Genomic DNA, 55,114 nt, shown 5'->3' with positions numbered 1-55,114 from the left:
TTCGCCGCGCTCGACGTCGAGCGAAACGCCCGCGAGCGCTTCGATGCCGATGCCGCCCTGGCCGTGGAGCGTGAAGGTCTTGCGCACGTCTTCGGCGCGCAGCATGAGCGCGGGGCGTTCGATGAACGCGCGCGTGCCATGCGGCGCGTGCTGCGCAATGGCCGATGATGAAGTGAAAGTCATGTCGATCATCCTAGACCGGCAGCACGGATGCCACCAGCGTCTGCGTATAGGGATGTTGCGGGTCGTCGAGCACCTGATCGGTCAGGCCCGATTCGACCACCGTGCCGCCTTGCATCACCATCAAGCGATGCGCGAGCAGGCGCGCCACGCCAATGTCGTGCGTGACGATCAGCACCGAAAGATGCAGCGTGCTAGTGAGCGTGCGCAGCAGGTCGAGCAGGCGTGCCTGCACGGACACGTCGAGACCCGCCGTAGGCTCGTCCATGAAGACGAGGCGTGGCCCCGTGACGAGATTGCGCGCAATTTGCAGACGCTGCTGCATGCCGCCCGAAAACGCCGAGGGCAATTCGTCGATGCGCTGGGCGTCCAGCTCCACGCGCTGCATCCACTGCTGCGCCGTGCTGCGGATCTGCCCGTAATGGCGCGCACCCACGGCCATCAACGGCTCGCCGATATTGGCGCCAGCGGACACGCCCACACGCAGCCCGTCGCGCGGATTCTGCTGCACGAAGCCCCATTCGGTGCGCGCGAGCAGGCGCCGGCGCGGCTCGGAAAGCGTGCGCAGGTCGAGCGTTTCGCCGTTCGCGTTCGTGTAATGCAGCGTGCCCGAGTCGGACCCGGTGCGCAGCGCGAGCGTGTTGAGCAGCGTGGTCTTGCCCGAGCCCGATTCGCCGACGATGCACAGCACCTCGCCCGGATACAGGTCGAAGCTCACGTCGCGGCAGCCGTTGCGGCCGCCGTACTGCTTCGTGAGCGATCTTGCGCTGAGCAGCGGCGTCATGCTTTTTCTCCTGCTTTGTTCATTGCGTGCGCATCGATCTGCTCGCGCCGGTCGTGGCAATAGTCGCTGTCCGAGCACACGAACATGCGCTTGCCCGCGTCGTCGACGATCATCTCGTCGAGGAAGCTCTCGCGCGAGCCGCACAGCGCGCATGCGTGTTCCCAGCGCTGCACTTCGAACGGATGGTCGTCGAAATCGAGGCTCTTGACCGGCGTGTACGGCGGTATCGCGTAGATGCGGCGCTCGCGCCCGGCGCCGAACAACTGCAGCGCGGCGTTCATATGGAGCTTGGGGTTGTCGAACTTCGGAATCGGCGAAGGCGACGTGAGATAGCGGCCGTTCACCGTCACCGGGTAGTCGTAGGTTGTGGCGATGCTGCCGTGCTGCACGATGTCCTCATAAAGCTTCACGCTGATGAGGCCATAGTCGGCCAGCGCGTGCAGCTTCTTGCATTCGGCCACGCGCGGTTCCAACCGGAACAGCGGCTCGGGCATCGGCACCTGGTACACGAGGATCTGCTTGTCCGTGAGCGGCGTTTCGGGAATGCGGTGACGCGTCTGGACGATCGACGCCTCGCTCGTACGGCGCGTGGTGGCCACACCCGTCGTGCGCGCGAAAAAGCGGCGGATATTCACGGCGTTCGTGGTGTCGTCCGAGCCCTGGTCGATCACCTTGAGCGTGTCCTTCGCGCCGATGATCGCTGCCGTCACCTGAATGCCGCCCGTGCCCCAGCCATACGGCAACGGCATTTCGCGCGAGGCGAACGGCACCTGGTAGCCCGGCACGGCCACGGCCTTGAGCAGCGCGCGGCGCAGCATGCGCTTGGTCTGCTCGTCGAGGTACGCGAAGTTGTAGCCCGAGACGGCCTGCGTTTCATGCGACGCGACTTCGGCTGCGGTGGATTGCAAGGTATCGGGCGCGTTCATGCCGCCTCCTTGTCGGTTGTGCCCGCATCGGCGCCGGCATCGGTGCCGCTTTCGTGCTGCGCGCGCAGCTTGCGCACGAGTTCCAGTTCGGCCTGGAAGTCCACGTAGTGCGGCAGCTTTAGGTGTTGAACGAAGCCCGAGGCTTCCACGTTGTCGCTGTGCGAGAGCATGAATTCGATGTCCTGAGTCGGCGAGGCGATCGTCTCGCCCAGCTCCTCGGCACGCAGCGCGCGATCCACGAGCGCCATCGCCATGGCCTTGCGCTCCGCATGCCCGAACGCGAGACCGTAGCCTTGCGTGAATTGCGGCGGCACGTCTTTCGCGCCCGCGAACTGGTTGATCATCTGGCACTCGGTCAAGTCGATTTCGCCGATTTCCACGGCCTCGCCGAGTTCGTCCAGCACCATTTCTACGCACACCGAACCAAAGCGGATCTCGCCCGCGAACGGATGCGAATGCGCATAGCCGCGCTGCGTGGCATAGCCCATCGCGAGCAGGAAGCCCTCGTCGCCGCGTGCGAGATTTTGCAGGCGCACGGTGCGGTCGGCGGGGAACGCAAGCGGCTCGCGCGAGAGGTCGCCGGGCTCGCGCGCTTGCGCCGAACGCGTTTCCTGCTCGATCAGGCCTTCCATGTCGAGCAGCGAGACCACGCGTGGCATCGCTTCTTCGGGCGGGGCTGCGTGCTGCGCGCGGGGCGCGGCGCTCGCGGCATCGTCGCCTTCGGCGAGCAGCGCGAAGTCGAGCAGGCGCTGCGTGTAGTCGTAGGTCGCGCCGAGCACCTGGCCGCCGGGCACGTCCTTGAAGGTGGCCGAAATGCGGCGCTCCACCACCATGTTTTCCGTTTCGACCGGCTGCGTGTAGCCAAAACGCGGCAGCGTAGTGCGATAGGCGCGCAGCAAAAAGATCGCTTCGACGAGATCGCCTGCGGCCTGTTTGATCGCGAGCGCGGCCAGTTCTTCGTCGTAGACCGAACCTTCGGCCATCACGCGCGCAACGGCAAGGCGCATCTGTTCGCGGATCTGCACGACGCTCAGCTCGGGCACGCGCGTATCGCCGCGGCGCGCCTCGTCGAGCAGGCGCCATGACGCTTCGATCGCGCGCTCCCCTCCTTTGACGGCGACGTACATCAGTGCATCTCCACGAGAGTGGTGCGCGGCAGGCCCATCAGGCGGTCGCCGCACACGAGATAGAAGTCGATGCCGCACGGGAAGTGCGGCGCGAGGGCGGCGCGTTCGCGCCAGAAGCGCTCGGGCAGGCCGACGGGCGCGATGCTGCAGGTCGTTTCGATGCCGGGGCCGCGCAGCGTGAGCGGCGCGCCGCCGGTGAGCGAATCGACGCGCACGAACACGGTGGCCGACTGCTCCGGCGACTCGGGCGTGCCGCTCGCGAAGGCTTCGAGCGGCGGCAGCGCAGAGGCGTCGTGCACGTAGGCGAATGCGGCTTCGCGCGCTTGCTGTGCAAGCGGCGCGCCTGCGTGAAAGCGCAGTGCGGCTGCGAGCGCGGCGTCGCTCTGGGCGAGCCAAACGGGCGTGGCGTAGTCTGCGAGCGCGAGCAGCGAGGCGAACGCGGCGAGGCCGGCGCGCGCGGGGGGCGCATCCGCCGCGGTGGCCGCCGGCAGCGGCGTTTCAATTACGCCGGTCGTGCCGGGGCGCGCGAGCGCGTCGAGCAGCGTGCGGAACACGGTCTGCGTGTCGTGAACCGGATCGCCGAAACCGGGCGCGAGCGCCGCGAGCAAATCGGGCGTCATGGCATTGCGTTCGTTGCTCATGCGTCACCTCGAACCATCGTGAAGAACTCGACCCGCGTGCTGGCGGCGTCGGCGCGGCGGGCATCGCGTTGTGCGGCGAGACGTGCGGCAAGCGGCGCGATCAAGCGTGCGTGCAACTGGTCGTGGCGCGCGGGCAATTGCAGCAGTGCATCGGCGAGCGCAGCCAGCTCGGCGCGGCGCTTGTCGCGGCCCAGATGGCAGGCCACGCCGACCGGGCCGGGCTGGTTGGCATCCGCGCCGCTCGTGCCCTCGGCGCCCTCAGTGCCCGAGGTGCGCAGGCGCAGCGTGGCGCGCGTGACGGTGGCTTCGCCCAGGTTGAAGGCGTCGCCGGTGCCGCCAATGCGCCCGCGCACCATGGCAAGCCCGGTTTGAGGCGGACGCAGCCAGTCGAAAGCGGGCTCAGGCGCGCCGGCGAGCGCAACGCTGAGCGCCGCTTCAAGCTCGGGGCGCGGGGTATGCGCGAGAACGGCCATCCATGCGCGCCGGGTGGCCGATGCGGAGGACGGGGTGGAGGAAGCGTTCATCGGAGTTCCTGTGTCGTGAACGGGTGAGAACGGACGTGGCAACTGCGCCTCTCGAACAGTCTCGATTGAACCATCTATTCATCTAAACGTCTAGACGTTTAGTGGTACAGTCATCTCAAGCGGGCGCAATGGAGGTTTTCATATTTCCATCACGCCCTGCGCACTACAATGCACAAAACGCTATTGGAACCGAGAGGAATGACAGCACCATGACATCGAACGACGAGGCGCCCGCCAGCCTGCTTGAGCGCGGTGCGGGGGTGGCGGTGTGGCGGCAGATCGAGCAGATCCTCGCGGCGGAGATCGCTGCGAAGGGCTTTGGCGAGGACGGCCGGCTGCCTAGCGAGGGCGAGCTTGCGCGCCGTTTCGACGTGAACCGCCACACGGTGCGGCGCGCGATGCTGGGTCTCGCGGCGCTGGGCCTCGTGAGCGTGGAGCAGGGGCGCGGCACCTTCGTGCAGCCCGGCGCGATCGATTACACCATCGGCAAGCGCACGCGCTTTACCGAGAACCTGAAGCGCCATCAGCATGCGGCGGCGGGAAAGCTGCTCGCCTCGTCGCGCGGCAAGGCGGACCCCACGGTCGCCAAGGCGCTCGGCCTGCGCGCGGGCGCGCTCGTGTACCGGCTCGAAACGCTGCACGAGTCGGACGGCGTGCCGCTCACTTATGCGCGCAGCTGGTATCCCGCCGCGCGCTTCGCCGATCTGCCCGTCGTCATGGAGCGCGTCGACAGCACCTCGAAGGCGCTCGCCGAATACGGCGTGACCGACTACCTGCGCAAATGGAGCCGTATCGGCAGCGTGCTGCCCGAGGCCGAGGTGGCGCGCCGCCTGAACATCAACCGGCAGCAGCCGGTGCTGTGGGTGGAAAACGTCGACGTCGATCTCGAAGGCGTGCCGATCAAGTACGGCATCACGCACTTCGCCGCCGACCGCGTGCAGCTGATGGTGGAGCACGACATATGAGCGTGCTGCACGACGACTGGAACGAAGCCACGCGCTTCGCGCTTTACTATGCGCCGCCGCGCGATTCGGTGTGGTGGCAGGCGGGCTGCGCATGGCTTGGCCGCGATCCGGAGACGGGCGGCACCCTCGCGCCGCCGACGTGGTTCGCGGGCCTGCCGCAGCCGCTCGAAACGCTCACGGTCGCGCCACGCCGCTATGGCTGGCACGGCACCCTCGTGCCGCCGTTCCGTCTTGCGCAGGGCGTTTCGCCTGCTGCGTTTCTTGCCGCCGCGCAGCGGTGGGCGCAGGAGCAGGCGCGCTTCGAAGCCAGCGTCGAAGCGGCGCTGCTCGGCCGTTTCGTGGCGCTGCGCCCAGCCGACGATGCCGGCGAAACCGCGCTGCGCGAACTGGCTGCCAACGCACTGCGCGCGCTCGGTTCGCTGCGCGCCCCGCAAACGCGCGCCGAACTCGCGAAGCGGCTGGACGCGCCGCTCACGCCGCGCCAGCGCGCTTACGTCGAGGAGTGGGGCTACCCGTACGTGTTCGAAGAATTCCGCTTTCACATGACGCTATCCGATTCGCTGAACGACGCGCAAACGTGCGCGCAACTCGTCGATGCCTGGAATGCCCGGATGCGCGACGCAAACCCTCTGCCGGTGGACGGCGCGGCGCTCTTCGTCGAGCCCGAGCCGGGCGCCCCGTTCGCGCTGTGGCGCCGCCTGCCGTTCGCGGAGGGTCGTGCATGAAGGGCGGCCTGATCTACGTAATGGGGCCTTCGGGCGCGGGCAAGGACACGCTGCTGCGTTACGCGCGCGAGCGCCTGTCTGGCGACGACGTCGTGTTCGCGCATCGCTACATCACGCGCGAAGACAGCGGCGGCGAGAACCACGTCGCGCTTACCGAAGCCGAATTCGAGGCGCGTTCGGAGCGCGGTCTCTTCGCATTGCAGTGGCGCAGCCACGCGCTGCGCTACGGCGTGGGCGTGGAGATCGACCAATGGATTGCGCTGGGCTGCACCGTCGTGGTGAACGGTTCGCGCGCCTACGCGGGCGAGGCGTTCGAGCGCTACCCGCGCATGACGCTCGTGCACATCGAAGCCGCGCAGCACGTGCTCGCCGCGCGCCTCGCTTCGCGTGCGCGCGAAACGCCCGAACAGGTTGCGTTGCGTCTTGCGCGGCGCGCGCCGTTCGAGGTGCCGCGGGGCGCGGCGTTCGCGCGCATCGACAACTCGGGGCACCTGGAGGAAGCGGGCGACGCGTTCATCAAGCTCGTGCGGCAGGTGGAGGCTGGGTAGCCAGCGCCGCCGCTTAACAGCCGCTTAAGGGCTCGAACCGGCGGGGGGATTTTTGGTTGGGCGCGGTTGCCGTGAGAAGATGCAGGCGACCCGAGAACTCAACGAGAATGCCCTTGGACCGCTTCCAGGAGATGCAGATTTTCACGCGCATCGTCGACCGTCGCAGCTTCACGCAGGCGGCCGAGGATCTGAACCTGCCGCGCGCGACGGTCACCAATTCGATCAAGCGCCTCGAAGCGCGCCTTGGCGTGCGCCTGCTCGAGCGCACCACGCGCCAGGTCAAGCCGACGCTCGATGGCGACGCCTACTACCAGCGCTGCATGCGCCTGCTCGCCGACCTCGAGGAAACCGAGGAGGCGTTTCGCGATACCGATCCGCAGGGGCGGCTGCGCGTGAACATGCAGGGCACGCTCACGCAGTATTTCGTGATGCCGCACCTGCCCGACTTTCTCGCGCGCTATCCGCGCGTCGAGCTCTTCATCGGCTCGGGCGACCACTTCGTCGATCTCGTGCGCGAGGGCGTGGACTGCGTGCTGCGTGCGGGGGAGCTTGCCGACTCCTCGATGATCGCGAGGCGCGTGGCGCTGCTGGAGCAGGTGACCTGCGCGAGCCCCGCGTATCTCGAACGGCACGGCGACCCGGAGTCGATCGAGGCGCTTGCCGGCAGGCAGACGGACAATCCGGGCCGGCTGGGTAGCCCCGGTCATCGGGCAGTCAACTATGTTTCGCCGGCCACAGGGCGCGCGCTTCCGCTCGAATTCTCGACACCCGAGGGCGTCGCCCGCGTGACGCTGCCGGGCCCGGTGGCCGTGAACGGCGCGGAACTCTACACGGCGGGCGCGCTAGCGGGGCTCGGCATCGTGCAGGTGCCGCGCTACCGCGTGCGCGATCTGCTTGCCAACGGCGAACTGTGCGTCGTGCTGCCCGCCCATCCGCCGCCGCCTTTGCCGGTTTCGGTGCTGTATCCGCAGAATCGCCAGTTGTCGCTGCGCGTGCGCGCGTTCGCCGACTGGCTCGTGCAGGTGTTTGCCGACGTTGCCTGAAGCGCGTTGAGCGCGCCGGGGCGGCTTGCTCAGGTGCGCCGCGCGACCATGCCGGAGACGCGCGCCGCGGCTTGCTGAAGCGGGTCGAGGAAGGTCTTCACCATCTGTTTGGCCGAGGTGCGCTGCGCGTTGCCGCTGATGTTCATCGCGGCGATCACGCGGCCCTGCCGGTTGCGGATAGGCGCGGAGATCGAGATGAGCCCGCCTTCCAGTTCCTGATCGACGATCGCCCAGCCCTGCTGGCGCACCTGACCAATGATCTTCTTGAGCTCGCCGACGTCGGTGACCGTGCGCGACGTATGCGCGTAGAGCGGCGAGGAGCCGAGCGCTTCGTCTAGCGCGGCGTCGTCGAGCGAGGCGAGCAGCACGCGCCCCATCGAGGTGCAGTACGCGGGCAGGCGGCTGCCGATCGAGAGGTTGATCGTCATGATCTTGTGCGTGGGCACGCGCAGCACGTAGACGATCTCGGTGCGGTCGAGCACGGCCGCCGAGCAGCTCTCGTGCACTTCCTGCGACAACGCTTCCATCACCGGCTCGGCGAGATTCCAGAACGGCATCGAGGTGAGGTACGCGAAGCCGAGGTCGAGAATGCGCGGCGTGAGGCGAAAGAGCCGCCCCTCCGCTTCGACATAGCCGAGCGTCTGCAGCGTGAGCAGAATGCGGCGCGCACCGGCGCGCGTGAGGCCCGTGGCGGCGGCGACGTCGGTGAGGGTCTGCTCGGGATGCTCGGCGTTGAACGCGCGGATCACCGAAAGCCCGCGCGCGAACGACTGCACATAGGAGTCGCCCGGCTTTTCGGGGATCTCCTGCTGGTCGGCGGAGCGGTCTGGCGAGGCACTGGAAGCAGAATTCATGGGCGTGGCGTTCGATGTTGCGGCGGCGCTTGAAGAACCTATCAAGATAACGCAAGCGATCGGTTTCGCCAACAAGCGGGCGAGGCAAGGGGACCGCAAGACTTCGGAGCAGGGCGCACAGGTGAACATCGATCGTGCGCCAAGGCGTGTCATGCGTCAAATGCGCACGCCACGTCATTTAATGTTTGGCAATTTGATTGTGGTCAATTTTTAACGGCCCAAAAGAATTGACGCCGCAGTCGATTATAAAAATCGCAATATCGGATCGGCTCGCAATTAAAGTGAGACAAAAGGAATGTCTAGATTCGAATGAATTAGCACATCTTCTGACAATTCTCCGGTCACGCCGCGCACGCCTTCGGTCATCCCCTTCGCTTGCTCGCGCGCTGACCATCACGCTGAAACCTGCGAGCAGCAAGCGTTTGCGAGATGAAAGCTATTGGAAAGATAATTGCGGCTTTCCGTCGCGCTTGCCTGGGCGACCTTTGTCCCGCTGGCGAATCCTTAGCAAAGATCAAATTTTGAGATTGGGGCTTTCCGTAGAATCGCGCTGAATACGATACGGGTGCATTTTGCGTGGCGATTTTGCGATGCAGATGTGTTTGGTGTTACGCGTTTTGGTGGACAACGGAAGAACAGGCAAACATGAAAGACAGAAAAGCCTTTAAAAGGTGGTTAATCCCCCTCGGCAGCGGGCTGCTCGTTTCTCTTGCAGGGTGCAGCGGCAATTTTGCCGTGCTGGACCCGAAGGGCAGCGTGGGCGTGGCCGAGAAGTCGCTCATCCTCACGGCCACGTGGGCCATGCTGCTGGTCGTGGTGCCCGTCATCATCCTGACGCTGCTGTTCGCGTGGCGCTACCGGGCCTCCAACCGCAACGCGACCTACGCGCCGAAGTGGGCCCACTCCACGGCGATCGAAGTGGTGGTCTGGGCCATTCCGGCCGCGATCATCCTGTTCCTCGCCATCCTCACGTGGCGCACCTCGCACGAACTCGACCCGTACAAGCCGCTGGAGTCGAGCGTGAAGCCCATCAACGTCGAAGTCGTCGCGCTCGACTGGAAGTGGCTCTTCATCTACCCGGACCTCGGCATTGCCTCGGTGAACCAGCTCGCCGTGCCGGTGGGCACGCCGGTCAACTTCCGCATCACGTCGGACTCGGTGATGAACTCGTTCTTCATCCCGCAGCTCGGCACCCAGGTCTACGCCATGGCGGGCATGCAAACGCGTCTGCACCTGATCGCCGACGAAGCGGGCGATTTCGACGGTCTCTCGTCCAACTACAGCGGCAAGGGTTTCTCGGACATGAAGTTCCGCACGCTCGCCACGAGCCAGCAGGACTTCGACGCGTGGGTGCAAAAGGTGAAGACGTCGTCCACCCAGCTCTCGATGGACGAGTACGCAACGGTTGCGAAGCCGCAGGAGAAGGCGCCGGTGCAGTACTTCTCGACCGTCGACCCGAAGCTCTTCAACAACATCATCGCGAAGTACAACAACGGGCACGTCACGACTTTCGACCCGTCCTGCGTGACCAAGGGGTAAGCAGCATGTTCGGAAAACTCACATTAGAGGCGATCCCGTTCGATCAGCCCATCATCATGGGCGCGGCGGCGTTCATGGCGCTGATCGTCCTCGGCGTGCTCGGTCTCGTCACCGTGACCGGCAAGTGGAAGACCATCTGGACCGAGTGGCTCACGAGCGTGGACCACAAACGCATCGGCGTGATGTACATGATCGTGGCGGTGCTCATGCTCGTGCGCGGCTTCGCCGACGCGGTCATGATGCGCATCCAGCAGGCCATGGCGTTCGATTCGCCCGGCTATCTGCCGCCGCATCACTTCGACCAGATCTTCACGGCGCACGGCGTCATCATGATCTTCTTCATGGCGATGGCGCTCATGGTCGGCTTCTTCAACCTTGTCGTGCCTCTGCAGATCGGCGCGCGCGACGTGGCGTTCCCGTTCCTGAACTCGCTCTCGTTCTGGATGACGGCGATCAGCGCGATCCTCATCAACCTGTCGCTCGTGATCGGTGAATTCGCGAAGGTCGGCTGGCTCGCGTATCCGCCGCTCTCGGAGTTGCAGTTCAGTCCGGACGTGGGGGTGGACTACTACATCTGGGCGGTCCAGCTCTCCGGCGTCGGCACCTTGATTACGGGCGTGAACTTCTTCGTCACGATCATCAAGATGCGCGCGCCTGGCATGACGCTCATGAAGATGCCCGTGTTCACGTGGACGGCGCTGTGCTCGAACGTGCTCATCATGGCCACGTTCCCGATCCTCACGATCGCCGTGGCGCTGCTCGGCCTCGACCGCTATGTCGGCACGCACTTCTTCACGAACGAACTCGGCGGCAACGCCATGCTGTATCTGAACCTGATCTGGGCGTGGGGCCACCCCGAGGTGTACATCCTCGTGCTGCCCGCATTCGGCATCTATTCGGAAGTGATGGCCACGTTCTGCAAGAAGCCGCTGTTCGGCTACAAGACGATGGTCTACGCCTCGTGCGCGATCATGGTGCTGGCGTTCCTCGTGTGGGCGCACCACTTCTTCACGATGGGTTCGGGCGCCGACGTCAACGCGTTCTTCGGTATCGCGACGATGGTCATCGCCATTCCAACCGGCGTGAAGATCTTCAACTGGCTGTTCACGATGTATCGCGGCCGTGTGCACTTCACCGCGCCCGTGCTCTGGACCGTCGGCTTCATGGTGACGTTCTCGATCGCCGGCATGACCGGCGTGATGCTCGCGATTCCGGGTGCGGACTTCGTGCTCCACAACTCGCTCTTCCTGATCGCTCACTTCCACAACGCGATTATCGGCGGCGTGGTGTTCGGCTACCTCGCGGGCCTGCAGTACTGGTTCCCGAAGGTGTTTGGCCTCAAGCCCAGCGAAAAGCTCGGCAAGGCGTCGTTCTGGTGCTGGTTCGTCGGCTTCTATGTGGCGTTCGTGCCGCTCTACGTGCTCGGTTTCATGGGCGCAACGCGTCGCACCAACCACTATGACGTGCCCGAATGGCATCCGTACTTCATCGTTGCCGCCATTGGCGCGGCGATCATCGCGCTCGGCATCGTGTTCCAGGTCCTGCTGTGGGTGATGGCCTTCGTGAACCGCAACAAGGCCGAATGCAAGGACGTGAACGGCGATCCGTGGGACGGCCGCACGCTCGAATGGGCAACGTCGTCGCCGCCGGCTGTCTATAACTTCGCGGTCATTCCGCACGTGGACGACATCGACGCCTTCGCGCACATGAAGGAAACAGGCCGCGCGCCCGGCCTCGCGGCGAAGTACACGGACATCCATATGCCGTCCAACACGGCGGCGGGCTTCATCATCGGCATCTTCAGCCTCGTGCTGGGCTTTGCAGCGGTGTGGCACATCACGTGGCTTGCGGTGCTCGGCTTCGTCGGCGTGGTGCTGACGGTCATCCTCAAGAGTTTCGGCAACAACGACGGTTATTACATTCCGGCCGCGAAGGTCCGCGAGATCGAAGAACGGCGCTTTGGCACCGGCGCGGTCGTGGCCAAGCGTGACCTGGTCGCCGAGGAGGCAGTCTGATGTTACAGAAAACCAATGCGGCAACCCTTGCCGAACTCGATCACCACGATCACCCGCAGTCGCACTCGGTATTCGGTTTCTGGGTCTACCTGATGACCGACTGCCTGCTGTTCGCGGCGCTGTTCGCCACGTTTGGCGTGCTGGGCCACCAGTTTGCCGGCGGCCCCACGGGCAAGGACCTGTTCGACATTCCGGGCGTGGCGCTCGAAACGGCCGTACTGCTGCTTTCGAGCATCACATACGGCTTCGCGATGCTCGGCGCGCACCAGCGCAAGAACGGCATGGTGCTCGGCTGGCTCGCCGTCACCTTCATTCTGGGTGCGTCGTTCCTCGTGCTCGAACTGCGCGAGTTCTCGCATCTGATCGCAGAAGGCGCCGGCCCGCAGCGCAGCGCTTTCCTTTCGTCGTTCTTCACGCTGGTCGCCACGCACGGTCTGCACGTGTTCTTCGGCCTGCTGTGGATGCTCGTGATGATGATCCAGGTGGTTCGCGCACGGCAGCTGGGCGAGCAGGAAATCCGCCGCCTCACGTGCCTGAGCCTTTTCTGGCACTTTCTCGACGTGGTGTGGATCTGCGTGTTTTCTTTTGTCTATCTGGGGAGCGTGCTCTAAATGGCTCAATCTCATGCAGAGTCGCACGGCAGCCTCGGCAGCTATGTGGCAGGGTTCATTCTTTCGGTGCTGCTTACCGCGGGCGCATTCGGCGTTGTCTTGCACGGCGCGCTCGATGCCACCACGGCAATCATCGTGATCGCGGTGCTCGCATTCGTGCAGGTGATCGTGCACCTCGTGTTTTTCCTGCATCTGAACACATCGCCGGGGCAGGGCTGGAACGTGCTGTCGCTCGCGTACACGGTGCTGGCCGCCGCGTTCCTGATCTTCGGCACGATCTGGGTCATGCACAACGTCGGCATGCTCATGATGTCGCGTTAAGCGTTTGCTTTACTGGCTGGCGCCTCGCGCCCGCCTGAACTTGCAGACGAGTTTGCAAAGCCGCACGGGCACCTGTCCTGTGCGGCTTTTTCGCTTTTGGCGCTCGGTCCGCGTGCTTGACACCCGTCACGGGACACGCCTATTATGGCCGTCAAATTGTTCGATTAACGATCATCAGTTCGTCAGTCGAACAAATCGCACGAGGACGTGCGCGTTCGATCACCCATTTTCGCCCGCGCAGTCCGTCAATCTCAATCATCTTTGCATGGGATCGCACCTGGTGCCTGCGATCGAAAGGAGACTCACATGACGGAAGCATTCATCTGCGACGCGGTTCGCACGCCTATCGGCCGCTACGCGGGCGCCTTGGCCCAGGTTCGCGCCGACGACCTCGGCGCGGTCCCGCTCAAGGCGCTCATGGAGCGCAACAAGGACGTGGACTGGACGGCGATCGACGACGTCATCTACGGCTGTGCGAACCAGGCAGGCGAGGACAACCGCAACGTCGCGCGCATGTCGTCGCTGCTGGCGGGCCTCCCCCAGGCCGTGCCGGGCTCGACGGTGAACCGTCTGTGCGGCTCCGGCATGGACGCCGTGGGCATCGCCGCGCGCGCGCTCAAGTCCGGCGAGACCGGGCTGATGATTGCGGGTGGCGTGGAAAGCATGAGCCGCGCGCCGTTCGTCATGGGCAAGGCGGCGAGCGCCTTTTCGCGCGACGCCGCGATCTATGACACGACGATTGGCTGGCGCTTCGTCAATCCGCTGATGAAGCAGCAATACGGTGTCGATTCGATGCCGGAAACGGGCGAAAACGTCGCCGTCGATTACAACGTGAGCCGTGCCGATCAAGACGCGTTTGCGGTTCGCAGCCAGCAGAAGGCGGCTCGCGCACAGGCGGACGGCACGCTCGCGCAGGAGATCGTCGCGGTGACGATTGCGCAGAAGAAGGGCGATCCGATTGTTTTCTCGCGTGACGAGCATCCGCGTGAGACCAGCCTCGAAGCGCTCGCGAAGCTCAAGGGCGTCGTGCGCCCGGATGGCTCGGTGACGGCCGGCAATGCTTCGGGTGTGAACGATGGCGCGTGTGCGCTGCTGCTCGCCAATGAGGAAAACGCGAAGCGCTTCGGGCTCGTGCCGCGTGCGCGCGTGCTGGGTATCGCAACGGCTGGCGTCGCGCCGCGCGTGATGGGTATTGGCCCGGCGCCCGCTACGCAGAAGCTGCTTGCGCGTCTGAACATGACCATCGACCAGTTCGATGTTATCGAGTTGAACGAAGCGTTTGCTTCGCAAGGGCTCGCGGTGCTGCGCATGCTCGGCGTTGCCGACGACGATCCTCGTGTCAATCCTAACGGCGGGGCGATTGCGCTTGGCCATCCGCTCGGGATGAGCGGCGCGCGCCTCGTGACGACCGCGACGTATCAGCTGCATCGCACGCAAGGGCGCTTTGCGCTTTGCACGATGTGTATCGGCGTGGGGCAGGGGATTGCGATCGCTATCGAGCGCGTCTGATTGTTGGCTGCTCTGAATTGAAAAAGCCGCGGATCGATTTGATCCGCGGCTTTTAGTTTTGCTGCGCGCTTGGGTCTAGCCTTGCGACGCTGCGGGTCAGGTAGGGTCGCCCGCGTGCGGCTGCGACGGCAGCGCCGAACGGTCCGCCGCCCGCGCAAGACCCTTGTCGCGGTCGGCCGAGATGTGACTGTTCGTTTCGCTCAAGCCGCGTTCGCTCATATGGCTTGCCGACCTGCCGTCCGCATGCAGACTATGGCTGTGCGCGTGGTGACCCGCGCGGTCACCCGCTCGGGCGAGTCCCTTGTCCCGGTCCGCCGAAACATGGCTGTTCGTGTGGCTGAAGCCGGCACGGCTCATATGGCCCAGCGACATCCCGTCCGTGTGGCCAGCGCTCGCATGGCCCACGCCCGCACCCAGCGCGGCGCCGTTGCCGTTCCCTCCGCCGTTGCCGCCTCCGTTACCACCGCCGCCACCGCCACCATGGGCGTAAGCAGAAACCGAAGCGCAAGCCAGCAAGCAGGCCGCCGTTGCGATGATCGTTCGTGCTTTTCTCATTCTCGTCTCCCTAAGACTCTCGACGCGTCGATTCTATGAGCAGCGCCGAGCGCAAGGTGGGCCCCATGTGTAATCGTCTGTAAGTGCTGTATCGAGTCTGTCGGTGTGGCCCGTTATTGCGGCCGCGCGACGACATAGGTGTACGGAGGTGTACGGAGTGCAAACTTTCAAAAAACTTTCTGCAACTTCCCCTCGCATCCTGATTACGCAGCCGCTCGCGCGGCGTACTTCGCCCAGTGGATCGAGGGCATTCTCGCGGGCTTTGCCCTTCTCTTTCCTGTCTATCTGCTCGGCGGCACGGCCGCGGGCGATGTGAAACTCCTGATGCTCGTCGGCGCCTGGGTCGGACCCGAGGCCACGTTGTCCGTCGCGATCATGACCTTCCTCTTCGGCGGCCGGGCCCTCGCACTGGTTCTCGTGCGCGGACGGCTTTCCAGGCTGCTCGCCCATCGACACGCAACCAGCGAGGCGCCGCACGGCATGTTGCCGAACGACGCAATTTGATTAGGATGTCGACATGAAAAACAGGCGCACTCTTTCCATGCTTACCGGCTTTGCTGCGGCGCTGTTCGCATCGCGATGGCTGATTTGGACCTCATCGGGGACAGCGGTGCGCGTTACCGTCGCTGCCGACGACATCAATCTCGGTCAGCCGCTCAATGAAGCGATGGTTCGCACCATCAACTGGCCGAGGGACAGCGTCCCGCCCAGCGCGTTCGCGGCTCCTGGCGATCGAGGTCGAGCGCTCCAATTCCCGATGAACGGTCGTCGCATGATTCCAAAGTGCGAAAAAAGTATTTCGCGCTACGCAACAATTTCGCGATTCGTTTCAACGCGCAATCACACAGGAGTTTGAGTCGCTGCAAACTACTTGGTAATTAGCGGTATTAGTTGGCGATAACTTGACCCGCTTCCGGCCAGGTAGCGTCCTCGTTTTAAAAGCCGCGCGTAGAATCGGCCGCACTTCGGCGCCACGCCGATGCAAATTCAGCAACCGATTCAAAGCATCTTAACGAGGAGAATGTGAATGACGAAGGCAGCGATACTGGTGGCGGCATGGGTGGTGGGCGTCGGCATTTCGCAGGCGGCGCTTGCACAAAACGACGCGCCTGCGTCGGCGCCGCAGGGTCAAAGTGCGCTTGCCAGCGCGGCGCAAGAAATCATTGCCAACGCGCCGCCCGTGCATATCCAGGCGAAGATCGTCGGCATCGATCGCGCAGCGCGCGTCGTCACACTGCGCGGCCCGCGCGGCAATGATGCCGATATCGCGCTCAGCCAGCAGGTCAGCAACTTCGACCAACTCAACGTGGGCGACACCGTCGACGTGCTCTACAAGAACGCGCTGCTCGTGACGGCCGAAAAGGTAACGGGCAAGGACAAGGGTATTCGCAAGCGCGTGGATACCAATGTGTATCTGCCCGCATCGTCGGGCTACGACGCCGCGCGCCAGGTCGAAGTCCAGGCCACGGTGCAGCATATCAACGCGAAGAAGCGCGAAGTGACGCTGCGCGGCGCGTATCAGACTGTCACGCTCCAGGCTACGCCCGATGTCGACCTCAAGACCTTGAAGGTTGGCGACACCATCCACGCTGTGTTCGTCTCCGCTTATGCAACGCAGGTGACGCCGGTCGGCGCCACGCAGTAAGCAAAAAAAAGCCGGCGCGTTGCGGTGCGCCGGCTTTTTACGTTCCGAACGGGCGCCTGAAAAGGCGCCCGTTTTTCGTCTGGTCGTTACATGCCTGCCATGCACATGTACTTGATCACTACGTAGTCGTCCACGCCGTAGTGCGAGCCTTCGCGGCCGAGGCCCGACTGCTTCACGCCGCCAAACGGCGCCACCTCGTTTGAGATCAGACCGGTGTTGATGCCCACCATGCCGTATTCGAGCGCTTCCGCTACACGCCACACGCGGCCGATGTCGCGGCTGTAGAAGTAGGCGGCGAGACCGAACTCTGTGTCGTTCGCCATCCTGATCACTTCCTCATCCGACGAGAAGCGGAACAGCGGCGCGAGCGGACCGAAGGTTTCGTCGCGTGCAACCTTCATCGCGGGCGTGACGCCCGTGAGGATGGTCGGCTCGAAAAAGCCGTGGCCGAGCGCGTGACGCTTGCCGCCGGTGGTCACCTGAGCGCCTTTCGCGAGCGCATCTTCGATATGCGATTCCACCTTCAGCACGGCCGCTTCGTTGATGAGCGGGCCTTGCGTCACGCCGGCCTCGGTGCCGAGACCGACCTTGAGCTTTTCAACCGCGTCGCGCAGTTTGGCGGCGAACGCGTCGTACACTGCGTCGTGCACGTAGAAGCGGTTCGTGCACACGCAGGTCTGGCCGCTGTTGCGATACTTCGAGGCGATGGCGCCGGCCACGGCTGCGTCGAGATCGGCGTCTTCGAACACGATGAACGGCGCGTTGCCGCCGAGTTCGAGCGAGACCTTCTTGACCGTCGAGGCGCACTGGCTCATGAGCAGGCGGCCCACCGGGGTCGAGCCTGTGAACGAGAGCTTGCGCACGGTCGGGTTGCTCGTGAGTTCGCCGCCAATCGCCTTCGGGTCGCCCGTCACGACGCTGAATACGCCGCGCGGCACGCCCGCACGCTCGGCCAGCACGGCCAGCGCGAGCGCCGAGAACGGCGTGGCTTCGGCGGGCTTGAGCACGATCGGGCAGCCTGCCGCGAGCGCGGGGCCGACCTTGCGCGTGATCATCGCAGCGGGGAAATTCCACGGCGTGATCGCGGCGCACACGCCCACGGGTTCCTTCGTCACGACGATGCGCTTGTCATTGGCGGGCGTGGGGATCGTGTCGCCGTAAATGCGCTTGCCTTCTTCCGCGAACCATTCGAGGAACGACGCAGCGTAGCCGATCTCGCCTTTCGCCTCGGCGAGCGGCTTGCCTTGCTCCGTGGTGAGGATGAGCGCGAGGTCGTCGGCGTTTTCCATCATCAGGTCGTGCCACTTGCGCAGGATGACGCTGCGTTCCTTCGCGGTCTTCGCGCGCCACGCGGGCCATGCAGCATTCGCGGCGGCGATCGCGCGGCGCGTTTCGGCGGCGCCCATGCGCGGTACCGTGCCGATCAGTGCGCCGGTGGCGGGGTTCTTCACTTCGAACGTGGCGCCGTCTTCGGCGCCTTGCCATTCGCCGTTGATGAAGGCGTTGGTCTGCAGCAGCGATGCGTCTTTCAGGTTCATGCTGGAACTCCGGACTGACTTCAATTCGTTTAGAAAAACGAACGGCACAGCGGCAAGCGCCGGTGTGCCGTTACGTGGTGGGCTCGCTGCACGCGAGCCCGAATGGTGTGAAGGCTTACGCCGGCACGCCCACGGCTTCCTTGATCGACTCTTCGAGGATCGCGAGCGCTTCGTCGAATACGGCGTCCTGGATCGTCAGCGGGAACAGGAAGCGCACGACGTTCGAATACACGCCACACACGAGCAGCAGCAGGCCGCGATTGAGCGCTGCCGTTTGTACGCGCTTGGTGAAGTCGGCGTCGGCTTCGTTCGTGCCGGGCTTGCAGAACTCCACGGCGTTCATCGCGCCGGGGCCGCGCACGTCGACGATTTGCGGCACGTCGGCCTTCATTGCGTTGAGCTTGGCCTTGATCTTGTCGCCGAGCTTCGTGGCGCGCTCGCAGAGCTTCTCTTCTTCGATGATCTCGATCACCGCGTGCGCCGACGCCACGGCGAGCGGGTTACCGGCGTACGTTCCGCCGAGGCCGCCGGGCGCTGCCGCGTCCATGACTTCCGCGCGGCCCACCACGCCCGAGAGGGGCATGCCGCCTGCGAGGCTCTTGGCGATCGTCATGAGGTCAGGCGTGACGTCGTAGTGTTCCATCGCGAACAGCTTGCCGGTGCGCGCGAAACCCGTTTGCACTTCGTCGGCGATCAGCAGGATGCCGTGCGTGTCGCAGATCTTGCGCAGGCCGCGCACGAAGTCGGCGGGCGCCTGGTAGAAGCCGCCTTCGCCCTGCACCGGTTCGAAGATGATCGCGGCGACGCGCTTCGGATCGATGTCGGCTTTGAACAGCATGTCGATGTGCTTGAGCGAGTCAGCCGTGCTGATGCCGTGGACCGAGTTCGGATACGGAGCGTGGTACACGTCGGCCGGGAACGGGCCGAATGCGAGCTTGTACGGGGCGACCTTGCCCGTGAGCGCCATGCCCATCATCGTGCGGCCGTGGAAGCCGCCCGCGAAGGCGATCACGCCCGGACGGCCCGTGTGGGCGCGAGCGATCTTGACGGCGTTTTCGACGGCTTCGGCGCCCGTGGTGAAGAAGGCTGCCTTCTTGGCGAAGCTGCCCGGCGCGCGCTGGGCGATCTTTTCGGCGAGCGACACGTACGACTCGTACGGCACGATCTGGTAGGCGGTGTGCGTGAACTGGTCGAGCTGCGCCTTGATTGCGGCGACGATCTTCGGATGACGGTGGCCCGTGTTGCACACGGCGATACCGGCGGCGAAGTCGATGAAGCGGCGGCCTTCCACGTCCCACAACTCGGCGTTCTCGGCGCGCTCGGCGTAGAAGTCGCACATCACGCCCACGCCGCGCGGGGTAATAGCGTTCTTGCGGCTTTGCAGATCGGCGTTCTTGCTCACGTTCATCTCCTGTGGAATCGGTGTCAGTTCTGAGATTGGTTGGCGGACCAGCGAGTAGTCCATGTCGCGACTATACTCACGTTTGGCTCTAAATTTCAGAGCCATTCAGTGCAATCTTTAGGAGCCAATTTCGATGCGTGCGAGTGTTCTCTCTGATTGGCTGGCCCAACGGCTCGACCGCGGAAGCGCCCAGCCGGTGTACCGGCAACTGCACAAGCTGCTGCAGCAGGCGATCCTGTCGCGCGAACTGCCGGCGGGGGCGCGGGTGCCGTCGTCGCGGCTGCTGGCGGCGGAACTCGGCATTGCGCGCAATACGGTGACGCAGGTCTACGAACAATTGGTGCTCGAAGGCTATGTCACGTCTGCAACGGGGCGGGGCACATTCGTGGCGGATACGTCGCCCGATGAGATCGTGGGAGCGACCGAAATTGGCTCTACGCAAGTGCGGAAAAACGTCGAGTTGCCAGGAGCCGTGCAGAGTGCTGGCGGAGTTGCAACTAACCGCCAGGACGTGCAGGGCGCGGAGACGCTAGCCGCCACCGCCACCGCCACGCACCCGCAGCGCCCCATGGCGCGCGCACTCTCGGCACGCGGCACGCGCCTGATTACCAGCGCGGGCGTATCCAAGCGCCAGGGCGGCGCGTTCATGCCCGGCGTGCCCGACGTTTCGCGCTTCCCCGCACGCGTCTGGACGCGTCTGCACAACAAGTACTGGCGCAGCCTCCGCCCCGACCTGCTGACCTACGCGCCCGGCGGCGGCCTGGCGCTCCTGCGTCACGTGCTTGCCGACTATCTGCGCACCTCGCGCTCGGTGCGCTGCTCGCCGGAGCAGATCATCATCACGACGGGCATTCACCAGTCCATCGACCTGGCCGTGCGTCTGCTCTCCGACCCCGGCGACACCATCTGGACCGAAGACCCGTGCTACTGGGGCGTGCGCAGCGTGCTGCACGTCTCGGGCCTCAACACGCGGCCAATCGCGGTGGACAGCGAAGGCCTCAACCCGTCGCCCGCCGACTTCGCCGCACCGCCGCCGCGGCTCATGCTCGTCACGCCTTCGCACCAGTACCCGCTCGGCATGGTGATGAGCCTCGCGCGCCGCCGCATGTTGCTCGAGTACGCGCGCCAGCATCAGTGCTGGATCATCGAGGACGACTACGACAGCGAGTTCCGTTACGGCAGCCGTCCGCTCGCGTCGTTGCAGGGGCTCGATACGGCAGGGCAGGTGATCTACGTGGGGAGCTTCGGCAAGACGCTGTTTCCGGGTCTGCGCGTGGGTTATCTCGTCGCGCCGGAAGCGCTCGCGGAAAGCTTTGCGACCGCGAGCGCGGAGCTGTACCGAGAGGGGCAATTGCTGCAGCAGGCCGTGCTCGCGGAGTTCATCGCCGAAGGGCATTTCACCTCGCATATCCGCAAGATGCGCGCGCTCTACGGCCAGCGCCGCCAGGTGCTGCTCGATGTGGTTTCTCGCCGCTATGGTGACGCGCTGCCCGCCATGGGCGGCGACGCGGGCCTGCACGTTGTGATGCAACTGCCTGAAGGCAGCGACGACCGCGCCGTGGCCGAAGCCGCGCTCGCGCGCAATATCGTGGTGCGGCCGCTTTCGGGGTATTACTCGTCGCGCGAGCGCGCGAACCCGGGCTTGTTGATCGGCTATGCGTGCGTACCGGATGAGGAGATCGCGCCCGCGTTTGAAACGCTTGCGGAGGCGATCGATACGACGTTGCCGGCGTTCGTATAGCGACAACAGGCCAATCACAGCCGAATCAACACCGCCCCACAAGTCACCAACGCACACGCCACCACACGCCGCGCCGTGAGCTTCTCATTCATAAACAGCCAGCCGATCAGCACAGCGAAGATCGACGACAGCTCGCGCAGCGCGGAAACCATCGCGATAGGCAAATAACGAAACGCCTCGATCACGAGGCAATACGCCGTGAGCGCGAGCACCCCCGCAAGCATGCCGCGCGCGACGGCGGACGTCGACGTGAACATCTTCGCCACGCCGCCGCGCAGCTTGCAGACCACGAGAAACTGCGGGACGTTCCAGAGCAGATACACCCACATGATGTAGCTGATGCCGTTGCCAGCGAGGCGCGCGCCGAGACCGTCGACGATCGAATACATCGCGATGAATAGGCCCGTGAGCAGCGCATACGGCACGCTCTCGCCCGAAAAGCGCATGCCGCGCCGGAACGCGAGCGACATGATGCCGAGCGAAACGAGCACGACGCCCGTGGCCGCTAGCGCATGCAGTTCTTCGTGCGCGAACACGAGGGCGCCGCCAAACACGAGCATGGGCGAAAGCCCGCGCGCGATGGGGTAGATCTGCCCGAAGTCGCCGCTGCGGTAGGCGCGGATCAGCGTGAAGCAGTACACGAATTCCAGCACGACCGAAGCCGCGATATACGGCCAGCTCGCCTGCGCGGGCAGCGGCAGCACGCACACGGCGATCGCGCTCACAACGATGTACGGCACCGAGAACATGCCGAGCAGCCAGAGGCGGTCGCCCGAGAGATGGAGGAAGGCGTTCCAGCTCGCGTGCATGAGTGCCGAGAGCAGGACCAGCAAGACGACGAAACTGGCCATCGGGATTACGAATGGTTTGTTAGAGGCGCGGGCCGTTGCGGCCGCAATCGTGTGATTATTCCAGCGAACGCGTGTGGCCGCCAGAAATAGCAAAAAGCCGCTGCGAGCCGTCGTTGTGTTTCTATTGGGCTCGCGCGGCTTTTGGGGCGCGCGTCAGATCACGCGCGCACGCAGTCTTGCGGAGATAAGATCGATCGCAGTGACCACGACGATCACCATGATGAGAACGGCGCTGGTCTGCTGATAGTCGAACGAGCGGATTTCCTCATACAACACCACGCCGATGCCGCCCGCGCCCACCATGCCCACCACCATCGCCGAGCGCACGTTCGATTCGAACCGGTAGAGCGCATACGAAATCCACAGCGGCATGACCTGGGGCAGCACGCCGTAGATGATCTCGTCGAGCGGCGAGGCGCCTGTGGCCCGCACGCCTTCCACCGGGCGCGGGTCGATGGCTTCCACGGCTTCAGCGAAGAGCTTCGCGAGCACGCCCGTGGTGTGCACCCACAAGGCGAGCACGCCCGCGAACGGCCCGAGCCCCACGGCCACGATGAACAGCATCGCGAACACCATCTCGTTGATGGCGCGGCACGCGTCCATCAAACGCCGCACGGGATGCAGCACCCACGCGGGCGCGAGATTGTGCGCCGACATCAACCCGAACGGCACCGCGCAGACGATGGCGAGCGCCGTGCCCCACAGCGCCACCGCGACCGTGACCCACATTTCGTGGGCATACGTGCGCCATTCCGTGAAGTCCGGCGGGAAGAAGCCGCGCGCGTACGTGCCCATGTTCGCGGAGTCGGAGAAAAGGTCGAGCGGGCGCATGTCGGCGCCGCGCCACGCCACGCCGAGCATCACGAACACGATGGCCCAGAGCACGAGCGAGGACCAACTGCGCTTGCCTGCCTGCTTGCTCGCCGCTAGGGCGGCTGCCTGGCTCGTCTGGGCGGCTTGCGGCGCGGCGGCGACGGCCGGCGCCGCCGTCGGCCGGGCAGCGGGCCCGGTGACGTCTGCGTGCGGCACGGCGCGTGAGCTGTCGAAATCCATTGCGCCCATTACTGCTTCGCAGGTGTGGCGAGCGCGCCGATCTTGGCATCGATGGCCGCGATCTGGCTCTTGCGGTCGTCGTCGGAGAGGTGCGTGTCGGCGGCGATCTTCTCTTTCTGCTGGAACAGCGCGACCTGGCGGATCGGCAGGAGCTGTTCGTCGGTCGCGGGCGCGAAGCCTGCATAGCCGGTGATGTCGGCCATGATCTTCTTCTCGCGCGGATCGGTCTTCGCATAGTGGTAGAAGAAGTCGCGCAGCTTTTGCTTCGTGGCTTCAGGCAGATCCTTGCGATACACGAGCGGATCGGACGGAATGAGCGGCGAGGTCCACAGCACGCGCACCTCGGCAAAGCGGTCCGGGTGCTTCGCTTGAAGCGTGGAAAGCTCGATGGTGTTGTTGGTGGCGATATCCACCTTGTTGTTCACCACGGCAAGCAGGTTTGCTTCGTGGCTCGACGGCAGCACGGTCTTGAAGTTCGTCGCGTTCACCGAAATGCCGTGCTTCGCGAAGAGGTAGTAGCCCGGAATCAGCGTGCCCGAGGTCGAATTGGGGTCGCCCCAGCCGAGCGTGAGATCCTTAGTATTCTTGAACACATCGTCGATCGTCTTCACGCGGCTGTTCACGTTGGTGATGAGCACCGACTTGTAGCCCGTGTCGCCGTTCGCGTAGAGCACCTTCGCGAAGATCTCGCCATTCGAGCGGTCCACGGCTTCCATGGCGGAGGCGTTGCCGAAGTAGCCGATCTGCACCTTGTTGAAGCGCATCGCCTCGATGATGCCCGAGTAGTCCGTGGCGAAGAACGCATTCACGTGCAGGCCGGTCTGCTTGTTCAGATCGTCGATGAACGGTTGCCAGCGCTGTTTGAGCACCGCCGACGAGTCGGTCGAGATGATGCCGAAGCTGAGGTCTTCCGCATGAGCGGCCGCGCTGCCGAGCGAGGCAAACGCGACGGCGCCGGCGGCGCACCAGGAGAGCATGGAGCGGAACAGTTTCATTGGGGCGGTCCGTGGTGAGGGTGAATGTTGCGGTTGAAAAAGGGCGTTGGCTTGTCAGGCCGCGCGAGGCTGCGCGCCGAAGCGCGACGCCGTGGAAGAGCCTGCGGAGGGTGCTGCATCGGGTTCGAGCAGTTCACGCGCGGCGTTGCCATAAAGCTGTTGCAGCAGGGCGGGCGTGAGCGCGGCCGAAGCGCCGTCGTACACCACGCGTCCGTCGCGCAGCGCGATGGTGCGCGGGCAATACTCCATGGCGATATCCACTTGATGCAGCGAGACGACCACGGTCAGGCCGTGATCGCGGTTGAGCATGCGCATCATGTCCATCACGCGGCGCGACGATGCGGGGTCGAGCGAGGCGATAGGTTCGTCGGCGAGAATGAGGCGCGCGCGCTGCACGAGCGCGCGGGCGAGCGCCGCGCGCTGCTGCTGGCCGCCCGAGAGATTCGAGGCGCGCTCGGCGGCCTTGTGCGCGATGCCGACTTCGCCGAGCGCGGCCAGCATCAGCTCGCGCTCGGCGTGCGGAAAGCGGCCCGTGAGGCGTCGCCACAACGGCAGCCGCGAGAGCGCGCCGATCAGCACATTCGTTTCGACCGTGAGGCGATGCACGAGATTGAACTGCTGAAACACGAAGCCGATGTCGCGGCGAATGCGGCGCACTTCGCGCACGATGCGCCCGTCCTGCTGAATAGGACGACCAAGAATTTCGATGCGCGAAGGCTGCGGGTCGGAAGCCGTAAAGCCCGCAATATGGCGAAGCAGGGTCGATTTGCCCGAACCCGATGCGCCGATCAGCGCGACCATCTCGCCCGCGCCTACGCGCAGGTTGATTTCGTCGAGTGCCTTGCGGCCGCTGTCGAAGCTTTTCGAGAGGCGTTCGATGCGAATGGCGTCCATAACAATCCGTCGCTGTGTAGTCGAGGGCTCATTCTAGGAAGCGACTGTGACGGTTGAGTGAAGGTGTCGCGACGTCTAGACGACTACATGTTTTGCGGTCCGGCTGGCGGAGAAAAAATCGCATGGGATGTGACAGAGCCATGACGCCAAACATCTGTCACGCTCAATATCGAGGGAAGCGGCTATATTGATGGGCAACGCACATGCTGTCCCTGGTTTTCCTGACTTATTGCTGACTCATTGTCGACAGGGGCGGCATACGCAAGCCAGTTGTAGACAATGCGGCCGCACAGCGCGGCCGCGATCCGAACAAGCGACGAAACCCGGCGCCATATGCAGGCACTGAGCTTCCTACCCGACAGCTTCGAGGAATACGAGGACCTCAAGACGATCCTCGATGCCGGCGCACGCTGGCTCGACATTCGCAGCGAGGGCGAAGTCGAGGTGCGCGGCCGCACGTTTCCTCTCTATGTGGCGGCAATCGGCTCGCGCGATCCGGCCGCGCCCGGCATTGGTTTTTTCGGCGGCATTCATGGTCTCGAGCGCATTGGCTCGCAGCTCGTGCTCGACTACATGCGCGCACTGGTGGGGCGTCTTGCGTGGGACGAACTGCTCCTGCGCCAGCTCGAGTCCGTGCGCATCGTGTTCGCGCCGATCCTCAATCCCGGCGGCATGTGGCTCGCCACGCGTGCGAATCCGAACGGCGTGGACCTCATGCGCAACGCGCCGCAGGACGCCGACGAGCGCGTGCCCTTTCTCGCGGGCGGCCAGCGTGTCGGCTCGTGGCTGCCGTGGTACCGGGGGCGGCGCGGTGCGGCCATGGAGGTCGAGGCGCAGGCGCTCCTGAAGATCGTCGACGAGGAGCTCACGCGGCGCCCGCTTTCGTTCGCACTCGACTGCCATTCGGGTTACGGGTGGACCGACAGCATCTGGTTTCCGTACGCGCGCACGCGCCGCCTCATACGCCATCTGCCCGAAATGTACGTGCTCAAGACGATGTTCGAGCGCGCGCATCCGCATCACGGCTACACCTTCGAGCCGCAGAGCCACCAATATTTGCTGCACGGCGACTTGTGGGATTGCGCATACGATCGCGCGCCCAACAGCAACATCTTCCTGCCGCTCACGCTCGAATTGGGCTCGTGGCTGTGGATCAAGAAGAACCCGCGCCAGATTTTTTCGCGCCAGGGCATGTTCAATCCGCTCTTGCAGCATCGCACGGCGCGTGTGTTGCGGCGCCACGCGAATCTGTTCGAATTCCTCACACGCGCCGCATATTCTTCGCAACGCTGGCTGCCCGAGGGCGTGATCCGCGAGGAGGTGCTGAAAAGCGCGATCGGGCACTGGTATCGCAAGCCGGGCACATGAGCGAACCGTGGATCCTGTTGCGCGGGCTCACGCGCGAATCGCGCCACTGGGGCGGGTTTGCCACGCTGCTCGCCGCGCGCGACGGCGCGCTGCCCATCGACTTGCCGGGCAACGGCACACAAGCCGGCGAGCGTTCGCCTTTTGAAGTCGATGCCTACGTGGATGCGCTGCGCGCCGAGGCGCAGTGGCGCGGCGCGCGCGCGCCATACCGCGTGCTGGCGATGTCGCTGGGCGGCATGGTGGCGACGGCGTGGGCGCTGCGTTACCCCGAAGAGATCGAGCGCCTCGTGCTCGTGAACACGAGCATGCGGCCGTATAGCCGCGTGTACGAGCGCTTGCGGCCTTCGGCGTGGCCCGCGCTCGTGCGCGTGGCGCGACATTGGGACGGCAGCGACAGCGAGGGCATCGCCGAGACTTTGATCCACGGCCTCACCTGCGCGCGCCGCGACACGTTCGCCGCCGACATCGAAGCGTGGCGCGCGATCCGCGAGAACGCCCACGTGAGCCGCGCGAACGCGCTGCGCCAGCTAGCCGCCGCCGCACGCTTCAAGGCGCGCGGCGTGCCGCGCTGTACGGTGCTGGTAGTGTCTTCGCGCGGCGACCGGCTCGTGAACCCTGTTTGCTCGGCACGCGTCGCGCGGGCTTGGGGCGCGTGGCACGTGGAGCACCCGTGGGCGGGGCACGATCTGCCGCACGACGACCCGCAATGGCTCGTCGATACGCTCCATGCGGGCCAAATCAATCCGGAGCCCGGGAACGCCGCGGGCCAGGCCGCCGGGCGCGTCTGAACGGCGGCGGGGCCCGCCCGCATCGCCCGTCCGGCGATTGCCCCATAATACGAAAGTTAATCCGGCACTTTCAGGACGATTTCCAGACATGAACGACAAACCCGCCATTGGCGCCGCCGTGCCGCGCCTCACGAGCCTTTCGCACGGCGGCGGCTGCGGCTGCAAGATCGCGCCGGGCGTGCTTTCCGCGCTGCTCGCGCGCAGCACGCCGCTCACCACCGTGTTTCCGAACCTGCTGGTCGGCACCGAGACCGCCGACGACGCCGCCGTCTACAAGCTCAACGACGAACAGGCCATCGTCGCGACCACGGACTTCTTCATGCCGATCGTCGACGACCCGTACGACTTCGGCCGCATCGCCGCGACCAACGCGCTCTCGGACGTCTACGCCATGGGCGGCAAGCCGATTCTCGCGCTCGCACTGGTGGGCATGCCCATCAACGTGCTGCCGCACGACGTGATCGCGCAGGTGCTGCGCGGCGGCGAGGACGTCTGCGCGGCGGCGGGCATTCCCGTTGCGGGCGGCCATTCGATCGATTCCGTGGAGCCCATTTACGGCCTGGCGGCGCTCGGCGTGGTGCATCCCGAGCGCGTGAAGCGCAACGCGTCGGCCAAAGCCGGTGACGTGCTCGTGCTCGGCAAGCCGCTGGGCGTAGGCGTGCTCTCCGCAGCCCTGAAGAAGGAAATTCTGAATGACGCGGGATATAAGGCGATGGTGAGCGCCGCGACGATGCTCAACAAGCCGGGCGCAACGCTCGCGGAACTGCCGGGCGTGCACGCCATGACCGACGTGACCGGCTTCGGCCTGCTCGGACATACGCTGGAAATCGCGCGCGGCGCGAATCTGACTGCGCGCGTGCGTTACGCCGATCTGCCGTGGCTGCCGGGCGTGCAGAAGTTCGTCGATGACGGCGTGTTCACGGGCGCCTCGGGCCGCAACTGGGCCTCGTACGGCGACGCCGTCACGCTCGCGCCCAGCCTGCCCGATAGCGCGCGCACGCTGCTCACCGACCCGCAAACCTCGGGCGGCCTGCTCGTGGCCTGCGCGCCGGAAAGCGTGGACGAAGTGCTGGCGATCTTCCGCGCGGAAGGGTTCAACGATGCCCGCGTGATTGGCGAACTCAACGAAGGCCCGGCGCGCGTCGAGGCCTTATGAGCGGAGAATCGCCGAAAGCCATCTTCTACGCGCTCGCTGCGAACTTCGGCATTGCGGTTTGCAAGTTCGCTGCCGCGGCGTTCACGGGCTCGGGATCGATGTTCGCGGAGGCGATTCACTCCACGGCCGATTGCGGCAATCAGCTGCTGCTGCTGTTCGGCCTGCGCCAGTCGCGCGAGCCGCCCACGCCGCTGCATCCCATGGGCACGGGCCGCGCTATCAACTTCTATTCGCTGCTCGTCGCACTGCTGCTCTTTTTCGTGGGCGGCGCGTTCTCTGTGTACGAGGGCGTGCATCGGCTGATCGCGCGCGAGCCGTTGCGATTCGTGTACGTCGCGCTCGTCGTGCTCAGCATTTCCGTGGTGCTCGAAGCGTTCTCGCTCTATGGCGCGATGCGCGAAATTCGCAAGGGCGCGCCCAAGAAATCGCTGTGGCGCTGGGCGCGCGAAACGCGTGACTCCGACCTGCTCGTCGTGGCGGGCGAGGACATCGCCGCGCTCGCGGGCCTTGCCATTGCGTTCGCCGCCGTGCTGCTCACGGTGATCACGGGCAATCCGGTATGGGACGCGTGCGGCTCGATCGGCGTGGGCGTGCTGCTCATGCTGATTTCGTGGTTCATCGCGCGCGAAGTGAAGTCGATGATCGTCGGCGAATCGGCAAGCCCGGAAATGCGGCGCGATATCGAATCGTTTCTGCGCGCGCGGCCCGAGATTCGCAGCATCATCAGCCTCATTACCCTGCAATGGGGCAAGGAGGTGATGGTGGCGGTGCAGTGCGAAATGCTCGACTACGAGCACAGCCGCACCATGGTCGAAGCGATCAACGAGATCGAAGCCGATTTGCAGGCGCGCTTTCCCAAAGTGCGCTGGGTGTTTTTCGAACCGGATTTCGTGAATCGATAACGCCCTGGCCCGACGGTTGCGAAAACCGCCGGGCCTTTTCACATCTTCAGGACATCGTCACTCGCGCTTCGGTCGTCAATGCCGGAACGGCGTCCACACGGGCGTCGTGTTGCCCCACTGTTCGAGTTCGGAAGGTACGGTCGGATTCATGTTGGACTCCTACGTTTCGTGTCTTGCATTCGAAATGCCGATGCGTCTTGCGAAATTATTCGCCAGCCTGTGCCACGCGAGCGGTGTCGTTCGCACGGCCTTCCTGCAGCGCGATGCGTTGCGCTTGCGTGCGGCCGATCAGGCTCTGCTCGGGGTAGCTCGTCTTGTTCAGCGAGGGCAGCGTGCCGTCGCGATACGCGGCGGCGATTTCGGCTTTGACTTCGGCGCGGGTTTTCGGGGCGCTGTTGTCCTGTGCGAACGCCGAAGCGCTTGCAGCAAGCGAAAGAACGAGCGTGGCGCCAATGACGGTTGCGAGAGTGCGTTTCATGATCTGCTCCTGTTATATCGGTGCCACGTGAGTCGCGGCGACAGGAGCAAATGTAGTTGCGCGGCCGTTTGCGATAAACGGCCGGAACGCGAAAGGAATTGTCGAAAATCCGGAACAATCGCGCGCCGCGCCCGCGAAAGCCTTTGCGGGCGCGGCTTTGAGGTTAGCGCAGCGACGTCGTTACGCCGCCCAGCCTATGCGGCCCATTCCGAAATAACAGGCGTTTCGAGCGCCGGCGCGTTTTCGCGCTCTTCGAGCGTGCGCATCGTGCAGGCCTTGTCGAGCGAGGCGCGGCCGGAGAGAAGCGGGCAGCGGTCGAACACTTCGGCGATCCAGTCCACGAACACGCGCACTTTCGGTGACAGATGGCGGCTGTGCGGATAGACGGCCGAAATCGGCATGGGCAGCGGCTTGTAATCGGGCAGCACTTCGACGAGCGCACCCGACTTCAGGTGCGGCAGCACCATGTAACGCGGCCCCTGAATCAGGCCGAAGCCTTCGATGCCGCAGGTCACATAAGCGTCCGCGTCGTTCACTGAGACCATGCTCTTGAGCTTGACCTCCACTTCCTTGCCGTCGACGAGAAACGCCCAGTCCATCACGCGTCCCGTGCGCGACGAGAAGTAATTCACGGCGCGATGCTCGGCCAGTTCCTCGAGCGTCTGCGGCGTGCCGTGGCGCTCGAGGTACGAGGGCGACGCGCACGACACGCCTTCGAAAATGCCGATGCGCCGCGCGACCAGCGACGAATCCTGCAGCGCGCCCACGCGCACCACGCAATCCACGCCTTCCTGCAGCAAGTCGACGGGGCGGTCGGAGAGCCCCAGCTGCAGGTCGATGTCCGGATAGCGGCCGTGGAATTCGCACAGCGACGGAATGACGATCAGGCGTCCGATCGAGCCGGGCATGTCGATGCGCAGCTTGCCGTGCGGCTTGCGGTTGCGATCCTGGAATGTGGTTTCCGTTTCCTCGACGTCCGCGAGAATGCGCACGCAGCGCTCGTAGTACGCGGCGCCGTCGGGCGTGAGTGACAGACGGCGCGTGGTGCGGTGCATGAGGCGCACGCCAAGAAACGCTTCGAGATTCTGAATGATCGTCGTGACCGAAGCGCGCGGCATGTCGAGCGTTTCGGCAGCGCGGGTGAAGCTGTTGGTGTCGACGACGCGGGTGAACACCTGCATGGCCTGAAGGCGGTCCATTGCCACTCTCCAAAAAGCTTCGGTCGCACGGCGCGCAGCGTTCGAAAGAAACGCCCGCGCAGAAAGAGGAGACAGATTGTTCAGGTGCGCCGAATTGTGTTGCCGGATTATAGGCATTTATTTGCAAGTCTGCCGAACCCACAATTCGCTCTATTCGAATCTACTCTCGCGCATTGCGCCGATTTGACATGGATGTCTTTAAACGCCCAACTGCCTGGACCTCCGCGGAGGAAGCGCCGCTCGCCGATGTGCCTGCGGCCCTGCCTGCTACCGCGTCCGCCAAGCCTGCCAAGGCGCGTGCCGTGCTCACGACCGACGTGGCGATCGAGGGCTACGCGCAGCAAATCCCGCTGCGGCTGTACCGTCCGGAAGCCGCGAACGGCCTGCCGGTGCTGCTTTATTTCCACGGCGGCGGTTTTGTGCGCGGTTCGATCGACGAATCGGATGCTGTCGGGCGATTTCTCGCAGAACGCTTACCTGCACTCGTGGTGAGCGTGGGGTATTCGCTCGCGCCAAAGCACCCGTTTCCCGCCGCGCCCGAAGATGCGCATCGCGCGGCGTTGTGGGCGCTCACGCGGGCTCGCGCGTTTGGCGGCAATCCGAAGCGCGTGATCGCGGCGGGCCACGACGCGGGCGGGCAGATCGCCAACGTGCTCGCCTTCATGGGACGCGATCGCGGCGACGTGAAACTCGCAGCGCAGGCATTGTTCGCGCCGATGCTGGACCCGAGCCTCACGCGCCTTGGCGACGAGGCGCGGCTTGGCTCGGACATCACCGCAAGCGAATGCGCGGCGTGTTATCGCGCCTATCTGCCCGATGCCACGCAGCGCATGCATCCGTACGCAGCGCCGCTCGAATCGCTGCGCCTTGGCGGCTTACCGCCCACGCTCATCGTGACCGCACAGAACGACGTGCTGCACATCGAAGCGGAAAAGTACGCGAGCCGCCTGATCGACGCGGGCGTGCGCACCCAGGTGGTGCGCTACCCGAGCGTTTCGCACGCGAATCTTGCGGCGCATCCGGCCGCGCTCAGCGAAGCCGTACGGTTTTTCCAGTGTTGCTTCGACGCGGGCGCGTCATAAGCGAAGCACCCTTGCGGCGGTGCTGCCGAACCAGTGAAGAACAATCAACCATTATTTCTGGAGTCCGACATGTCACTTTTTTCGCAATCCCGAACCCGTATCGCGCTAGCGGTCTTTGGCGTGCTCGTGGTCGCGGGCCTCGGCACCGTTGGGGCAATCCGCCTCGACTCGCATCCCGCCGTTGCCGCTGAAGCGCCGCCCGCACCCGAGGTCGATGTCGCGGCCGTGCTCAATCGCACGATCACCGACTGGCAGAGCTACTCGGGCCGCATGGCCGCCGTCGAGAAAGTGGAGATACGTCCGCAGGTTTCCGGCACGATCGTCTCCGTAAACTTCCGTGACGGCGCGCTCGTGAAGCAGGGCGACACGCTGTTCGTGATCGACCCGCGCCCGTATCAGGCCGCCGTCGACCAGGCCGCTGCGCAGCTTGCCGCCGCGCAGGCCCGCACGGGCTACGCGCAAAGCGACTGGGAGCGCGCGCAGCGCCTCATTGGCGACAACGCCATTGCGAAGCGCGACTACGACGAGAAGCAGAACGCCTCGCGTGAAGCGAACGCGAATCTCAAGGCCGCGCAGGCGGCGCTCGAAGCCGCGCAGATCAACCTGGGCTACACGCGCATCGTCGCGCCGGTTGCGGGGCGTGTGTCGCGCGCCGAGATCACGGTGGGCAACGTCGTTTCGGCGGGCGCGAGCGCCGCGCCGCTCACGACGCTCGTTTCGGTTTCGCCTATCTACGCCGAGTTCGACGCCGACGAGCAAACCTATCTCGACTACATCAGCCGCATGAAGGATGGCTCGAAGGTGCCGGTCGAACTGGGTCTTGCGAACGAATCGGGCTATTCGCGCAAGGGCACGATCGAGTCGGTGGACAACCGTCTCGACACCACCTCGGGCACGATCCGCGTGCGCGCGCGCTTCGACAACGCCGACGGCGCGCTGGTGCCGGGGCTTTACGCGCGCATCAAGGTGAGCGGCAGCGCCCCGCACCCGGCGCTGCTCGTGGACGACGCCGCTATCGGCACCGACCAGGACAAGAAGTTTGTGTACGTCGTGGATGGCAGCGGCAAGATCGCGTACCGCAACGTGCAAACGGGCGGCCAGCAGGGCAACCTGCGCGTGATTCTGGGCGGCCTTAAGGCGGGCGACCATGTGGTGGTGAACGGCACGCAACGCGTGCGCCCAGGCGTTGCCGTGCGCTCGCACATGGTGCCGATGAACGGCGACCCCGACGCCGGTTCGACCGACACTGCAGCGAACCCCGGCGCCAAGGCAGCAAAGACGTCCTGACGAGCGGATGGCGCATGCGATTGCAGCATGTGCCTCAACGTCAATAAGGATGCCTAAGCGGCATAACACGCGCCAAACAAGCGTCATGAAAAAGAGCAACTCATGAACATATCGAAATTCTTCATCGACCGGCCGATCTTCGCGGGCGTGCTGTCCGTGCTGATCCTGCTGGCCGGCGTGATCGCGCTGTTCCAGTTGCCGATCTCCGAGTACCCCGAGGTCGTGCCGCCTTCGGTGGTGGTGCACGCGCAGTATCCGGGCGCCAACCCGAAGGTGATCGCCGAAGCCGTGGCCGCGCCGCTCGAGGAGCAGATCAACGGCGTCGAGAACATGCTGTACATGCAGTCGCAGGCCAATAGCGACGGCAATCTCACGCTCACGGTCACGTTCCGCCTCGGCACCGACCCGGACAAGGCCACGCAGCTCGTGCAGGACCGCGTGAACCAGGCGCTGCCGCGTCTGCCGGAAGACGTGCAGCGTCTGGGCATCACGACCATCAAGAGCTCGCCCACGCTCACGATGGTGGTCCACCTGATCTCGCCGGACAACCGGTACGACATGACGTACCTGCGCAACTACGCGCTGCTCAACGTGAAGGACCGCCTCTCGAACATCCAGGGCGTGGGCGAGGTGCAGTTGTGGGGCTCGGGCGACTACGCCATGCGTATCTGGCTCGACCCGCAGAAGGTGGCGCAGCGCAATCTCACCGCGAACGACGTGGTCAACGCGATTCGCGAACAGAACGTGCAGGTCGCGGCGGGCGTGATCGGCGCGTCGCCTAGCGTGCCCGGCACGCCGTTCCAGTTGAACGTGAACGCACGCGGCCGTCTGCGCACGGAAAGCGAGTTCGGCAACATCATCGTCAAGACGAATCCCGATGGCGGCGTGACGTATCTGCGCGATATCGCGCGTATCGAGCTCGCCGCTTCCGAATACGGTCTGCGCTCGCTGCTCGACAACAAGCCCGCAGTTGCGCTTGCGATCAACCAGGCGCCCGGTGCGAACTCGCTCGCGATCTCGGACCAGGTGCGCGCGGCGATGAAGGACCTCAAGCAGGACATGCCTGCTGGCGTGGACTACAAGATTGTCTACGACCCCACGCAGTTCGTGCGCTCGAGTATCGAAGCCGTCGTTCATACGCTGCTCGAAGCCATCGCGCTCGTCGTGATCGTGGTGATCGTGTTCCTGCAAACGTGGCGCGCGTCGATCATTCCGCTGATCGCGGTGCCGGTGTCGATCGTCGGGACGTTCTCGCTCCTGCTCGCGTTTGGATTCTCGATCAACGCGCTATCGCTGTTCGGTATGGTGCTCGCCATCGGCATTGTGGTGGACGACGCGATCGTGGTCGTGGAGAACGTGGAGCGCAATATCGCCAGCGGCTTATCCGCGCGCGACGCGACGTATAAAGCCATGCAGGAAGTGAGCGGGCCGATCATCGCGATTGCCCTCACGCTCGTGGCCGTGTTCGTGCCGCTCGCGTTCATGAGCGGCCTCACGGGCCAGTTCTACAAGCAGTTCGCGATGACCATCGCCATTTCCACGGTGATCTCGGCGTTCAACTCGCTCACGCTTTCGCCCGCGCTTTCGGCACTGCTGCTGCGCGGGCACGGCGAGAAGGAAGACTGGCTCACGCGCGGGATGAACCTCGTGCTGGGCGGCTTTTTCCGCCGCTTCAACCAGGTGTTTCATCGCGGCTCGGAAAGCTACGGGCGCGGCGTGAACGGCGTGCTGCGCCACAAGGGTGCGATGCTCGCGGTCTATGTGGTGCTGATCGCCGCAACGGTGCTGATGGCGCGTGTGGTGCCTGGCGGCTTCGTGCCCGCGCAGGACAAGGAGTATCTGATCGCGTTCGCGCAATTGCCCAATGGCGCTGCGCTCGACCGCACCGAGAACGTGATTCGCGACATGAGCGCCATCGCGCTCAAGCAGCCTGGCGTGGAAAGCGCTGTGGCGTTCCCGGGTCTTTCGGTCAACGGCTTCACCAATAGCTCGAGCGCGGGCATCGTGTTCGTCACGCTCAAGCCGTTCAAGGAGCGCAAGGGCAAGGCGCTTTCGGCAGGGGCGATTGCGGGTGCGCTGAACCAGCAGTACGCAAGTATCAAGGATTCGTTCATCGCCGTGTTCCCGCCGCCGCCGGTGCTCGGCCTCGGTACGCTCGGCGGCTTCAAGATGCAGCTGGAGGATCATGGTGCGCTCGGCTATGAGGCGCTCAACCGCGCGACGCAGGACTTCGTCAAGCGCGCGGCGCAAACGCCGGAGCTGGGCCCTACGTTCACGAACTATCAGATCAACGTTCCGCAACTGAATGTCGATCTCGACCGCACGAAGGCGAAGCAGCTTGGCGTGCCGGTAACTGACGTGTTCGACACGATGCAGGTCTATCTTGGCTCTCTCTACGTGAACGACTTCAACCGCTTTGGGCGCGTGTACCAGGTGCGCGTGCAGGCCGATGCGCCGTTCCGCCAGCGGGCCGACGACATCCTGCAACTGAAGACGCGTAATGCCGCGGGCGAAATGGTGCCGCTCTCGTCGCTCGTCACGGTCACGCCTACGTATGGCCCCGAAATGGTGGTGCGCTACAACGGCTACACCGCTGCCGACATCAACGGCGGCCCCGCGCCCGGTTACTCGTCGGGCCAGGCGCAGGCGGCGGCGGAACGCATCGCGCATGAGGTGCTGCCGCGCGGCGTGAAGTTCGAATGGACCGACCTCACTTACCAGCAGGTGCTGGCGGGCAATGCGGGCGTGTGGGTGTTCCCGATCAGCGTGTTGCTCGTGTTCCTCGTACTGGCCGCTTTGTATGAGAGCCTGACGCTGCCGCTCGCGGTGATCCTGATTGTGCCGATGAGCGTGCTGTGTGCGCTGACCGGCGTGTGGCTCACGCAGGGCGACAACAACATCTTCACGCAGATCGGCTTGATGGTGCTCGTGGGGCTCGCTTCGAAGAACGCCATTCTGATCGTCGAGTTTGCGCGCGAACTGGAGCATGACGGACACACGCCGCTTTCCGCTGCCATCGAGGCGAGCCGTTTGCGTCTGCGCCCGATCCTGATGACGTCCATCGCGTTCATCATGGGTGTGGTGCCGCTCGTGCTCTCCAGCGGCGCAGGTTCGGAAATGCGTCATGCAATGGGCGTGGCTGTGTTCTTCGGCATGCTGGGCGTGACCGCGTTCGGTCTGCTGCTCACGCCGGTGTTCTACGTGGTGCTGCGCACGCTCGCGGGCGGCAAGATTCACGTCGCGCAGAAGGACAATGCGCGCAAGCCGCAGTCGATGGTCGACGCCTGAGGCGCCAAGGGAGAATGATTAACATGACTAACGAATCAAACTTGCGCTATAGCGAGACCGCCACGCCGGGAGCCTGGCGTCTCGCGAGAATCGCGGCGAGCGTTGCGCTTTTTGCCTGGCTCGCGGCATGCTCAGTCGAGCCGACCTACAAGGTGCCCGACGCCGCCGTGCCCGCCGCCTACAAGGAAGCGCCGCAGCAAACGCAGAGCACGAATCCGCACGACGTGGGCACGTGGACACCGGCGCAACCCGCCGACGATACGCATCGCGGCGAATGGTGGACGGTGTTCGGCGACCCGACGCTCAACAGGCTCGAACAGCAGGCGCTCGAAGCGAACCAGGACCTCAAGGCCGCGGCCGCGCGCGTGCAGCAGGCGCGCGCCGTCACGCAGGCTGCGCGGGCCTCATGGTTCCCGTCGATCGATGCGGGCTTCGGCCCGACCTATGAGCGCGCTTCTCCGGCTTCGCTGTATCTGCCGCAGAACTCGAACGTGCCTGCGCAAACGCTGTGGCGCGCGCAGGCCACGGCGAGCTATGAGGTCGATCTGTTTGGCCGCGTGAGTTCGAACGTCCACGCCGCGCAGGCGGACGCCCAGCAAAGCGAAGCGCTGTTCCTCTCGGTGCAGCTCGCGTTGCAGGCCGATGTCGCGCAGAACTACTTCCAGCTGCGCCAGTTCGACTCCGACGTCGATCTGTACCGGCGCACCGTGGCGCTGCGCGAAGACGCGCTCAAGCTCGTCGAGCGCCGCTTCAAGGAAGGCGACATCAGCGCGCTGGACGTGGCGCAGGCGCGCAACGAACTCGCGAGCGCGCGTGCCGATGCGGTGGGCGTCGCGCGTCAGCGCGCGGCCTCGGAGCACAGCCTCGCGATCCTGCTCGGCAAGGCGCCCGCGGACTTCACGTTCCCCGAAACGCCGCTCGCGCCGGTGCTCGTGCAAGTGCCGCCGGGACTGCCTTCCACGCTGCTGGAGCGCCGCCCCGACGTTGCCGCCGCCGAGCGCGCCATGGCGGCCGCGAACGCACGCGTGGGTCTCGCGAAGTCGGCGTTCTTCCCCCAGCTCAACATCACGGGTGCAGCCGGCTTCGAGTCGGCCACGCTCGGCGACCTCTTCATGTGGTCGAGCCGCGCGTTCCTGCTCGGGCCGCTCGCGGGTACGGCGCTCACGCTGCCGCTGTTCGACGGCGGCCGGCGCAAGGCGAATCTCGCACAGGCGCGCGGGAAGTATGAAGAGGATGTTGCGCAATACCGGCAACAGGTGCTCGTGGCGTTCCGCGACGTCGAGGACAATCTCTCCGACCTGCGCCTGCTCGACGACCAGATTCGCGAGCAGAACGACGCGGTGAGCGCTTCGCAACAGTCGGCGCACCTTTCGCGCACGCAGTATGAGGAAGGCGAAGTGAGCTATCTGAACGTGATCGACAGCGAACGCACGGTGCTCGTGTCGCAATTGCAGGCCAGCCATCTGCAGGGCTCGCAGGCGGTGGCGACCGTGAACCTGATCCGCGCACTGGGCGGCGGGTGGGGCGATGCGAAGCCCGGCGACGCCGCGCCGCCGCCGGCGCCGCTTGCGGCGCGTTGAACCACGGCTAACACCTGGCGTAAAAAATTCGCCGCCTGCGCATATATCGCAGGCGGCGATTTCCTTTGCGCAATCGCTTCGTAGACCCGGCCCCGCCGCACCCCTAACATGACGCGCGCAGCCCCCGTGCTGCGCGCTTTGCTTTTAGGGCATCACAATCGGGAAATACGGAAATGAACGATGCATTGCGGCCCCTTGGGCGCGAACAGAAGGAGGCGCGTTTCGCCGCGCTGCTCGAAGCGTTGCGCGCGAGCGCCGCGCAACGCGATCTCGCGGGCGGCCACGCGGCGGCGGAAAAGCAGCGCATTGCCGACGCCGGGCTGCTCACGCTCGCGGTGCCGCGCGAATTCGGCGGGCAGTTCGGCCGCGACGGCGTGCGCTGGAGCGACATCTACGCGACGATCCGCGCGCTGGCGCGCGTCGACAGTGCGCTTGCGCATCTGCTCGGCTTCCAGTGCTTGCAGGTGGCGAGCGTCGAATTGTGGGGCAGCGCCGCGCAGCGCGCGAACTGGCTGCAAGGCACCGTCGAGCATCGGTGGTGGTGGGGCAATGCCGTGAACCCAATCGATACACGGCTCGTCGCGCAGCCGGATAAGACGGGCGGCTGGCGCCTGCACGGCAAGAAAGGATTTTGTTCGGGCACCTACGGTTCGCAGATGATGACCGTGAGCGCGCACGATCCCGCCACGGGCAGCCCGGTGTTCGCTGTCGTGCCCACCACGCGCGCCGGGATCACGGTGCACGACGACTGGGACCCGATAGGCCAGCGCCAGACCGACAGCGGCACCGTATCGTTCGAGAACGTGGAGGTGCGTGCCGCCGAAGTGCTGCATCGCCCCGACACCCCGCGCGCCACGCTGCGCACGCTCGTCTCGCAAGGCGTGCTGACGAATCTCTTCGTGGGTCTTGCCGAAGGCGCGCTTGAGGAAGCGCGCGCGTACGTGCTCGCGAACGGCCGGCCGTGGGTCAATTCAGGCGTGCAGCACGTGGCCGACGACCCGTTCCTGCAGCAGCGCTTCGGCGAGATGCGCGTACAGTCGCTCGCGGCCGCGGTGCTCGCGGATCGCGCGGGCGCGCTGCTCGACGCCGCGTGGGACGAAGGCGAGGCGCTGAGCACGGCCACGCGCGCCGAAGTCTCGCTCGCGATTTCGGAGGCGAAGATCGTCGCGCATCGCGCCGCGCTCCAGGGCGGCGAGCAGCTTTTCGAGGCGTGCGGCGCGCGCGCGACGAGTGCGGCGCTTGCGCTCGACCGCTTCTGGCGCAATGCGCGCGTGCATACGCTGCACGATCCGCTCGACTACCGTCTGCGCGACGTGGGCCGCTTCACGCTCTTGAGAGAGTTGCCGCAGCCAACGCTGTACACTTGAGGGCCCGATCGCGGCACGTGCCGCGACGCGTCAACCCTTGAGGATCGAACCGTTGGAGTTCCGACTACCGACCACGGCCACGGCGCCTTTTTGCCCGTCCGAAGTGCAGGGCAGCATCGAGTTTTCGCCGCGCGCGCCGTTCTGGAAGAAGTTCTGGCAATTCGCGGGGCCTGGCCTGCTGGTGTCGATCGGCTACATGGACCCGGGCAACTGGGCCACCGACATCGAGGCGGGCTCGCGCTACGGTTACAGCCTCCTGTTCGTGGTCGTGCTATCGAGCCTTGCGGCCATCGCGCTGCAATGCCTCTCCATGCGTCTTGGCATCGTCACGCAGCGTGATCTTGCGGAGCTTTCACGCGAGCGCTACTCAAGGCCGGTGGCGCTCGGCCAGTGGGTGCTCGCCGAACTTTCGATCATCGCGTGCGATCTGGCGGAGGTGCTGGGCGGCGCACTCGCTTTCCATCTGCTGCTGGGCGTCTCGCTGATGGTGGGCGTGGTGCTCACCGCGTTCGACACGCTCATCGTGCTCGGCCTGAAGGGCAAGAACTTCCGCTCGCTCGAGGCGATCATGGCCGGGCTCATCGCCACGATAGGTCTCGGCTATGTCATCCAGCTCGCGCTCGTGAAGCCGCACTGGGCCTCTGTGTTCGCGGGCGCGGTGCCGTCGTGGCACGCCATTTCGTCGGTGGAACCGCTGTATCTGGCGATCGGCATTCTCGGCGCGACCGTCATGCCGCACAACCTCTACCTGCATTCGTCGATCGTGCAGACGCGCGCCGTCAAGCGCGACCCTGCAAGCGTCAAGCAGGCCATCGGCCTTTCGCGCCTCGACACGATCGTCTCGCTCCTGATCGCGCTCCTGATCAACGCGGCCATCCTGATTCTGGCCGCGGCGGCTTTCCACGCCAACGGCCACACCCAGGTCACCGACATCGAACAGGCCTACAAACTGCTCGCGCCGATCGTCGGCACGGGCGCGGCGGCGGTGCTGTTCGCGATCACGCTGCTCGCATCGGGGCAAAGCTCGACGTTCACGGGCACCGTGGCGGGCCAGGTCATCATGGAAGGCTTCCTGCAGATGAAGATTCCGTGCTACCAGCGACGGCTGATCACGCGTGTGCTCGCGCTGATTCCGGCGTTCGCGGGCGTGGCGCTGCTCGGCAACGGCGCGGTGGGCAAGCTGCTGGTGGCGAGCCAGGTGGTCTTGAGCCTGCAGCTGCCGTTCGCGCTCTGGCCGCTCATTCGCATGACGAACGACCGTGCGCTGATGGGCGAGTTCGTGAACCGGCTCCCCACGCGGCTGCTGGCGTGGTTCCTGTTCGTCGTGATCTCGGCGGCGAACCTGTGGCTCGTCTGGCAGACGTTCAGCGGAAACTAGAAGGGGGAAGTGTGTAACAGGCGCGCGCCACGATGGCGGCTGAAGGGTGAAAAAGTAGAAAGCGCTTCGCCGTCCGGTGCGCTCAGGCACCGGACGGTTTCGCGTCTTGGTCTCTCGTCCGGTTGCTCCGGATCTGCTCTCCTACGCTTACGCAGCCTCGGCAATGCCATCCGACGTTACAACTGCCGGAAGGTCGCTCTCGGTCTGCTCGGCGCCCCGTCGCGCTGCAGCCGCCTTTTTCGTCTTGCCGGCTCGCGATGGAGGCTGGCATGCGCCGCACACGACGTTGTGCTGAAGGTCGTGGCGATGCGCGACGAATTTACCGCTGCAACGGCAGCAAGGCGTCAACTGCAGAATATCGGCATCGAAAAATCGCACCAGGGTCCACGCACGCGTGAGGTCGAGCGCCGGCTCGGCCCCGCTGTGGCGGCAGTGTTCCAGATACAGCCGGAACCCCTTGGTGAGCGCGTCGAGATGCGAGCAACGCGCTTCGTTCTTGAGGAACAGGTACGTGTTATAGAAAAGCGAGGCGTGGATGTTGGCCAGCCACGTCATGTACCAGTCCGCCGAGAACGGCAGCATACCTTTGGGCGGCGATACGCCACGGATCTCGCGATACAGGCGGATCATGCGGTCGCGCGAGAGCGTGAGTTCGCTTTCGAGCACCTGCATGCGCGCGCCCAGCTCGATCAGTGCGATCGCGCGGAATACTTCCTGAGCGTCTTCGGTGAGGCTGCGCCGCGTAGTCATGGACGTCACCCTCAGGCGAATTGACCGGCTGGCTGTCCTGCAAGCAGGATGGCCGCATGGGTCGCCGCCACGTCGGCATGCCTGGAAGTCTGCGTAAGCGCGGACAACATCGCATGATCGTCGAAGCGGAAAAAACAGAGAAGTTGGTCGGAAGAGGCCAACCTGACGATCTGCGCGAGCGACAGAGCGCCAAGCAGATCGGCCAGTTCCGACGACAGTCCCAGTCGGAACATGCCGACCGGCTTGTCCTCGCGCAGCATGCGCTGAGCGAGCATCAGATACGACAAATTAATTTCGCGGATAGATTCCAGCGTCTCGCTGCTACGGTCCATTTCTCTAGTTTCCGAAGCCCCGAATTTAACCCCCCGGCTTTTTCGCCGTTGTATCTTTTCTGGTCTTGTGGTCGATCTTCGCTCGTTGGCTCGATCTGACTCTTTGATACAGGTTGTTACATCTCGTAACAACCTTGGACTGAATTGTATGAGGGCTTATCTCAGAAAGCAATCCCTCGGATCAAAAATAATCGTACTGTTGTAAATTATTTTCGGTAAGTTTTGCTGCAATTTGAATCTAGTCCGCCGCCGCACTCATCTGGTTAGGATGTTGAGCCGTATGGCCTTGGTTTATCAGGGTTTCCGCCAGTTCGTCGATGCATGCGCAACGAATCGGCGAGCGACGAAAAGCGTCGCCCGGTGGAATAAACGTTTAGAAATAAGTTGGGTTGACAGGTAAAAAATACGGGTCTGCGGATTAATACCTATGACTATTAAGATGTAACAGGTGTTTCGACCCCGACGATCTGTAACAGGGCAATGTGTAACTGAGATGTTACGAGTGGAGACGGCAGGAGACGCTGTTGGTTTCTGGAATATATGCAGGCTGGATATTGCGCGGAGATCGCGCCTGTGAAACGTTTGCGAGGCGGTCGTAGTGGCGCAATCCGGGCCGCCCCGGATTTTTGCGCAAAATCAGGTTGGATTCAGACTACATTCAAGTCAGCAGGGGCACCGCTTCGATGAGGGCGACGCCCAGTAACAGACCCACCAGCGCGCCGACGATACGCGGATGCCACTTGTCGAGATGAATGGCGCTGACGAGGGTGCCCACGAGGATTGACCCAAGCAGGGCGAAGGCGACGAGCAAATAGGCGATTTCAAAGTCGTTGTCGATGACCATTGCGCCTCCTATATAGGGTGCGGCGCGATACGGAGAGCGCCGATGCATTGGTTATATCATGACGTGATATAAATGGCATAATGAAAGCGGCGTTTCGGGTACCGCGCGTTCGCCCGCCCGGCGCCGGCAAACATCGGGGGAGGGAACATGGCCTCGTTCAACAGGATTCTGCTGTGTTACGACGCAACGCGCGAAGGCCGCCGGGCTTTGCGCGAGGGCGCCGACCTTGCGCGCGAATGCCACGCGCAAGCGCATTTGCTGGCCGTGCTCGACCAGACGCCGTTGCAATGGGGAACGGACATCGCGTCCGCTGTGCCGTTCGAAGCCGCGGAGGAGGCGGCGCGCGAGATTCTGCGTGAGGGGGTGGCGTGCCTGCAGGAAAAGGGGCTCTCGGCAACCGGGCACTTCGCAGTGGGCCGCCCGATCGATGTGATCGCGAGCTACTTCGCGGAACTCCTGCCGGACCTCATCGTGGTGGGCCACCACCGGCGCGGGCCGTTCAAGCGCTGGTGGGATGGGCGCGACGACCGCCTGCTGCTCGACCGCGTGTCGTGCAGCGTGCTGGTCGTGACCGCGCCGGATCCGGAGCCGGTGAAAGCGGCGGCCTGAGCCGCCGCGGCGGCTACGACTTCTGGGAGTCAAATGTAACCGGCGCGCTGCTCAGGCTTGGGGTTGGCCAAAAATCGGCGTGCGCTTGACTTCAGAGACGTAAAGCAGGATCAGCGAGACCCATACGATGCCATAGAGCAGCATGAAGCAGCTCGAACGGATCTTGAGCCAGTCGAGCAGGATGCCGAACAGGATCGGCAGGAGAAAGCCGCCCAGCCCGCCCGCCAGCCCGACAATGCCGGTCACGATGCCCATGTTGGTGGGGAAGTCGTCGGCCACGTACTTGAATGTCGAGGCCATGCCGAACGCGAACACCGCGCCCAGCACAAAGGCCACCGCAACGAAGCCGAACACCGGCATGCTGATGTGCAGCGCCGCCTGGCCGTCGATCGTGTGGATCACGAAATCCGTGGGCGGGTACGAGAGAATGAAGAGGCAGATCCACGCGACCCACAGGCCCCACCACGTGACGGATTGCGCACCGAGTTTGTCGGCGAGTACGCCGCCCACCGCGCGCAGGATCGAGCCCGGCAGCGAAAAGCCCGCGGCGAAGGCCGAGGCCATGACGAGCGACATACCGTATTCGGCCTTCAGGTACTGCGGAATCCATAGCGAAAGCGCCGTGAAGCCGCCGAAGGTGATCGAATAGTACTGACACAGGCGCCACACGCGCGGGTCGGCCAGCACCTTGAAGGAGTCGAGCAGCGAGCCGCTCGACTTGCCGGCGCCGGGGTCGCGCGCCGAACCGAGCCAGAAAATCACGGCGGTCACGATCAGCGCGACGGCGTAGACGCGCGGCACGAAGCGCCAACCATAGAGGTTTTCGAGTTGCGGCGTGACGAACAGGTTGACGGCCGCGCCCACCGTGCCTGCGCCGAAAAAGCCCATGGCGAAGCCGCGCTGGCTCGGCGGGAAAAAGCGCGCCACATACGGCGTGCCCACCGCGAACGAGGCGCCCACGCAACCGAGAAAGAGGCCGATGAGCAGGAATTGCCACAGCTCGCTTGCGTAACTGACGATGTATACGGGCACCGCGCAGATCACGAGCAGCGTGGTCATGACGATGCGCCCGCCGAAGCGATCGGTCCACGCGCCGAGGGGCAAGCGCATGATCGCGCCGGTCAGCACGGGCGTGGCGGTGAGCAGGCCGAACTCGGTGCTGTTGAGCTGGAGTTCCTCGCGCAATTGCACGCCCAGCACGCCGAACATCATCCACACCACGAAACAGACGAGGAACGCGAGCGTGCTGACGATCAGGACGGACCATGCTTTCGCGCCGACTTTCTCGGGCTGTGCTGCGCTCGTCACGGGGCGCGCCGGTTCGCTACGCAGATTCATGTTGCCTCCATCGCGTGGGGGTGCAGATCGACTTCACTGGACGAGTGGGCTCGTCGCGGCTTCCAGCGCCGCGTTTTCGAGCGTCGCCTCAGAAGCCAGGATCGATACGTACTGCTGAATGGCCTTGTGGCGCACACGTTCGCTGAGAAAGCGCGCGATGTCGCCGGAGACTTCCTCATAGGGCACCGCGTTGCCCGGCACGCGCTGGTCCACGCGCACGAGATGAAAGCCGAAGCGCGTGCGCACGAGGCGCGGCAGCACGCCCGTTTCCGCGCTGTCGAACAGCGCCGCTTCGAATTCAGGCACCGTGTCGCCGCGTGTGAGTTGACCGAGGCTGCCGCCCACACCCGCCGAAGGGCAGTTCGAGAACTGCCGCGCCAGCGCCTCGAAGGTGTCGGGCGCCTGCTGCAATTCACGCAGCGTTTCTTCGGCCTTCTGGCGCAGGAGCGCGAGCGGCACGCGGTCGGTAATGGCAAAGAGAATGTGGCTCGCGTACACAAGCTCGTTGCGCACGAAGCGCTTCGCGTGCTGCGTGTAGTAGCGCTCGCAGTCGTCGGGCGTGGGCTCGGGCACGCGCAGCTCGCGTCCGAGCAGCGTGTCCAGCGCGCCGTCGTTCAGTTCGGCGTCGGGCGCCAGCAAGTCCAGCGCCACGGCGCGCTGGCGCAGCAACTCGTGCACGACGAGCGTGCGCCGCGCGGCGAGCGCGGGGTCCGGGTCGGCGGCGTGATTGCCGCGCTCGGCTTCGATTGCGGCGAGCCCGATCTCGACGTCGTTCACGCGGGCGGGCAGGTCTTGCCGCTCTTCATGAGGGACCGCATTCATCATCGATGGCGCTCCTGGTTGCGGTTGGCGATTAGCGCTTGCGCACGAGCTGGTACGGACGGATCAGATAGAAAACCGAAGCGATGCCGCTCCAGATATGCACCATGCGCGTGAAAGGCGAAACGAGGAAGATCGTGAAGCCGAGCGCGATATGCGTTTGATAGACGAGAGGCACGCCGTCGAGCAGCCCGGCGATATTGGGGCGGAACGTCACCACGCCTTTCACGTAGTCGGTGAGCTGTTCGAACATGAGGCCGTCCATGTGGTGCGCCGAAAGCACCACGGTCCCGAGCCCGAGCGCGAGCTGAACCCACAGCATGAACACGATGAGGATGTCCGACGCCTTGCTGTTCACGCGAATGCGCGTGTCACCCAGCCGCCGAAAAATGAGGATCGTGAGGCCGACAATGGCGAAGCTGCCGGCCACGCCGCCCGCCACCATCGCAAGCAACTGGTGGACGGTGGCCGAGATGAACGGCGCGACGAGCCAGTGGGGCGCGAGAAAGCCGACGAAGTGCCCCATCACCACGACCAGAATGCCCCAGTGGAACAGGTTGCTGCCAAGGCGCAGCGCCCCGCGCCGCAGCAGTTGCGACGAGTCGCTCTTCCACGTGTACTGCTCGCGGTCGAAGCGCACGAGCGAGCCGAACAGCAGGACGGCCAGGCAAATGTACGGATAGATGCCGAACAGAAACTGATGGAAGTATTGGCCCATGACGGCTCCTTGCTTGCGGTGTTCGAACGGCGTACTGAGCTAGCGTATTGCGTTGTTTCAGCGCGGCGCGCGGCGCGGGTGGAACTCAACAGGCGCAACCGCCGGGCGCTCCGCGCCCATGAATTGCACGGGCTCGTCGGCCCAGGTTGCGTCGAGGGCTCGCAGATGCTCCTTGTCGTGCGGCTTGCCCGCGTCGTCGTCGTGCGCGGCCTCGGGCAGGTCGGCGCCGCCCGCGCCCGCGAGCGGCAACAGCGCGCCGATCACATACGCGTAGTGGCTGTTGCGCCTGCTCAGCTCCTCCGTGATCGACTGCAGGATGGCGACGGTCTCGCCCAGCAGCGCGCGCGCCTCGTTCGCCTCCAGAATCGACAGATATTCGAGGAACACGGGCAGATAGTCGGGCAACTGGCCGGGCTGCAACAGCATGCCGTGCTTCTCGTAGGTCTGGACGAGATCGATCATCGCCTGGCCGCGATCGCGCGACTCGCCGTGCACGTGCTCGAACAGATGCAGCGACGTCGCGCGGCCACGGTCGAACAACGCGACGTAGTTTTCCTGCAGTGCGAGCAGGTCGCGCGAGCCGAGATAGTCGAGGAAGCGCTCGAGCTTTTCGCGCGCCTCTGAACCGAATGCGCGCTCGCTGCGCACAATCGCGCGAAGTTCATGCACCGCTTCGATGAGCGGCGCATCGGGGTACTCGAGCAGCGACGCAACGAGCCGATACGTCATGGGCTGGGGACGAGCCGCAAACATGGTCAGATCTCCTGAATGGGAATCTGGCGATGCCCGCTTTTCGGTGCGAACAGGCTCGCCTCCGATTTGCCGTCCGAACAGCCGTTGCCAAACGTGAAGCCGCACGACGAACGCAAGTCGAAGGCGTTTTCCGCGTACTCGCGGTGCGTGGTGGGAATCACGAAGCGGTCTTCGTAGTTCGCGATCGCCAGATAGCGATACATCTCCTCGACCTGTGCGAGCGAGAGCCCCACTTGCGAGAGTACTTGTGGCGCATCCACGCGGTCCACATGGCGCGCGCGCATGAACGCGCGCATGGCGAGCAGGCGTTCCAGCGCGACCTGGACCGGTTTTTCGTCGCCGGCGGTGAGGAGGTTCGCGAGGTAACGCAGCGGAATGCGCAGCGAATGCACGTCGGGCAGCCAGCCGTTCATGCTCAGTTCGCCGCTGTTGGCGGCCGCGTTGATGGGCGAAAGCGGCGGCACGTACCAGACCATCGGCAGCGTGCGGTACTCGGGGTGCAGCGGGAAGGCAATGCGCCAGTCGATCGCCATCTTGTAGACGGGCGAGCGCTGCGCGCCGTCGATCCACGCCTGAGGCACGCCGTCGCGCGCGGCCTGCTCGATCACGGCCGGATCGAACGGGTCGAGGAATACGTCGAGTTGCGCCTGGTAGAGATCCTTTTCATCGGCGACGCTCGCGGCTTCCTGAATGCGGTCGGCGTCGTAGAGCAGCACGCCAAGATAGCGAATGCGCCCCACGCAGGTTTCCGAGCAGACGGTGGGCTGTCCCGCTTCGATACGCGGATAGCAGAAGATGCACTTCTCGGCTTTGCCACTCTTCCAGTTGAAATAAATCTTCTTGTACGGGCAGCCCGAAACGCACATGCGCCAGCCGCGGCACTTGTCCTGATCGATCAGCACGATGCCGTCTTCCTCGCGCTTGTAGATCGACCCGGAAGGGCACGCCGCCACGCATGCCGGGTTCAGGCAGTGCTCGCACAGGCGCGGCAGATACATCATGAAGGTGTTCTCGAACTGGCCGTAGATCTCCTTCTGCACGTTCTCGAAGTTGTAGTCCTTCGAGCGCTTCTCGAACTCGCCGCCGAGAATTTCTTCCCAATTCGGGCCCCATTCGATCTTCTCCATGCGCTCGCCGCTCACGAGCGAGCGCGGCCGCGCAACCGGCGTGGCCTTCGTGTTGCCCGCTTCCTGCAAATGCGCATAGTCGAACGTGAAAGGCTCGTAGTAGTCGTCGATTTCCGGCAGATGCGGATTCGCGAAAATCTGCGCGAGCAAGCGCCACTTGCCGCCCAGACGCGGCTCGATCTGGCCATCGGGCTTGCGCACCCAGCCGCCGCGCCAGCGCTCCTGGTTCTCCCAATCCTTCGGGTAGCCGATGCCGGGCTTCGTTTCGACGTTGTTGAACCACGCGTATTCCATGCCCTCGCGGCTCGTCCAGACGTTCTTGCAGGTGACCGAACACGTATGGCAGCCAATGCACTTGTCGAGGTTCAGCACCATCGCGATCTGCGCGCGCACTTTCATGAGCCTTCTCCTTCGCGAACGGCCGCATTCACAGCGGCAGGCAAGGGACCAACGGGCGTTTCCTCTGCGTCGAGCCAGTCGACGTTCTTCATCTTGCGCACGATGAGGAATTCATCGCGGTTAGAGCCGACCGTGCCGTAGTAATTGAAGCCGTAAGCGAGTTGCGCATAGCCGCCGATCATATGCGTGGGCTTGAGCGAAATGCGCGTGACCGAGTTGTGAATGCCGCCTCGCGTGCCCGTTATTTCGGACCCCGGCGTATTCACGATCTTTTCCTGCGCGTGGTACATCATGACCATGCCGCGCGGAATACGCTGGCTCACCACGGCGCGCGCACACAGCGCACCGTTCGCGTTGAAGCACTCGATCCAGTCGTTGTCGACCACGCCGATCTGCGCCGCGTCCTTCTCCGAGATCCACACGATCGGCCCGCCGCGCGAGAGCGTGAGCATCAGCAGGTTATCCGTGTAGGTGCTGTGAATGCCCCATTTCTGGTGCGGCGTGATGAAGTTGAGCGCGAGTTCGGGATTGCCGTTGGAGCGCGAGCCGGCCATCTTCTCGTAGCTGCCCGTGTCGATAGGCGGTTTGTACACGCACAGCGCCTCGCCGAACGCACGCATCCATGCGTGGTCCTGGTAAAGCTGCTGGCGGCCGCTCAGCGTGCGCCACGGGATCAACTCGTGCACGTTCGTGTAACCCGCGTTGTACGACACATGCTCCGACTCGATGCCGCTCCACGTTGGCGACGAAATGATCTTGCGCGGCTGCGCCTGGATATCGCGGAAGCGGATCTTTTCGTCGGCGCGCGCGTCGGCGAGATGCGCGTGCTCGATGCCCGTGAACTTCGATAGCGCTTCCCACGCTTTCTTCGCCACCGCGCCGTTCGTTTCGGGCGCGAGCGAGAGGATCGTTTCCGCCGCGTCGAGAGCGGTCTCGATGCGCGGGCGGCCCTTCGCGTCGCCCGCGTCCTCGGACTGGTCGCGGTAGTTCAGCGCGCCGAGCTCGTGGACTTCGTCCTCGGTATTCCAGCTAATGCCCTTGCCGCCGTTGCCGAGCTTGTCCATGAGCGGCCCAAGCGAGGTGAAGCGGTGATACGTCTCGGGATAATTGCGCTCGATCGTGACCACGCCCGGCATGGTCTTGCCCGGAATCGGCTCGCATTCGCCGCGCTTCCAGTCGTCCACGCCGAAGGGCTGGGCCAGTTCGCCCGCTGCGTCGTGCGCGATGGGCGCGAGCACCACGTCGCGTTCCACGCCGAGATGGCCGACGCTCAACTCGGAAAAGCGCTTGGCGATGGCCTTGAAGATTTCCCAGTCGCTGCGCGCCTGCCATGCCGGATCCACGGCGGCGGAAAGCGGGTGAATGAACGGGTGCATGTCGGACGTGTTCATGTCGTCCTTCTCGTACCACGTGGCCGTGGGCAGCACGATGTCCGAGTACATGCAGGTGGTGGACATACGGAAGTCCAGCGTGCAGAGCAGGTCTAGCTTGCCTTGCGGCGCGTCCTCATGCCAGACGACTTCCTCGGGACGCGGCACGCCGTCCTTCACCACTTCCTCGCCCTGCACACCGTTCGTTGTGCCAAGCAGATGTTTGAGGAAGTACTCGTGCCCCTTGCCCGACGAGCCAAGCAGATTCGAGCGCCACACGAACAGGTTGCGCGGGAACACGGCGGGATTGTCGGGGTCCTCGCAGGCGAGCTTGAGGCTGCCGTCTTTCAGGCGGCGCACGAATTCGGCGCCTGCTTTCGCAGGGTCTTCGAGCGAGCGGCCAAGCTCCAGCGGATTGCTCGTGAGCTGAGGCGCCGATGGCAGCCAGCCCATGCGCTCGGCGCGCACGTTGTAGTCGATCGGCGCGCCGTGGTAGTCGGCCTTGTTCGCGAGCGGCGAAAGCAGGTCCGTGGGGTTCATTGGGTCGTAGCGCCACTGGTCGGTGTGCGCGTAGAAGAACGACGTGGCGTTCATGTGGCGCGGCGGCCGGTTCCAGTCCAGCGCGAATGCGAGCGCGGTCCAGCCCGTTTGCGGGCGCAGCTTTTCCTGGCCCACGTAATGCGACCAGCCGCCGCCGGACTTGCCGACGCAGCCGCACATCACGAGCATGTTGATGATGGCGCGGTACGCCATGTCCATGTGGAACCAGTGATTGATGCCCGCGCCGATGATGACCATCGAGCGGCCTTCGGTCTTGTCGGCGTTTTCGGCGAACTGGCGCGCGACGTTGATGACGTCCGCGCGCTTCACACCCGTAATCGCTTCCTGCCATGCGGGCGTGTAAGGCACGTCGTCGTCGTAGCTGTGCGCGAGGTCCTTGCCGCCCAGGCCCTGGTCGAGCCCGTAGTTCGCCACGAAGAGATCGTAGACGGTGGCCACGAGCCGCTCGCCGACGGGCGTCGCCACGCGCCGAACGCCAATGCGGCGGCTCAGCACCGGCCCGTGCGAGGTGTGCGGGAAGTGCGGATGCGCGACGTTGCCGAAGTAGGGGAACAGCACGTCGACCACATCGTCGTGCTTTTCGACTAGCGAGAGCGCGGGCTTGAGCGGCGTGCCATTGACGCCTTCCTCGCGCAGGTTCCACTTGCCGCGATCGGCGCCTTCCTGCTGGCCCCAGCGAAAGCCCACCGAGCCGAGCGGCACCGCGAATTCGTTGGTCGCGCTGTCGATCACCACGGTCTTCCACTCGGGGTTGTTGTCCTGAGCGAGCGCGCCGTCGAAGTCGGAGGCGCGCAGATAGCGGTCGGGCACGTACTGGCCGTCGCGCTCGACGAGCGTGACGAGGCAGGACATGTCGGTGAAGCGGCTGCAATAGTCGGCGAAATAGGCGCTCTTGCCGGCCACGTGATACTCCTTGAGGATCACGTGGCCCATGGCGAGCGCGAGCGCCGCGTCGGTGCCTTGCTTGGGATGCAGCCAGATGTCGCCGAACTTCGCGCCTTCGGCGTAGTCGGGGAAGATCGAGACGATCTTGGCGCCGCGATAACGCGCTTCCACCATGAAGTGCGCGTCGGGCGTGCGCGTTTGCGGCACGTTCGACCCCCACATCACGATAAACGACGAGTTGTACCAGTCGGCGGATTCGGGCACGTCGGTCTGCTCGCCCCACGTTTGCGGCGAGGCGGGCGGCAAGTCGCAGTACCAGTCGTAGAACGAGAGGCACACACCGCCGATGAGCGAGAGATAGCGCGAGCCGGCCGCGTACGACACCATCGACATGGCGGGAATGGGCGAGAAGCCGATCACGCGGTCGGGGCCGTGGCGCTTGATGGTGTGCACGTTCGCGGCGGCCGCGATTTCTAGCACCTCGCTCCAGTCCGCGCGCACGAAGCCGCCAAGGCCGCGCCGCGTTTGATAACTTTTGCGCGCGGCATCGTCGTCGACAATGGCGGCCCATGCGGCAACGGGGTCGAGCGTGCGCCGCTTTTCGCGCCACAGCTTCACGAGCGCGCTGCGCACGAGCGGGTACTTGAGGCGATTGGCGCTGTAGAGATACCACGAATACGACGCGCCGCGCGAACAGCCGCGCGGTTCGTGGTTGGGCATGTCAGGGCGCGTGCGCGGGTAGTCGGTTTGCTGCGTTTCCCACGCGACAATGCCGCCCTTCACATAGATCTTCCACGAACATGAGCCCGTGCAATTCACGCCGTGCGTGGAGCGCACGATCTTGTCGTGCTGCCAGCGTGTCCGGTATGCCTCCTCCCATTTTCGGTCTTCGTCTGTGACGGCGCCGTGACCGTCCGCGAATTGTGTTCGTGTCGCAGTGAAGTAACGCAGACGATCCAGAAAATGGCTCATGGCATCTCCAGCTTGTGTGTGCGTCAGGGACACACGTATTTAAGAGTAGGAGCAAGAAGATGTAAAGAGGAGGAATGTAATCTCTTTCGACGTATTTGCATGGATATATCGATTTTTCGCAATATTTGTCGAAGAGGTGGCGAAACGTCAGCTATGCAAAACGCACGTTATCGTGTGGATATGTTTGAAAACAATCCGTGTTGCAAGGCTTTCTTTCGCGCATGAAATCCCCATGATTTCATGGATGTATCGGTCGATTGATTGGAGTGCTTCTTTTAAGCGATTGCATCGCCGCGTTAGAAATCGCTCGTAAATCAAGCGAAAAAATGCGCGTGGTTTTTTGTAATTGTCCGGGATTTACGCAGGCGCAGTACTTTGCTGCGTGCTGAATAGCGATATCGTTGCGTGCGCATGAATCTGGAATGATTATTCCCGCTCGTTTCACCACCGCGACATATTTTCCGGCGCGCTTGCCTTGCGCACTTTAAGGTGCGTGGTCGCGCAATGCCTGAGCGGTTTGAGGATCGGCGGGAAAGAACGCTTCGATTGCCAGCTCGGAAAGCGTGATGTCGACCGGCGTGCCGAATACGGTGGTCGTGCTGTAGAACGCCAGTTCGCCAAGCACCGTGCGTACACGCAGCGGCACGGCAATGTGATGTGCGATCGGCTCGGCGCTCGCGTTCGCGACACCCGGTGGCGTGGGATACGCCGCGAGTTCCTCATGCAGCGCGGCGAGCGCGGGGTCGGCGCTCGCATCGATCTGACGTTGCAGGCGCGTGAGCAGATGCGTGCGCCACGCGTGCCAGTTCACGATGCGCGGCGCCATGCCCTCGGGATGCAGTGAAAGCCGCAGCGCGTTGATGGGCGCTGCGAGCAGCGCGGGCGAAGCGTCGCCGATGAGCGGCGCGAGCGCGCCGTTCGTCGCCACGATATTCCAGTGGCGATCGACTGCCACGGCGGGATACGGTTCGTGACCGCGCAGCACGAGATCGACTGCCTCGCGAGCGGCGGCGAGCTGCGGGTCGTCGAGTGCGCGCTCGCGATAGAGCGGCGCGTAGCCCGCGGCCACGAGCAGCGCGTTGCGCTCGCGCAGCGGCACATCGAGTTGCTCGGCCAGATGCATGACCATCTCGCGGCTAGGCAGCGCGCGGCCCGACTCGACGAAGCTCAGATGGCGCGTCGAGATCTCGGCTTCGGTGGCGAGCAGCAACTGGCTCATGCGCCGGCGCATGCGCCAGTCGCGCAGCATCTCTCCGACGCTGCGGCGCGCGGTGCCGGAAGGCGCGGCGGGGAGGAGGGAAGCGAGCGTGTTCATTCCGCCGATTCTAGCGAAACGCGTGCACAAAGCGATTACGTATGAGGTAAAGAAGCCGCCGCCCGCCTGGCAACGGATATATGAAAACCTTGGGTTTATGTCCCTGCTGCATGCGTGGACGACCGTTTACCGCGTGCCGCCCTTTCGCCTAGAATGAAAAGTCTCACGGACTGTGGCGTCGCTCTGAGGAGACTGCCATGAGGGAAACCGTCGCTGCTTATCTGCTCGGACCAGGCGTCATGTTGCTGGTGTGCGTGGCCATGTGGGCCGTGTCGCACCGCAGCAGAGGCACGCTCGAGTCGCGCCTGACCCGATGGCTCGATGCGCATCGGCCGCACGGCATGCATCACAAGCATTGAGCGTGCCAGCGCTACGGCGGTTTGCGCGATTGCCTGGGCGCATTGCGAACGGTTCGCGACAGACGTCGTCAGTCAAATTCCATAGCATTCCGAATCAATTCACGGATTAATTCGTTTCGCTCCGGTGCACGGCATCGCTTGTGCGTGCCGCTTCGTTCGCCACTGTCGCCACACGTCGAGGGAACTGAGCGTGCGCGTCGCGGTCATTCCGATATTGCATACCGGAGCCCTCCATGACCCGTCCCGCCGATTCCTTCATTCTCTTCATCGCTCGCATCGCGCTCGCCATTCTGTTTCTGTGGGGCGGTGCCATGAAGCTGCTGGGGTACGCGGGGTTCGTCGGCTATCTGCATTCGAAGGGCGTGCCTTATGCCTCGTACGGCGCGATCGTCGCGACCGTCATCGAACTGCTTGGTGGCATTGCGCTCGTGCTGGGCGTGCGCACGCGTGCGGTTGCGTTCCTGCTGGCCGTGTACGCTATCGTCACGGCGATACTCGGTCATGACTTCTGGAACATGACGCAGGCCGCTGCGCAACAGGAAGCGGTCATTCATTTCTGGAAAAACGTGGCGATCGCGGGCGGTTTCCTGCTGCTCACCGTGACGGGCGCGGGACGTGCTTCCATTGATGGCATGCGCGAGCCGCGCGGCGGCGGCCTGCGAGGCTGACGCCAACGCGCAGCGCGGCGCGAGTGTCGATTCACAACCACCGGGCAACCGGGTGAAGAGGGAGCAGGCCTTGATACAGAACTTCGACTTCAACGTGGCAGGCAAGACCGAACAGTTCTGCGCGAGTCTTGCGGAAGACGGCACGCGGCGCGTGTTCATCAGCTACGCGGATTCCGCGAAGACGCTGGTGATCCTCGACGCCACCGGGCTCATCGGCACGCTCAAGGCAGAACTCGAGGAGCCCGACCAGCTGATCGCTCACGCCATCCGCAAGGCGCAGAACGATGGCTTGATCGCCCGGGCAATCGACTCCGGCGCGATCCAGGAGGCGTCGCTGTAGTTTTGTGCCGCAGTTTGGTACCGTAATTTGGTACCGCAGTTCGCCATTGCATCAGCGCGATTCCGATTCGTTCATTCGCGCCGGCGCGGCCCGGCG

General features: G+C 64.5%; 54 protein-coding genes (1 of these 54 cut by a window edge). 28 read left to right on the top strand and 26 right to left on the bottom strand.

The window, feature by feature from the left end; translation table 11 throughout:
• The 6 genes from phnL to phnG all read right to left on the bottom strand — a co-directional run.
• Nucleotides 1–105, bottom strand: partial view of a phosphonate C-P lyase system protein PhnL gene (gene phnL / locus VSR72_RS40220; RefSeq protein ID WP_342957764.1) — the start only. Its footprint begins 612 nt before the window's first position; the window shows 105 of its 717 coding nt (coding positions 1–105); its start codon is at nt 103–105; its stop codon lies off the left edge, out of view.
• Between the two features lie 88 nt (nt 106–193).
• Complete coding sequence (gene phnK / locus VSR72_RS40215) at nt 194–964, bottom strand: phosphonate C-P lyase system protein PhnK (protein ID WP_342957761.1); 771 nt, start codon at nt 962–964, stop codon at nt 194–196.
• Nucleotides 961–1,890 (bottom strand): alpha-D-ribose 1-methylphosphonate 5-phosphate C-P-lyase PhnJ, encoded by a 930-nt coding sequence (locus tag VSR72_RS40210; RefSeq protein WP_342957760.1) that lies wholly within the window; start codon nt 1,888–1,890, stop codon nt 961–963. Before VSR72_RS40210 ends, phnK begins: the two co-directional genes overlap by 4 nt.
• Complete coding sequence (locus VSR72_RS40205) at nt 1,887–3,017, bottom strand: carbon-phosphorus lyase complex subunit PhnI (RefSeq protein ID WP_342957759.1); 1,131 nt, start codon at nt 3,015–3,017, stop codon at nt 1,887–1,889. The genes VSR72_RS40210 and VSR72_RS40205 overlap by 4 nt, the downstream gene beginning before the upstream one ends.
• A complete protein-coding gene (gene phnH / locus VSR72_RS40200; RefSeq protein ID WP_342957758.1) occupies nt 3,017–3,658 on the bottom strand; it encodes a phosphonate C-P lyase system protein PhnH in 642 nt (213 codons plus the stop codon). Before phnH ends, VSR72_RS40205 begins: the two co-directional genes overlap by 1 nt.
• A complete protein-coding gene (phnG, locus tag VSR72_RS40195; protein WP_342957757.1) occupies nt 3,655–4,182 on the bottom strand; it encodes a phosphonate C-P lyase system protein PhnG in 528 nt (175 codons plus the stop codon). The genes phnH and phnG overlap by 4 nt, the downstream gene beginning before the upstream one ends.
• 209 nt (nt 4,183–4,391) lie before the next feature.
• Between phnG and phnF the strand changes: the two genes are divergently transcribed.
• The 4 genes from phnF to VSR72_RS40175 all read left to right on the top strand — a co-directional run bounded on the left by phnF (nt 4,392) and on the right by VSR72_RS40175 (nt 7,463).
• A complete protein-coding gene (gene phnF, locus VSR72_RS40190) occupies nt 4,392–5,147 on the top strand; it encodes a phosphonate metabolism transcriptional regulator PhnF (RefSeq protein WP_342957756.1) in 756 nt (251 codons plus the stop codon).
• On the top strand, nt 5,144–5,872 hold the full coding sequence (locus VSR72_RS40185) for a DUF1045 domain-containing protein (protein ID WP_342957755.1): 729 nt from the start codon (nt 5,144–5,146) through the stop codon (nt 5,870–5,872). Before phnF ends, VSR72_RS40185 begins: the two co-directional genes overlap by 4 nt.
• Nucleotides 5,869–6,420, top strand: coding sequence for a phosphonate metabolism protein/1,5-bisphosphokinase (PRPP-forming) PhnN (gene phnN, locus VSR72_RS40180; RefSeq protein WP_342957754.1), 552 nt, complete (start codon nt 5,869–5,871; stop codon nt 6,418–6,420). The genes VSR72_RS40185 and phnN overlap by 4 nt, the downstream gene beginning before the upstream one ends.
• 113 nt (nt 6,421–6,533) lie before the next feature.
• Nucleotides 6,534–7,463 (top strand): LysR substrate-binding domain-containing protein, encoded by a 930-nt coding sequence (locus VSR72_RS40175; protein WP_342957753.1) that lies wholly within the window; start codon nt 6,534–6,536, stop codon nt 7,461–7,463.
• A 29-nt stretch (nt 7,464–7,492) separates the two neighbouring features.
• Here VSR72_RS40175 and VSR72_RS40170 read toward each other — a convergent pair whose 3' ends face one another.
• On the bottom strand, nt 7,493–8,317 hold the full coding sequence (locus tag VSR72_RS40170; RefSeq protein WP_342957752.1) for an IclR family transcriptional regulator: 825 nt from the start codon (nt 8,315–8,317) through the stop codon (nt 7,493–7,495).
• Between VSR72_RS40170 and VSR72_RS40165 the strand changes: the two genes are divergently transcribed.
• The 6 genes from VSR72_RS40165 (at nt 8,316) to pcaF (ending at nt 14,312) form a co-directional block, all read left to right on the top strand.
• Nucleotides 8,316–8,531: a hypothetical protein gene (locus tag VSR72_RS40165; RefSeq protein WP_342957751.1), complete on the top strand. Its 216-nt coding sequence runs from the start codon at nt 8,316–8,318 to the stop codon at nt 8,529–8,531. The genes VSR72_RS40170 and VSR72_RS40165 overlap by 2 nt on opposite strands.
• Before the next feature lie 431 nt (nt 8,532–8,962).
• Nucleotides 8,963–9,856 (top strand): ubiquinol oxidase subunit II, encoded by an 894-nt coding sequence (cyoA, locus tag VSR72_RS40160; protein WP_342957750.1) that lies wholly within the window; start codon nt 8,963–8,965, stop codon nt 9,854–9,856.
• 5 nt (nt 9,857–9,861) lie between these two features.
• Entirely contained in the window at nt 9,862–11,871 is a 2,010-nt protein-coding gene (gene cyoB, locus VSR72_RS40155; protein ID WP_342957749.1) for a cytochrome o ubiquinol oxidase subunit I, read from the top strand.
• Nucleotides 11,871–12,482 (top strand): cytochrome o ubiquinol oxidase subunit III, encoded by a 612-nt coding sequence (gene cyoC / locus VSR72_RS40150; RefSeq protein WP_342957748.1) that lies wholly within the window; start codon nt 11,871–11,873, stop codon nt 12,480–12,482. The genes cyoB and cyoC overlap by 1 nt, the downstream gene beginning before the upstream one ends.
• Nucleotides 12,483–12,803: a cytochrome o ubiquinol oxidase subunit IV gene (gene cyoD, locus VSR72_RS40145; RefSeq protein ID WP_342957747.1), complete on the top strand. Its 321-nt coding sequence runs from the start codon at nt 12,483–12,485 to the stop codon at nt 12,801–12,803. It begins immediately after the preceding gene.
• Between the two features lie 306 nt (nt 12,804–13,109).
• Nucleotides 13,110–14,312, top strand: coding sequence for a 3-oxoadipyl-CoA thiolase (pcaF, locus tag VSR72_RS40140; RefSeq protein ID WP_324153557.1), 1,203 nt, complete (start codon nt 13,110–13,112; stop codon nt 14,310–14,312).
• A 96-nt stretch (nt 14,313–14,408) separates the two neighbouring features.
• Here pcaF and VSR72_RS40135 read toward each other — a convergent pair whose 3' ends face one another.
• Entirely contained in the window at nt 14,409–14,867 is a 459-nt protein-coding gene (locus VSR72_RS40135; protein WP_342957746.1) for a hypothetical protein, read from the bottom strand.
• Between the two features lie 138 nt (nt 14,868–15,005).
• On the opposite strand from VSR72_RS40135, the gene VSR72_RS40130 reads away from it, so the two are divergent.
• From VSR72_RS40130 to VSR72_RS40120, 3 genes are all read left to right on the top strand, one after another.
• Nucleotides 15,006–15,371, top strand: a complete 366-nt coding sequence (locus VSR72_RS40130) for an A24 family peptidase (protein ID WP_342957745.1) — start codon at nt 15,006–15,008, stop codon at nt 15,369–15,371.
• 13 nt (nt 15,372–15,384) lie between these two features.
• A complete protein-coding gene (locus VSR72_RS40125; protein WP_342957744.1) occupies nt 15,385–15,723 on the top strand; it encodes an SAF domain-containing protein in 339 nt (112 codons plus the stop codon).
• Nucleotides 15,724–15,894: 171 nt separating this feature from the next.
• On the top strand, nt 15,895–16,512 hold the full coding sequence (locus VSR72_RS40120) for a hypothetical protein (protein ID WP_342957743.1): 618 nt from the start codon (nt 15,895–15,897) through the stop codon (nt 16,510–16,512).
• A gap of 86 nt (nt 16,513–16,598) precedes the next feature.
• Here VSR72_RS40120 and gabD read toward each other — a convergent pair whose 3' ends face one another.
• Both gabD and gabT read right to left on the bottom strand, forming a co-directional pair.
• Entirely contained in the window at nt 16,599–18,050 is a 1,452-nt protein-coding gene (gabD, locus tag VSR72_RS40115; protein WP_342957742.1) for an NADP-dependent succinate-semialdehyde dehydrogenase, read from the bottom strand.
• Between the two features lie 115 nt (nt 18,051–18,165).
• On the bottom strand, nt 18,166–19,458 hold the full coding sequence (gabT, locus tag VSR72_RS40110) for a 4-aminobutyrate--2-oxoglutarate transaminase (RefSeq protein ID WP_342957741.1): 1,293 nt from the start codon (nt 19,456–19,458) through the stop codon (nt 18,166–18,168).
• 127 nt (nt 19,459–19,585) lie between these two features.
• On the opposite strand from gabT, the gene VSR72_RS40105 reads away from it, so the two are divergent.
• Nucleotides 19,586–21,193 carry a PLP-dependent aminotransferase family protein gene (locus tag VSR72_RS40105; RefSeq protein WP_342957740.1) on the top strand — a complete coding sequence of 536 codons (1,608 nt, stop codon included), beginning with the start codon at nt 19,586–19,588 and terminating at the stop codon, nt 21,191–21,193.
• Between the two features lie 14 nt (nt 21,194–21,207).
• Here VSR72_RS40105 and VSR72_RS40100 read toward each other — a convergent pair whose 3' ends face one another.
• The 4 genes from VSR72_RS40100 to phnC form a co-directional block, all read right to left on the bottom strand.
• Nucleotides 21,208–22,044, bottom strand: a complete 837-nt coding sequence (locus VSR72_RS40100) for an EamA family transporter (protein ID WP_342957739.1) — start codon at nt 22,042–22,044, stop codon at nt 21,208–21,210.
• A gap of 153 nt (nt 22,045–22,197) precedes the next feature.
• A complete protein-coding gene (gene phnE, locus VSR72_RS40095; RefSeq protein ID WP_342957738.1) occupies nt 22,198–23,106 on the bottom strand; it encodes a phosphonate ABC transporter, permease protein PhnE in 909 nt (302 codons plus the stop codon).
• The gene (gene phnD / locus VSR72_RS40090) at nt 23,106–24,092 is read right to left on the bottom strand and encodes a phosphonate ABC transporter substrate-binding protein (RefSeq protein WP_342957737.1); all 987 of its coding nucleotides are present in this window, start codon (nt 24,090–24,092) and stop codon (nt 23,106–23,108) included. Before phnD ends, phnE begins: the two co-directional genes overlap by 1 nt.
• A 54-nt stretch (nt 24,093–24,146) precedes the next feature.
• A complete protein-coding gene (gene phnC / locus VSR72_RS40085; RefSeq protein ID WP_342957736.1) occupies nt 24,147–24,986 on the bottom strand; it encodes a phosphonate ABC transporter ATP-binding protein in 840 nt (279 codons plus the stop codon).
• Between the two features lie 333 nt (nt 24,987–25,319).
• Here phnC and VSR72_RS40080 point away from each other — a divergent pair, with 333 nt between their 5' ends.
• The 4 genes from VSR72_RS40080 to VSR72_RS40065 all read left to right on the top strand — a co-directional run bounded on the left by VSR72_RS40080 (nt 25,320) and on the right by VSR72_RS40065 (nt 29,200).
• A complete protein-coding gene (locus VSR72_RS40080; protein ID WP_342957735.1) occupies nt 25,320–26,354 on the top strand; it encodes a M14 family zinc carboxypeptidase in 1,035 nt (344 codons plus the stop codon).
• The gene (locus VSR72_RS40075) at nt 26,351–27,142 is read left to right on the top strand and encodes an alpha/beta hydrolase (RefSeq protein WP_342957734.1); all 792 of its coding nucleotides are present in this window, start codon (nt 26,351–26,353) and stop codon (nt 27,140–27,142) included. The genes VSR72_RS40080 and VSR72_RS40075 overlap by 4 nt, the downstream gene beginning before the upstream one ends.
• An 88-nt stretch (nt 27,143–27,230) precedes the next feature.
• Entirely contained in the window at nt 27,231–28,298 is a 1,068-nt protein-coding gene (selD, locus tag VSR72_RS40070) for a selenide, water dikinase SelD (protein WP_342957733.1), read from the top strand.
• Entirely contained in the window at nt 28,295–29,200 is a 906-nt protein-coding gene (locus VSR72_RS40065; protein WP_342957732.1) for a cation diffusion facilitator family transporter, read from the top strand. The genes selD and VSR72_RS40065 overlap by 4 nt, the downstream gene beginning before the upstream one ends.
• A gap of 205 nt (nt 29,201–29,405) precedes the next feature.
• Here the strand turns inward: VSR72_RS40065 and VSR72_RS40060 are convergent, their stop codons facing one another.
• Nucleotides 29,406–29,678, bottom strand: a complete 273-nt coding sequence (locus VSR72_RS40060) for a DUF4148 domain-containing protein (RefSeq protein ID WP_342957731.1) — start codon at nt 29,676–29,678, stop codon at nt 29,406–29,408.
• A 194-nt stretch (nt 29,679–29,872) separates the two neighbouring features.
• Complete coding sequence (locus tag VSR72_RS40055) at nt 29,873–30,877, bottom strand: LysR family transcriptional regulator (RefSeq protein ID WP_342957730.1); 1,005 nt, start codon at nt 30,875–30,877, stop codon at nt 29,873–29,875.
• A 188-nt stretch (nt 30,878–31,065) separates the two neighbouring features.
• On the opposite strand from VSR72_RS40055, the gene VSR72_RS40050 reads away from it, so the two are divergent.
• The 6 genes from VSR72_RS40050 to VSR72_RS40025 all read left to right on the top strand — a co-directional run bounded on the left by VSR72_RS40050 (nt 31,066) and on the right by VSR72_RS40025 (nt 40,859).
• Nucleotides 31,066–31,959, top strand: a complete 894-nt coding sequence (locus tag VSR72_RS40050; protein WP_342957729.1) for an alpha/beta hydrolase — start codon at nt 31,066–31,068, stop codon at nt 31,957–31,959.
• Nucleotides 31,960–32,028: 69 nt separating this feature from the next.
• On the top strand, nt 32,029–33,246 hold the full coding sequence (locus VSR72_RS40045; protein ID WP_342957728.1) for an efflux RND transporter periplasmic adaptor subunit: 1,218 nt from the start codon (nt 32,029–32,031) through the stop codon (nt 33,244–33,246).
• Nucleotides 33,247–33,348: 102 nt separating this feature from the next.
• Nucleotides 33,349–36,534 (top strand): efflux RND transporter permease subunit, encoded by a 3,186-nt coding sequence (locus VSR72_RS40040; RefSeq protein ID WP_342957727.1) that lies wholly within the window; start codon nt 33,349–33,351, stop codon nt 36,532–36,534.
• Between the two features lie 23 nt (nt 36,535–36,557).
• Nucleotides 36,558–38,114 (top strand): efflux transporter outer membrane subunit, encoded by a 1,557-nt coding sequence (locus VSR72_RS40035; RefSeq protein WP_342957726.1) that lies wholly within the window; start codon nt 36,558–36,560, stop codon nt 38,112–38,114.
• A 173-nt stretch (nt 38,115–38,287) separates the two neighbouring features.
• Complete coding sequence (locus tag VSR72_RS40030) at nt 38,288–39,481, top strand: acyl-CoA dehydrogenase family protein (RefSeq protein ID WP_342957725.1); 1,194 nt, start codon at nt 38,288–38,290, stop codon at nt 39,479–39,481.
• Between the two features lie 52 nt (nt 39,482–39,533).
• A complete protein-coding gene (locus VSR72_RS40025) occupies nt 39,534–40,859 on the top strand; it encodes an Nramp family divalent metal transporter (RefSeq protein WP_342957724.1) in 1,326 nt (441 codons plus the stop codon).
• Nucleotides 40,860–41,006: 147 nt separating this feature from the next.
• Here VSR72_RS40025 and flhC read toward each other — a convergent pair whose 3' ends face one another.
• The 3 genes from flhC to VSR72_RS40010 all read right to left on the bottom strand — a co-directional run bounded on the left by flhC (nt 41,007) and on the right by VSR72_RS40010 (nt 42,785).
• Nucleotides 41,007–41,609, bottom strand: coding sequence for a flagellar transcriptional regulator FlhC (gene flhC, locus VSR72_RS40020; RefSeq protein ID WP_342957723.1), 603 nt, complete (start codon nt 41,607–41,609; stop codon nt 41,007–41,009).
• Between the two features lie 11 nt (nt 41,610–41,620).
• Nucleotides 41,621–41,941, bottom strand: coding sequence for a flagellar transcriptional regulator FlhD (gene flhD, locus VSR72_RS40015; RefSeq protein WP_042266670.1), 321 nt, complete (start codon nt 41,939–41,941; stop codon nt 41,621–41,623).
• A gap of 658 nt (nt 41,942–42,599) precedes the next feature.
• Nucleotides 42,600–42,785 (bottom strand): hypothetical protein, encoded by a 186-nt coding sequence (locus VSR72_RS40010; protein ID WP_342957722.1) that lies wholly within the window; start codon nt 42,783–42,785, stop codon nt 42,600–42,602.
• A gap of 147 nt (nt 42,786–42,932) precedes the next feature.
• On the opposite strand from VSR72_RS40010, the gene VSR72_RS40005 reads away from it, so the two are divergent.
• Nucleotides 42,933–43,394, top strand: a complete 462-nt coding sequence (locus VSR72_RS40005) for a universal stress protein (RefSeq protein WP_342957721.1) — start codon at nt 42,933–42,935, stop codon at nt 43,392–43,394.
• A 51-nt stretch (nt 43,395–43,445) separates the two neighbouring features.
• Here the strand turns inward: VSR72_RS40005 and VSR72_RS40000 are convergent, their stop codons facing one another.
• The 7 genes from VSR72_RS40000 to VSR72_RS39970 form a co-directional block, all read right to left on the bottom strand.
• A complete protein-coding gene (locus VSR72_RS40000; RefSeq protein ID WP_342957720.1) occupies nt 43,446–44,732 on the bottom strand; it encodes a nitrate/nitrite transporter in 1,287 nt (428 codons plus the stop codon).
• 33 nt (nt 44,733–44,765) lie between these two features.
• On the bottom strand, nt 44,766–45,554 hold the full coding sequence (locus tag VSR72_RS39995; RefSeq protein WP_342957763.1) for a peptidylprolyl isomerase: 789 nt from the start codon (nt 45,552–45,554) through the stop codon (nt 44,766–44,768).
• Nucleotides 45,555–45,585: 31 nt separating this feature from the next.
• Complete coding sequence (gene narI / locus VSR72_RS39990) at nt 45,586–46,269, bottom strand: respiratory nitrate reductase subunit gamma (RefSeq protein ID WP_342957719.1); 684 nt, start codon at nt 46,267–46,269, stop codon at nt 45,586–45,588.
• Between the two features lie 57 nt (nt 46,270–46,326).
• Nucleotides 46,327–47,022 (bottom strand): nitrate reductase molybdenum cofactor assembly chaperone, encoded by a 696-nt coding sequence (gene narJ / locus VSR72_RS39985; protein WP_342957718.1) that lies wholly within the window; start codon nt 47,020–47,022, stop codon nt 46,327–46,329.
• Nucleotides 47,023–47,024: 2 nt separating this feature from the next.
• On the bottom strand, nt 47,025–48,548 hold the full coding sequence (gene narH, locus VSR72_RS39980; RefSeq protein WP_342957717.1) for a nitrate reductase subunit beta: 1,524 nt from the start codon (nt 48,546–48,548) through the stop codon (nt 47,025–47,027).
• Entirely contained in the window at nt 48,545–52,336 is a 3,792-nt protein-coding gene (locus VSR72_RS39975; RefSeq protein WP_342957716.1) for a nitrate reductase subunit alpha, read from the bottom strand. The genes narH and VSR72_RS39975 overlap by 4 nt, the downstream gene beginning before the upstream one ends.
• Before the next feature lie 484 nt (nt 52,337–52,820).
• A complete protein-coding gene (locus tag VSR72_RS39970; RefSeq protein WP_342957715.1) occupies nt 52,821–53,651 on the bottom strand; it encodes a helix-turn-helix transcriptional regulator in 831 nt (276 codons plus the stop codon).
• 197 nt (nt 53,652–53,848) lie between these two features.
• Here VSR72_RS39970 and VSR72_RS39965 point away from each other — a divergent pair, with 197 nt between their 5' ends.
• From VSR72_RS39965 to VSR72_RS39955, 3 genes are all read left to right on the top strand, one after another.
• On the top strand, nt 53,849–54,010 hold the full coding sequence (locus VSR72_RS39965) for a hypothetical protein (RefSeq protein WP_342957714.1): 162 nt from the start codon (nt 53,849–53,851) through the stop codon (nt 54,008–54,010).
• Between the two features lie 233 nt (nt 54,011–54,243).
• Nucleotides 54,244–54,678, top strand: a complete 435-nt coding sequence (locus VSR72_RS39960; protein WP_342957713.1) for a DoxX family protein — start codon at nt 54,244–54,246, stop codon at nt 54,676–54,678.
• 70 nt (nt 54,679–54,748) lie between these two features.
• Entirely contained in the window at nt 54,749–55,018 is a 270-nt protein-coding gene (locus VSR72_RS39955; protein WP_342957712.1) for a hypothetical protein, read from the top strand.
• Nucleotides 55,019–55,114 lie beyond the last annotated feature (96 nt).

The sequence above is a fragment of the Paraburkholderia sp. JHI869 genome (genome assembly GCF_038900775.1).
GTDB lineage: Bacteria > Pseudomonadota > Gammaproteobacteria > Burkholderiales > Burkholderiaceae > Paraburkholderia.
Note: the sequence above shows the minus strand (reverse complement) of the source record. Positions and strands in the feature narration are given on the sequence as shown.

Bases quoted from the DNA above. Each gene is read 5' to 3' on its own strand.
- cyoD (WP_342957747.1), top strand. From the start codon at position 12,483: ATGGCTCAATCTCATGCAGAGTCGCACGGCAGCCTCGGCAGCTATGTG.
- VSR72_RS39960 (WP_342957713.1), top strand. From the start codon at position 54,244: ATGACCCGTCCCGCCGATTCCTTCATTCTCTTCATCGCTCGCATCGCG.
- VSR72_RS40205 (WP_342957759.1), bottom strand. From the start codon at position 3,017: ATGTACGTCGCCGTCAAAGGAGGGGAGCGCGCGATCGAAGCGTCATGG.
- narH (WP_342957717.1), bottom strand. From the start codon at position 48,548: ATGAAAGTGCGCGCGCAGATCGCGATGGTGCTGAACCTCGACAAGTGC.
- VSR72_RS39975 (WP_342957716.1), bottom strand. From the start codon at position 52,336: ATGAGCCATTTTCTGGATCGTCTGCGTTACTTCACTGCGACACGAACA.
- VSR72_RS40105 (WP_342957740.1), top strand. From the start codon at position 19,586: ATGCGTGCGAGTGTTCTCTCTGATTGGCTGGCCCAACGGCTCGACCGC.
- cyoC (WP_342957748.1), top strand. From the start codon at position 11,871: ATGTTACAGAAAACCAATGCGGCAACCCTTGCCGAACTCGATCACCAC.
- VSR72_RS40210 (WP_342957760.1), bottom strand. From the start codon at position 1,890: ATGAACGCGCCCGATACCTTGCAATCCACCGCAGCCGAAGTCGCGTCG.
- flhD (WP_042266670.1), bottom strand. From the start codon at position 41,941: ATGGACCGTAGCAGCGAGACGCTGGAATCTATCCGCGAAATTAATTTG.
- VSR72_RS40035 (WP_342957726.1), top strand. From the start codon at position 36,558: ATGACTAACGAATCAAACTTGCGCTATAGCGAGACCGCCACGCCGGGA.
- VSR72_RS40075 (WP_342957734.1), top strand. From the start codon at position 26,351: ATGAGCGAACCGTGGATCCTGTTGCGCGGGCTCACGCGCGAATCGCGC.
- VSR72_RS40080 (WP_342957735.1), top strand. From the start codon at position 25,320: ATGCAGGCACTGAGCTTCCTACCCGACAGCTTCGAGGAATACGAGGAC.
- phnG (WP_342957757.1), bottom strand. From the start codon at position 4,182: ATGAACGCTTCCTCCACCCCGTCCTCCGCATCGGCCACCCGGCGCGCA.
- VSR72_RS40030 (WP_342957725.1), top strand. From the start codon at position 38,288: ATGAACGATGCATTGCGGCCCCTTGGGCGCGAACAGAAGGAGGCGCGT.
- gabT (WP_342957741.1), bottom strand. From the start codon at position 19,458: ATGAACGTGAGCAAGAACGCCGATCTGCAAAGCCGCAAGAACGCTATT.
- pcaF (WP_324153557.1), top strand. From the start codon at position 13,110: ATGACGGAAGCATTCATCTGCGACGCGGTTCGCACGCCTATCGGCCGC.
- phnH (WP_342957758.1), bottom strand. From the start codon at position 3,658: ATGAGCAACGAACGCAATGCCATGACGCCCGATTTGCTCGCGGCGCTC.
- flhC (WP_342957723.1), bottom strand. From the start codon at position 41,609: ATGACTACGCGGCGCAGCCTCACCGAAGACGCTCAGGAAGTATTCCGC.
- VSR72_RS40065 (WP_342957732.1), top strand. From the start codon at position 28,295: ATGAGCGGAGAATCGCCGAAAGCCATCTTCTACGCGCTCGCTGCGAAC.
- gabD (WP_342957742.1), bottom strand. From the start codon at position 18,050: ATGAACCTGAAAGACGCATCGCTGCTGCAGACCAACGCCTTCATCAAC.
- phnD (WP_342957737.1), bottom strand. From the start codon at position 24,092: ATGAAACTGTTCCGCTCCATGCTCTCCTGGTGCGCCGCCGGCGCCGTC.
- narJ (WP_342957718.1), bottom strand. From the start codon at position 47,022: ATGTTTGCGGCTCGTCCCCAGCCCATGACGTATCGGCTCGTTGCGTCG.
- VSR72_RS40045 (WP_342957728.1), top strand. From the start codon at position 32,029: ATGTCACTTTTTTCGCAATCCCGAACCCGTATCGCGCTAGCGGTCTTT.
- phnC (WP_342957736.1), bottom strand. From the start codon at position 24,986: ATGGACGCCATTCGCATCGAACGCCTCTCGAAAAGCTTCGACAGCGGC.
- VSR72_RS40170 (WP_342957752.1), bottom strand. From the start codon at position 8,317: ATGAATTCTGCTTCCAGTGCCTCGCCAGACCGCTCCGCCGACCAGCAG.
- VSR72_RS39995 (WP_342957763.1), bottom strand. From the start codon at position 45,554: ATGAATGCGGTCCCTCATGAAGAGCGGCAAGACCTGCCCGCCCGCGTG.
- VSR72_RS40185 (WP_342957755.1), top strand. From the start codon at position 5,144: ATGAGCGTGCTGCACGACGACTGGAACGAAGCCACGCGCTTCGCGCTT.
- VSR72_RS40100 (WP_342957739.1), bottom strand. From the start codon at position 22,044: ATGGCCAGTTTCGTCGTCTTGCTGGTCCTGCTCTCGGCACTCATGCAC.
- narI (WP_342957719.1), bottom strand. From the start codon at position 46,269: ATGGGCCAATACTTCCATCAGTTTCTGTTCGGCATCTATCCGTACATT.
- phnN (WP_342957754.1), top strand. From the start codon at position 5,869: ATGAAGGGCGGCCTGATCTACGTAATGGGGCCTTCGGGCGCGGGCAAG.
- phnK (WP_342957761.1), bottom strand. From the start codon at position 964: ATGACGCCGCTGCTCAGCGCAAGATCGCTCACGAAGCAGTACGGCGGC.
- VSR72_RS40005 (WP_342957721.1), top strand. From the start codon at position 42,933: ATGGCCTCGTTCAACAGGATTCTGCTGTGTTACGACGCAACGCGCGAA.
- cyoB (WP_342957749.1), top strand. From the start codon at position 9,862: ATGTTCGGAAAACTCACATTAGAGGCGATCCCGTTCGATCAGCCCATC.
- VSR72_RS40120 (WP_342957743.1), top strand. From the start codon at position 15,895: ATGACGAAGGCAGCGATACTGGTGGCGGCATGGGTGGTGGGCGTCGGC.
- VSR72_RS40055 (WP_342957730.1), bottom strand. From the start codon at position 30,877: ATGGACCGCCTTCAGGCCATGCAGGTGTTCACCCGCGTCGTCGACACC.
- cyoA (WP_342957750.1), top strand. From the start codon at position 8,963: ATGAAAGACAGAAAAGCCTTTAAAAGGTGGTTAATCCCCCTCGGCAGC.
- VSR72_RS40125 (WP_342957744.1), top strand. From the start codon at position 15,385: ATGAAAAACAGGCGCACTCTTTCCATGCTTACCGGCTTTGCTGCGGCG.
- phnE (WP_342957738.1), bottom strand. From the start codon at position 23,106: ATGGGCGCAATGGATTTCGACAGCTCACGCGCCGTGCCGCACGCAGAC.
- VSR72_RS40010 (WP_342957722.1), bottom strand. From the start codon at position 42,785: ATGGTCATCGACAACGACTTTGAAATCGCCTATTTGCTCGTCGCCTTC.
- VSR72_RS39970 (WP_342957715.1), bottom strand. From the start codon at position 53,651: ATGAACACGCTCGCTTCCCTCCTCCCCGCCGCGCCTTCCGGCACCGCG.
- VSR72_RS40040 (WP_342957727.1), top strand. From the start codon at position 33,349: ATGAACATATCGAAATTCTTCATCGACCGGCCGATCTTCGCGGGCGTG.
- phnF (WP_342957756.1), top strand. From the start codon at position 4,392: ATGACATCGAACGACGAGGCGCCCGCCAGCCTGCTTGAGCGCGGTGCG.
- VSR72_RS40060 (WP_342957731.1), bottom strand. From the start codon at position 29,678: ATGAAACGCACTCTCGCAACCGTCATTGGCGCCACGCTCGTTCTTTCG.
- VSR72_RS40000 (WP_342957720.1), bottom strand. From the start codon at position 44,732: ATGAATCTGCGTAGCGAACCGGCGCGCCCCGTGACGAGCGCAGCACAG.
- VSR72_RS40135 (WP_342957746.1), bottom strand. From the start codon at position 14,867: ATGAGAAAAGCACGAACGATCATCGCAACGGCGGCCTGCTTGCTGGCT.
- VSR72_RS39965 (WP_342957714.1), top strand. From the start codon at position 53,849: ATGAGGGAAACCGTCGCTGCTTATCTGCTCGGACCAGGCGTCATGTTG.
- VSR72_RS40050 (WP_342957729.1), top strand. From the start codon at position 31,066: ATGGATGTCTTTAAACGCCCAACTGCCTGGACCTCCGCGGAGGAAGCG.
- selD (WP_342957733.1), top strand. From the start codon at position 27,231: ATGAACGACAAACCCGCCATTGGCGCCGCCGTGCCGCGCCTCACGAGC.
- VSR72_RS40165 (WP_342957751.1), top strand. From the start codon at position 8,316: ATGGGCGTGGCGTTCGATGTTGCGGCGGCGCTTGAAGAACCTATCAAG.